At 69.1% G+C, this 55,278-nt stretch carries 53 protein-coding genes (2 of these 53 cut by a window edge); 35 read left to right on the top strand and 18 right to left on the bottom strand.

Features of this window, described 5'->3' with window-relative positions:
• From T8T98_RS13910 to T8T98_RS13900, 3 genes are all read left to right on the top strand, one after another.
• Positions 1-754 carry the 3' end of a carboxyl transferase domain-containing protein gene (locus tag T8T98_RS13910; RefSeq protein WP_251104734.1) on the top strand. Its footprint begins 857 nt before the window's first position, so the window shows 754 of its 1,611 coding nt (coding positions 858-1,611); the start codon falls outside the window, past its left edge; the stop codon is at positions 752-754.
• Positions 755-838: 84 nt separating this feature from the next.
• The gene (locus T8T98_RS13905; protein WP_251104735.1) at positions 839-1,339 is read left to right on the top strand and encodes a copper resistance protein NlpE; all 501 of its coding nucleotides are present in this window, start codon (positions 839-841) and stop codon (positions 1,337-1,339) included.
• A gap of 125 nt (positions 1,340-1,464) precedes the next feature.
• The gene (locus T8T98_RS13900) at positions 1,465-2,097 is read left to right on the top strand and encodes a TetR/AcrR family transcriptional regulator (protein ID WP_160734190.1); all 633 of its coding nucleotides are present in this window, start codon (positions 1,465-1,467) and stop codon (positions 2,095-2,097) included.
• A 7-nt stretch (positions 2,098-2,104) separates the two neighbouring features.
• Here T8T98_RS13900 and T8T98_RS13895 read toward each other — a convergent pair whose 3' ends face one another.
• A complete protein-coding gene (locus tag T8T98_RS13895) occupies positions 2,105-3,853 on the bottom strand; it encodes a bifunctional metallophosphatase/5'-nucleotidase (protein WP_251104736.1) in 1,749 nt (582 codons plus the stop codon).
• A gap of 173 nt (positions 3,854-4,026) precedes the next feature.
• On the opposite strand from T8T98_RS13895, the gene T8T98_RS13890 reads away from it, so the two are divergent.
• The gene (locus T8T98_RS13890; RefSeq protein ID WP_251104737.1) at positions 4,027-4,539 is read left to right on the top strand and encodes a hypothetical protein; all 513 of its coding nucleotides are present in this window, start codon (positions 4,027-4,029) and stop codon (positions 4,537-4,539) included.
• A gap of 35 nt (positions 4,540-4,574) precedes the next feature.
• Here the strand turns inward: T8T98_RS13890 and gyrB are convergent, their stop codons facing one another.
• Positions 4,575-7,103: a DNA topoisomerase (ATP-hydrolyzing) subunit B gene (gene gyrB, locus T8T98_RS13885; RefSeq protein ID WP_251104738.1), complete on the bottom strand. Its 2,529-nt coding sequence runs from the start codon at positions 7,101-7,103 to the stop codon at positions 4,575-4,577.
• 155 nt (positions 7,104-7,258) lie between these two features.
• Here gyrB and T8T98_RS13880 point away from each other — a divergent pair, with 155 nt between their 5' ends.
• The 3 genes from T8T98_RS13880 to T8T98_RS13870 are packed head-to-tail and all read left to right on the top strand — an operon-like array spanning position 7,259 to position 10,216.
• Complete coding sequence (locus T8T98_RS13880) at positions 7,259-7,684, top strand: type 2 periplasmic-binding domain-containing protein (protein ID WP_251104739.1); 426 nt, start codon at positions 7,259-7,261, stop codon at positions 7,682-7,684.
• The gene (locus tag T8T98_RS13875; protein WP_160734185.1) at positions 7,681-8,604 is read left to right on the top strand and encodes a cation diffusion facilitator family transporter; all 924 of its coding nucleotides are present in this window, start codon (positions 7,681-7,683) and stop codon (positions 8,602-8,604) included. Before T8T98_RS13880 ends, T8T98_RS13875 begins: the two co-directional genes overlap by 4 nt.
• Before the next feature lie 55 nt (positions 8,605-8,659).
• The gene (locus T8T98_RS13870) at positions 8,660-10,216 is read left to right on the top strand and encodes a class I adenylate-forming enzyme family protein (RefSeq protein WP_251104740.1); all 1,557 of its coding nucleotides are present in this window, start codon (positions 8,660-8,662) and stop codon (positions 10,214-10,216) included.
• A 612-nt stretch (positions 10,217-10,828) separates the two neighbouring features.
• Here the strand turns inward: T8T98_RS13870 and T8T98_RS13865 are convergent.
• On the bottom strand, positions 10,829-11,134 hold the full coding sequence (locus T8T98_RS13865) for a UrcA family protein (RefSeq protein WP_322295699.1): 306 nt from the start codon (positions 11,132-11,134) through the stop codon (positions 10,829-10,831).
• 238 nt (positions 11,135-11,372) lie between these two features.
• On the opposite strand from T8T98_RS13865, the gene guaA reads away from it, so the two are divergent.
• From guaA to T8T98_RS13845, 4 genes are all read left to right on the top strand, one after another.
• A complete protein-coding gene (gene guaA / locus T8T98_RS13860; RefSeq protein ID WP_251104742.1) occupies positions 11,373-12,947 on the top strand; it encodes a glutamine-hydrolyzing GMP synthase in 1,575 nt (524 codons plus the stop codon).
• Between the two features lie 141 nt (positions 12,948-13,088).
• Positions 13,089-13,631: an NADPH-dependent FMN reductase gene (locus T8T98_RS13855; protein ID WP_160734181.1), complete on the top strand. Its 543-nt coding sequence runs from the start codon at positions 13,089-13,091 to the stop codon at positions 13,629-13,631.
• Positions 13,628-14,455: an arylamine N-acetyltransferase family protein gene (locus T8T98_RS13850; RefSeq protein WP_251104743.1), complete on the top strand. Its 828-nt coding sequence runs from the start codon at positions 13,628-13,630 to the stop codon at positions 14,453-14,455. The genes T8T98_RS13855 and T8T98_RS13850 overlap by 4 nt, the downstream gene beginning before the upstream one ends.
• A 113-nt stretch (positions 14,456-14,568) precedes the next feature.
• The gene (locus T8T98_RS13845; RefSeq protein ID WP_251104744.1) at positions 14,569-15,543 is read left to right on the top strand and encodes an NAD(P)H-dependent flavin oxidoreductase; all 975 of its coding nucleotides are present in this window, start codon (positions 14,569-14,571) and stop codon (positions 15,541-15,543) included.
• Positions 15,544-15,579: 36 nt separating this feature from the next.
• On the opposite strand, the gene T8T98_RS13840 is transcribed toward T8T98_RS13845, so the two are convergent.
• From T8T98_RS13840 to T8T98_RS13815, 6 genes are all read right to left on the bottom strand, one after another.
• Positions 15,580-16,128, bottom strand: a complete 549-nt coding sequence (locus T8T98_RS13840) for a DUF924 family protein (RefSeq protein WP_251104745.1) — start codon at positions 16,126-16,128, stop codon at positions 15,580-15,582.
• 7 nt (positions 16,129-16,135) lie between these two features.
• A complete protein-coding gene (locus T8T98_RS13835) occupies positions 16,136-16,489 on the bottom strand; it encodes a hypothetical protein (protein ID WP_251104746.1) in 354 nt (117 codons plus the stop codon).
• 51 nt (positions 16,490-16,540) lie between these two features.
• Positions 16,541-16,915, bottom strand: coding sequence for a hypothetical protein (locus T8T98_RS13830; RefSeq protein WP_251104747.1), 375 nt, complete (start codon positions 16,913-16,915; stop codon positions 16,541-16,543).
• A gap of 14 nt (positions 16,916-16,929) precedes the next feature.
• The gene (locus tag T8T98_RS13825; protein WP_251104748.1) at positions 16,930-17,343 is read right to left on the bottom strand and encodes a hypothetical protein; all 414 of its coding nucleotides are present in this window, start codon (positions 17,341-17,343) and stop codon (positions 16,930-16,932) included.
• 57 nt (positions 17,344-17,400) lie between these two features.
• Positions 17,401-18,831: a metalloprotease TldD gene (gene tldD / locus T8T98_RS13820; RefSeq protein WP_251104749.1), complete on the bottom strand. Its 1,431-nt coding sequence runs from the start codon at positions 18,829-18,831 to the stop codon at positions 17,401-17,403.
• Between the two features lie 80 nt (positions 18,832-18,911).
• The gene (locus T8T98_RS13815; RefSeq protein WP_160734173.1) at positions 18,912-19,172 is read right to left on the bottom strand and encodes a zinc-finger domain-containing protein; all 261 of its coding nucleotides are present in this window, start codon (positions 19,170-19,172) and stop codon (positions 18,912-18,914) included.
• Between the two features lie 78 nt (positions 19,173-19,250).
• Between T8T98_RS13815 and T8T98_RS13810 the strand changes: the two genes are divergently transcribed.
• The gene (locus tag T8T98_RS13810) at positions 19,251-20,228 is read left to right on the top strand and encodes an ABC transporter ATP-binding protein (RefSeq protein ID WP_251104750.1); all 978 of its coding nucleotides are present in this window, start codon (positions 19,251-19,253) and stop codon (positions 20,226-20,228) included.
• A 37-nt stretch (positions 20,229-20,265) separates the two neighbouring features.
• Here the strand turns inward: T8T98_RS13810 and T8T98_RS13805 are convergent, their stop codons facing one another.
• Positions 20,266-20,466, bottom strand: a complete 201-nt coding sequence (locus tag T8T98_RS13805; protein WP_160734171.1) for a hypothetical protein — start codon at positions 20,464-20,466, stop codon at positions 20,266-20,268.
• Between the two features lie 111 nt (positions 20,467-20,577).
• Between T8T98_RS13805 and nadB the strand changes: the two genes are divergently transcribed.
• The 3 genes from nadB (at position 20,578) to T8T98_RS13790 (ending at position 25,773) form a co-directional block, all read left to right on the top strand.
• Positions 20,578-22,158: an L-aspartate oxidase gene (gene nadB, locus T8T98_RS13800; protein WP_251104751.1), complete on the top strand. Its 1,581-nt coding sequence runs from the start codon at positions 20,578-20,580 to the stop codon at positions 22,156-22,158.
• A 105-nt stretch (positions 22,159-22,263) separates the two neighbouring features.
• Positions 22,264-23,169: an alpha/beta fold hydrolase gene (locus T8T98_RS13795; protein ID WP_251104752.1), complete on the top strand. Its 906-nt coding sequence runs from the start codon at positions 22,264-22,266 to the stop codon at positions 23,167-23,169.
• Between the two features lie 648 nt (positions 23,170-23,817).
• Positions 23,818-25,773: a ribonucleoside-diphosphate reductase subunit alpha gene (locus T8T98_RS13790; protein ID WP_407675123.1), complete on the top strand. Its 1,956-nt coding sequence runs from the start codon at positions 23,818-23,820 to the stop codon at positions 25,771-25,773.
• 123 nt (positions 25,774-25,896) lie between these two features.
• Here the strand turns inward: T8T98_RS13790 and T8T98_RS13785 are convergent, their stop codons facing one another.
• Positions 25,897-26,154 (bottom strand): DUF2171 domain-containing protein, encoded by a 258-nt coding sequence (locus T8T98_RS13785; RefSeq protein WP_160734168.1) that lies wholly within the window; start codon positions 26,152-26,154, stop codon positions 25,897-25,899.
• A 111-nt stretch (positions 26,155-26,265) separates the two neighbouring features.
• On the bottom strand, positions 26,266-26,535 hold the full coding sequence (locus tag T8T98_RS13780) for a hypothetical protein (RefSeq protein ID WP_251104754.1): 270 nt from the start codon (positions 26,533-26,535) through the stop codon (positions 26,266-26,268).
• 165 nt (positions 26,536-26,700) lie between these two features.
• On the opposite strand from T8T98_RS13780, the gene T8T98_RS13775 reads away from it, so the two are divergent.
• The 3 genes from T8T98_RS13775 to T8T98_RS13765 are packed head-to-tail and all read left to right on the top strand — an operon-like array spanning position 26,701 to position 28,822.
• Complete coding sequence (locus T8T98_RS13775) at positions 26,701-27,768, top strand: ribonucleotide-diphosphate reductase subunit beta (RefSeq protein WP_160734166.1); 1,068 nt, start codon at positions 26,701-26,703, stop codon at positions 27,766-27,768.
• A 46-nt stretch (positions 27,769-27,814) separates the two neighbouring features.
• Complete coding sequence (locus tag T8T98_RS13770; RefSeq protein ID WP_251104755.1) at positions 27,815-28,444, top strand: hypothetical protein; 630 nt, start codon at positions 27,815-27,817, stop codon at positions 28,442-28,444.
• Between the two features lie 51 nt (positions 28,445-28,495).
• Positions 28,496-28,822 carry an excalibur calcium-binding domain-containing protein gene (locus T8T98_RS13765; RefSeq protein ID WP_251104756.1) on the top strand — a complete coding sequence of 109 codons (327 nt, stop codon included), beginning with the start codon at positions 28,496-28,498 and terminating at the stop codon, positions 28,820-28,822.
• A 4-nt stretch (positions 28,823-28,826) separates the two neighbouring features.
• On the opposite strand, the gene T8T98_RS13760 is transcribed toward T8T98_RS13765, so the two are convergent.
• Positions 28,827-29,486 carry a thermonuclease family protein gene (locus T8T98_RS13760; protein WP_251104757.1) on the bottom strand — a complete coding sequence of 220 codons (660 nt, stop codon included), beginning with the start codon at positions 29,484-29,486 and terminating at the stop codon, positions 28,827-28,829.
• 91 nt (positions 29,487-29,577) lie between these two features.
• On the opposite strand from T8T98_RS13760, the gene T8T98_RS13755 reads away from it, so the two are divergent.
• The 3 genes from T8T98_RS13755 to T8T98_RS13745 are packed head-to-tail and all read left to right on the top strand — an operon-like array spanning position 29,578 to position 32,563.
• Complete coding sequence (locus tag T8T98_RS13755; protein ID WP_251104758.1) at positions 29,578-30,699, top strand: 8-amino-7-oxononanoate synthase; 1,122 nt, start codon at positions 29,578-29,580, stop codon at positions 30,697-30,699.
• 8 nt (positions 30,700-30,707) lie between these two features.
• Entirely contained in the window at positions 30,708-31,319 is a 612-nt protein-coding gene (gene bioD, locus T8T98_RS13750) for a dethiobiotin synthase (RefSeq protein ID WP_251104759.1), read from the top strand.
• Positions 31,316-32,563, top strand: coding sequence for an adenosylmethionine--8-amino-7-oxononanoate transaminase (locus T8T98_RS13745; RefSeq protein WP_251104760.1), 1,248 nt, complete (start codon positions 31,316-31,318; stop codon positions 32,561-32,563). Before bioD ends, T8T98_RS13745 begins: the two co-directional genes overlap by 4 nt.
• Before the next feature lie 51 nt (positions 32,564-32,614).
• Here the strand turns inward: T8T98_RS13745 and T8T98_RS13740 are convergent, their stop codons facing one another.
• The gene (locus T8T98_RS13740; RefSeq protein ID WP_251104761.1) at positions 32,615-33,346 is read right to left on the bottom strand and encodes a 2-keto-4-pentenoate hydratase; all 732 of its coding nucleotides are present in this window, start codon (positions 33,344-33,346) and stop codon (positions 32,615-32,617) included.
• A 211-nt stretch (positions 33,347-33,557) separates the two neighbouring features.
• Here T8T98_RS13740 and T8T98_RS13735 point away from each other — a divergent pair, with 211 nt between their 5' ends.
• The 5 genes from T8T98_RS13735 to T8T98_RS13715 all read left to right on the top strand — a co-directional run bounded on the left by T8T98_RS13735 (position 33,558) and on the right by T8T98_RS13715 (position 38,838).
• On the top strand, positions 33,558-34,583 hold the full coding sequence (locus T8T98_RS13735) for a LacI family DNA-binding transcriptional regulator (RefSeq protein ID WP_160734159.1): 1,026 nt from the start codon (positions 33,558-33,560) through the stop codon (positions 34,581-34,583).
• 154 nt (positions 34,584-34,737) lie between these two features.
• Positions 34,738-35,370 (top strand): RpiB/LacA/LacB family sugar-phosphate isomerase, encoded by a 633-nt coding sequence (locus tag T8T98_RS13730; RefSeq protein WP_160734158.1) that lies wholly within the window; start codon positions 34,738-34,740, stop codon positions 35,368-35,370.
• A 126-nt stretch (positions 35,371-35,496) separates the two neighbouring features.
• Positions 35,497-36,270, top strand: a complete 774-nt coding sequence (kduD, locus tag T8T98_RS13725) for a 2-dehydro-3-deoxy-D-gluconate 5-dehydrogenase KduD (protein ID WP_160734157.1) — start codon at positions 35,497-35,499, stop codon at positions 36,268-36,270.
• A gap of 8 nt (positions 36,271-36,278) precedes the next feature.
• On the top strand, positions 36,279-37,289 hold the full coding sequence (locus T8T98_RS13720) for a sugar kinase (RefSeq protein WP_251104762.1): 1,011 nt from the start codon (positions 36,279-36,281) through the stop codon (positions 37,287-37,289).
• Positions 37,276-38,838, top strand: a complete 1,563-nt coding sequence (locus tag T8T98_RS13715) for a carboxylesterase/lipase family protein (protein ID WP_251104763.1) — start codon at positions 37,276-37,278, stop codon at positions 38,836-38,838. Before T8T98_RS13720 ends, T8T98_RS13715 begins: the two co-directional genes overlap by 14 nt.
• 31 nt (positions 38,839-38,869) lie before the next feature.
• Here T8T98_RS13715 and T8T98_RS13710 read toward each other — a convergent pair whose 3' ends face one another.
• A complete protein-coding gene (locus tag T8T98_RS13710; RefSeq protein ID WP_160734223.1) occupies positions 38,870-39,220 on the bottom strand; it encodes a cupin domain-containing protein in 351 nt (116 codons plus the stop codon).
• 83 nt (positions 39,221-39,303) lie between these two features.
• Positions 39,304-40,650 carry a pectate lyase family protein gene (locus tag T8T98_RS13705; protein ID WP_251104764.1) on the bottom strand — a complete coding sequence of 449 codons (1,347 nt, stop codon included), beginning with the start codon at positions 40,648-40,650 and terminating at the stop codon, positions 39,304-39,306.
• A gap of 172 nt (positions 40,651-40,822) precedes the next feature.
• Here T8T98_RS13705 and T8T98_RS13700 point away from each other — a divergent pair, with 172 nt between their 5' ends.
• From T8T98_RS13700 to T8T98_RS13675, 6 genes are all read left to right on the top strand, one after another.
• Complete coding sequence (locus T8T98_RS13700) at positions 40,823-43,579, top strand: TonB-dependent receptor (protein WP_251104765.1); 2,757 nt, start codon at positions 40,823-40,825, stop codon at positions 43,577-43,579.
• Between the two features lie 37 nt (positions 43,580-43,616).
• On the top strand, positions 43,617-44,618 hold the full coding sequence (locus T8T98_RS13695) for an alpha/beta hydrolase (RefSeq protein WP_251104766.1): 1,002 nt from the start codon (positions 43,617-43,619) through the stop codon (positions 44,616-44,618).
• A gap of 5 nt (positions 44,619-44,623) precedes the next feature.
• Complete coding sequence (locus tag T8T98_RS13690; protein WP_251104767.1) at positions 44,624-46,231, top strand: family 43 glycosylhydrolase; 1,608 nt, start codon at positions 44,624-44,626, stop codon at positions 46,229-46,231.
• A 119-nt stretch (positions 46,232-46,350) separates the two neighbouring features.
• Positions 46,351-47,265, top strand: coding sequence for a TRAP transporter substrate-binding protein (locus T8T98_RS13685; protein ID WP_251104768.1), 915 nt, complete (start codon positions 46,351-46,353; stop codon positions 47,263-47,265).
• Positions 47,266-47,267: 2 nt separating this feature from the next.
• Positions 47,268-47,735: a TRAP transporter small permease gene (locus T8T98_RS13680; RefSeq protein WP_251104769.1), complete on the top strand. Its 468-nt coding sequence runs from the start codon at positions 47,268-47,270 to the stop codon at positions 47,733-47,735.
• Positions 47,735-49,018 carry a TRAP transporter large permease gene (locus T8T98_RS13675; RefSeq protein WP_160734148.1) on the top strand — a complete coding sequence of 428 codons (1,284 nt, stop codon included), beginning with the start codon at positions 47,735-47,737 and terminating at the stop codon, positions 49,016-49,018. The genes T8T98_RS13680 and T8T98_RS13675 overlap by 1 nt, the downstream gene beginning before the upstream one ends.
• A 4-nt stretch (positions 49,019-49,022) precedes the next feature.
• Here T8T98_RS13675 and T8T98_RS13670 read toward each other — a convergent pair whose 3' ends face one another.
• Positions 49,023-50,519, bottom strand: coding sequence for a UxaA family hydrolase (locus tag T8T98_RS13670; RefSeq protein ID WP_251104770.1), 1,497 nt, complete (start codon positions 50,517-50,519; stop codon positions 49,023-49,025).
• Positions 50,520-50,673: 154 nt separating this feature from the next.
• Here T8T98_RS13670 and uxaC point away from each other — a divergent pair, with 154 nt between their 5' ends.
• Positions 50,674-52,074 (top strand): glucuronate isomerase, encoded by a 1,401-nt coding sequence (gene uxaC / locus T8T98_RS13665; RefSeq protein ID WP_251104771.1) that lies wholly within the window; start codon positions 50,674-50,676, stop codon positions 52,072-52,074.
• Positions 52,071-53,423 (top strand): mannitol dehydrogenase family protein, encoded by a 1,353-nt coding sequence (locus T8T98_RS13660; RefSeq protein WP_251104772.1) that lies wholly within the window; start codon positions 52,071-52,073, stop codon positions 53,421-53,423. The genes uxaC and T8T98_RS13660 overlap by 4 nt, the downstream gene beginning before the upstream one ends.
• A gap of 21 nt (positions 53,424-53,444) precedes the next feature.
• Here T8T98_RS13660 and T8T98_RS13655 read toward each other — a convergent pair whose 3' ends face one another.
• Positions 53,445-55,007, bottom strand: coding sequence for an acetyl-CoA acetyltransferase (locus T8T98_RS13655; RefSeq protein WP_251104773.1), 1,563 nt, complete (start codon positions 55,005-55,007; stop codon positions 53,445-53,447).
• Between the two features lie 108 nt (positions 55,008-55,115).
• Between T8T98_RS13655 and T8T98_RS13650 the strand changes: the two genes are divergently transcribed.
• Positions 55,116-55,278 carry the beginning of a flavin reductase family protein gene (locus T8T98_RS13650; protein WP_251104774.1) on the top strand. Its footprint extends 452 nt past the window's final position, so the window shows 163 of its 615 coding nt (coding positions 1-163); it begins with the start codon at positions 55,116-55,118; the stop codon falls past the right edge of the window.

The following is a 55,278-nucleotide window of genomic DNA, read 5'->3' as shown; positions in this document are numbered from 1 at the left end:
GCCGCTGTTCGATGCCGAGGATCTCTACGCCCTCGTGCCCGAGGACGTGCGCGCGCCCTACGACGTGCACGAGGTCATCGCCCGGCTGGTCGACGGCAGCGAGTTCCACGAGTTCAAGGCGCATTACGGCAGTACGCTGGTCTGCGGCTTCGCGCATGTCTGGGGCATGCCGGTGGCGATCCTGGCCAACAACGGCGTGCTCTTTTCCGAAAGCGCGCAGAAGGGCGCGCATTTCATCGAGCTGGCCTGCCAGCGGCGCATCCCGCTGCTGTTCCTGCAGAACATTTCCGGCTTCATGGTCGGCGGCAAGTACGAGGCCGAAGGTATCGCCAAGCACGGCGCGAAGCTGGTGACCGCGGTCGCCACCGCCACGGTGCCCAAGGTCACCGTGGTCATCGGCGGCAGTTTCGGCGCGGGCAATTACGGCATGTGCGGGCGCGCCTACAGCCCCCGCTTCCTGTTCACCTGGCCCAATGCGCGCATCAGCGTGATGGGCGGCGAACAGGCCGCGTCGGTGCTCGCGACCGTCCACCGCGATGCCGAGAGCTGGAGCGAGGAGGAGGCCGAGGCCTTCAAGGCCCCGATCCGCCAGAAGTACGAGGACGAGGGCAATCCCTATTACGCCACCGCCCGCCTGTGGGACGACGGCGTGATCGACCCGGTGCAGACGCGCGACGTGCTCGGCCTCGCCTTCGCCGCGACGCTGGAGGCGCCGATCCCCGAGCGGCCGCAGTTCGGCGTGTTCCGCATGTAGCGTCGGCCGGCGCGGCGTTTTTTTTCGAAACCGCCCGGCGGGCTTGCGCATTGGGGGAGGGGAAACCGGACAAGGAGACGCCCGATGACCTTTCACGCCCGCCTCGCGCTTGCCGCGCCGTTCGCCCTGGCGCTCGCCGCCTGCGGCGAGACAACCGACGTCGACGAACGCGTGGTCGAGACGCCCGAGCTGGAAACGCCGACCGACGTGACCCTGCCCGAGGTCGAGGTCGAATATCCCGAAGTGCCGGTGAATGCCCGCACGACGGTCGATTATGCCGGGACGTACGAGTTGCGGACCCGCGACGACCAGGTCAGCACGATCACCTTGCGCGAAGACGATACCTACGTCTGGCGCGCGCCCGACGGCACCGAGACGAGCGGTTCCTTCACCTGGGGCGACGACGAAAGCCGCATCCTGATCGAGCGCGAGGGCGAGACGCAGGCCTATGCCGTGGCCGAGAACGTGCTCTATCGCCTGCCCGCCGCCGACGCCCCGACCGCGGGCGAGCGGAGCGAGGAGACGACCTGGCGGCGCAGCGACCCGGCCCCGGCCGCCGACGACCAGACCGCACCGGCGCAATAGACGCGGCAGGGCAATAGACGCGGCAGGGCAATAGAGGCGGCAGGGGCGCATTTCGCGCCGCGGGGCTTTAACCGGGCGCGGGCCGTCGCTAGATTACGCGCGATCTAGCGGACGGACCGAGGACAATGACTGCGCCCAACCTTGCGGATAGCGACCGCGCCCAGCTCGTCCACCTGGCGATGAAGACGATCGCCCGCACGGGCGAGGCGACGACGCGCGCCGCGCTGGCCAAGGAAGCGCGCATGCCGCGGGCGCGGATCGACACGATCTTCGCGACCGACGACGCGCTGTTCGACGCGATCCTGGAGGAGTGGTACGCGCCCGATATCGCGATCATGGAGGAGGTGATCGCCTCCGACCTGCCGATCCGGCGCAAGTTCTATGAATTCTTCGCGCGCCGTTTCCTGCGGGAACAGGAACGCTATCGCAAGGACCCGGCGACTTTCGCCGTCTATTGCGAGATCGGGACCGACAAGTTCGAGAACGTGCGCGGCTATATCGACCTGGCCGACCACTACTTGTCCGAACTGATCGCCCAGGCGCAGGAAGAAGGCTATTTCGCCGGTCTCGGCATCAACCAGGCGCTGTCGCTGATCAACCAGATGGTCGCCTGCTACATCCTGCCGCAGATGCTGCTGATGCTGGACGAGGACAAGCTGAGCGCCGGGAAGCTGGCGACGATCATCGATACCCTGTTCGACGGGCTTTCGGGCAAGCAGCGCGGCGCCGCGCCGGTCGCCGGCCTGCGGATCGCCTGAGCGGCCTTCAGCGCCCGGTCAGGTCGGTGACCCGCCCGGTGGGCGGCAGCGCCGTGGTTTCCGCCTGCGCGAGGTAGGCTTCCATCGCGTCGAGATCGACCGGGCCGGTCACCCCGTCGGTGCCCCGTTCGAACACGGTGAAGCCGTCGCCCCCGGCGGCGAGGAAGCTGTTCATCGTCACGCGGTAGCTCGCCCGCGGATCGATCGGCTGCCCGTCGAGGCTGGCCGAGACGATCCGGCTCCCTTCCGGCCGGCCCATGTCGTAAGCAAAGGCGAACCCTTCGGAGACCGAGAAGGTCTGGACGAAACCGTCCGAATCGAGCTGCTGCTCCAGCAGCGCGAGCAGCTGGCTGCCCGAATAGCTGCGCGTCACCAGGGTATTGCCGAAAGGCTGGGCGGCGAAGATGTCGCCGAAAGTCACCGTCCCGCCCGGGCCCGGCACGATCGGCGCGCGAATGCCCGAATTGTTCATCAGCGCGATCTGCGCGCCGGCCGATCGCGTGGCGAAGAGCTGCGCGTCGGCGATCAGGTTGCCGAGCGCGGTTTCCTCGGTCGCCGGGCCGGGATCGCGCGCCGGGCCCGAAATGCGGCCCACCGGCCGGGTCGATGCCGCGCGCGCGGCCTGCGAATAGCGGGCGACATAGGCGGCCATCTCGCCGTCTGCGGGGAAGACGGCGAAGGCCGGGTCGGCGGCTTCGCCTTCGTTCTGGACCACGATGTTGCGCGCGGCCAGCGAGGCGACCGTATCGCGCGCCGGATCGATCGCGAGGGTGATCTCGGTCAGCAGGGTCCCGCCGTAACCGGCGCTGGTGACGGTGAAGCCGCGCGCCGGGTCGACGGTGGCGAAATCGCAGACGTAGGAGCGGTGGGTATGGCCCGAGATGACGAGGTCGACCCGCGGATCGACCCGTTCGAGGATCGCCCGCAGCGGGCCGGCGATCGCGCCGCAGCCGGTGTGCGGCGTGCCCGGTTCGGGTTCCAGCCCTTGGTGGATCGCGACCACGATCGCATCGGCCCCGGCCGCGCTCAGTTGCGGCACGCGCGCGTTGATCGCCTCCGCCTCGTCGCCGAAGGTCAGGCCGGCCACGCCGCTCGGCGTCACCAGGCTCGGCGTGTCCTTCAGCGTCAGCCCGATCACCCCGACCGCGACCGCGCGCTCGCCGCTGCCGAAGCGGCGGATGGCGGTGCCCGGGAACAGCGTCTCGCCCCCCTCGGTCACCACGTTGGCGGCGAGGAAGGCGAAATCCGCCCCGGCGAAGTCCCGCTCCACCGCGCAGGGTTCGCGCAGCCCGTGCCGTTCGCAGCCGCCGTCCTGCAGGCGCTTCAGCTCGCGCCAGCCGCGGTCGAACTCGTGGTTGCCGACCGCGTTGAAATCGAGCCCCATGCGGTTCATCGCGCCGACCGCCGGCTCGTCGAGGAACAGCGAGGAGACGAGCGGGCTGGCGCCGACCAGGTCGCCCGCGGCGATGACCAGCGAATGGTCGCCCCCCGCGCGGTGGCGCGCGACCGCGCTGGCGAGATAGGCCGCCCCGCCGGCGCGCACTTCGCGGCTTTCCCCGCCTTCCAGCGGCACGCGGATCGGCCGGCGCAGCGGCTCCAGGTTGCCGTGGAAATCGTTGAGCCCGACGATCTTCACCGTCACCGGGCCGGCAGTGTCGGTCGTGGCGCTATCGGCCGGCGCGGGCGCGCGCGTCGTCGTGCAGGCGGCGAGGGCTGCGATCAGCGGCAGGAAGGCGAGGGCGCGGCGGCTTGGCATGGTCGGCGATCCTTGGCGGCAAACGATGTCGGGGGCATGACGGTTCGTGCCGCGGACGGGCGCAGGGCACAAGCCCGCCTGTCGGAATAGTGTCACATTGGCGGCCTAGACGTGCCCCGGTGCGGTTCGCACCGTGGTTTCTTCGCGTGACCTTGTATCGGGGAGCTTGTTCGATGCGTCGTCCACCGGGCACGATGGCACTTGTCGTTTCGATGTCGCTCGCGCTGGCCGCCTGCGGCGAGCGGCCGGAAGGCGAAAGCGCGCAGGATTTCGCCGCGCGCGTCAACGGGGGCGGAGCAGGGGGCGGCAATGCGCCCGCCGGCGACCCGGCCGCCGCGAACCAGCCCGACGGGCCGCGCGATCCCTCGCTGCCGCGGGTCGCGGCCGACGGGCGCAAGGCGCTGGCGGCGGGCACGGCCTATCGCCGCACCAACCCGGACGGGACGCACGACAGCCTGGCGATCGCCGAGGACGGCACGTTCACGCTCGAGCAGGGCGGGCGGCGGCAGACCGGCGAATGGGAATGGCTGCCCGACGGCAAGCGCCTGCGCCTGCTGGGCGTGACGCACCAGCCGATCGTGCTGATCGCCGACGGCGCGCTCTACCGGATGCAGAACGAGAACGTGCCGTTCGACGACGTCACCCCCGACCGGGTCTATCGCCGCGGCGCCGACCCCGCGCCGTAACCGCGGCCGCGCCGCCGGCGCGGGGGCCGGGCGGCTCAGACGTCGAGGTTGGCGACGTTCAGGGCATTGTCCTGGATGAATTCGCGCCGCGGCTCGACCACGTCGCCCATCAGGCGGGTGAAGATCTCGTCGGTGACGTCGGCGTCCTCGACCTTGACCTGCAAGAGCGCGCGGTTTTCCGGGTCGAGCGTGGTTTCCCACAATTGCTCGGCGTTCATTTCGCCCAGCCCCTTGTACCGCTGGACCGAAAGCCCCTTGCGCCCGGCGGCGAGAACCGCGTCGAGCAGCTCGGTCGGCCGGGTGATGGCCTCGCCTGCCGTGGGCGCGACGCTCGCATCATCCCCTTCGGCCCCGGCGTTCGCGGCTTCCGCCTCGGTGCCGAGGCGGGCCAGGTGCGCGGGCGCGGCATAGACGTCGGCGTTCTCGCTCGCCAGGCCATGGAGCTTGCGCGCCTCGGCACTGGTGACGAAGGCCGCCTCGATATCGTGGACGTCGGTGACCCCGCGCCACAGCCGCTCGAAACGGATGCCGCCCTCGGCATCGAGCGATGCGCTCCACCGCGCCTCGGGATCGGCGCGGCCCAGCCGCTGCGCTGCCTCGTCGAGCGCGCGGGCGCGCGCGGGCGCGTCGAGCGCGGGATCGAGCGCACCCGACAGCGCGAGCTGTTCGACGATCGCCGCGTCGTACTTGCGCGGGACGAAGGCGATCAGGTTGCGGATCCGCAGGCCGTGTTCGACCAGCGCGCGCAAGTCCCCTTCCGCCCGCGCGCCGCCGGCGGTTTCGAGAACCCGGTTCTGCAGCCCGGCATCGACGAGGTAGCGGTCGAGCGCGGCCTGGTCCTTCAGGTAGACCTCGCTGCGGCCCTTGCTCACCTTGTAGAGCGGCGGCTGCGCGATGTAGAGGTGCCCGGCCCGGATGATCTCGGGCATCTGCCGGTGGAAGAACGTCAGCAGAAGCGTGCGGATATGCGCGCCGTCCACGTCGGCGTCGGTCATGATCACGATCTTGTGATAGCGCAGCTTCTCGATGTTGAAATCGTCGCGGATCCCGGTGCCCATGGCCTGGATCAGCGTGCCGACTTCCTTCGAGCCGATGATCCGGTCGAACCGGGCGCGCTCGACGTTCAGGATCTTGCCCTTGAGCGGCAGGATCGCCTGCGTCTTGCGGTCGCGGCCCTGCTTGGCCGAACCGCCGGCCGAATCGCCCTCGACCAGGAACAGCTCGCTCTTGGCCGGATCGCGTTCCTGGCAGTCAGCCAGCTTGCCCGGCAGGCTGGCGACGCTCATCGCGCCCTTGCGGCTCATCTCGCGCGCGCGGCGCGCCGCCTCGCGCGCGGCGGCGGCATCGACGATCTTCTGGATGATCGCCTTCGCATCGGCCGGGTTTTCCTCCAGCCACTCGGTCATCTTCTCGCCCATCAGCGATTCGAGCGGCTGGCGGACTTCCGAACTGACCAGCTTGTCCTTCGTCTGGCTGCCGAACTTGGGATCGGGCAGCTTGACCGAGACGATCGCGGTCAGGCCTTCGCGCATGTCCTCGCCGGTCAGCGAGACCTTTTCCTTCTTCAGCAGGCCGGATGCGCTGGCGTAATTGTTGAGCGTGCGCGTCAGCGCGGCGCGGAAGGCGGCGAGGTGCGTCCCGCCGTCGCGCTGGGGGATGTTGTTGGTGAAGCAGAGCACGTTCTCGTAATACGAATCGTTCCACTCCAGCGCGACGTCGATCCCGATCCCGTCCTTCTCGGCCGAGACCGAGATCGGCTCGGCGACGAGCGCCTGCTTGTTGCGGTCGAGGTACTTGACGAAGGCCGCGATCCCGCCCTCGTAGAACAGGTCGTGTTCCCTGATCTCTTCGTGCCGGCGGTCGCGCAGCAGGATGCGGACGCCCGAATTGAGGAAGGCCAGTTCGCGGTAACGGTGCTCGAGCTTGTCGAAATCGAACTCGGTCACGTTCTTGAACGTCTCGGTCGAAGGCAGGAAGGTCACCCGCGTGCCCTTCTTCAACCCGTTCTCGTCGCCGTTCGATTCGACCGGCGGCGCATCGCCGACCACTTTCAGCGGAGCCACGGCATCGCCGTTCTCGAACCGCATCCAGTGTTCCTTGCCGTCGCGCCAGATGGTCAGCTCCAGCCATTCGCTGAGCGCGTTGACCACCGAGACGCCGACCCCGTGCAGGCCGCCCGAGACCTTGTAGGCGTTGTCGTCGCTGGTGTTCTCGAACTTCCCGCCGGCGTGGAGCTGGGTCATGATGACCTCGGCCGCGGAAACGCCCTCTTCCTTGTGCATGTCCACCGGGATGCCGCGGCCGTTGTCCTCGACCGAGACCGAGCCGTCGGGGTTGAGCTCGATCAGGACGAGGTCGCAATGGCCGGCCAGCGCCTCGTCGATCGCGTTGTCCGACACTTCGAACACCATGTGGTGCAGGCCCGATCCGTCGTCGGTATCGCCGATATACATGCCCGGCCGCTTGCGGACCGCGTCCAGCCCCTTGAGGACCTTGATCGAATCGGCGCCGTAGCCGTTGCGCTTCGCCGTTTCCGGCGGGGTGTTTTCGGGGGTGTCTTCCATGGCGATTATATAGGCCGCGGGGGCGCCGATCCCAAGCGAATCGCGCGGTCGCGCGGGATTTTTCCACCGCTTGCCACCCGGTTTCGCGGATACTTCGCCCCTCCCGCGCGTTGACGGGCACGGTTTCGTGCGCGCTGCGAAGGGGAAGGCAAGGGATGCGACGGCTCGTCTGGCTGCCATTCGCCCTGTCGCTCGCGGCATGCGGCCCCTTTCCGCGCGATCCCGACCGGACCGAGGAACTGGTCCGCGAAAGCGGCACGATCCGCCTCGGCTGGGTGCGCGGCACCGCTCCCGAGCGCGAGGCGGCGCAGGCCCTGGCCGCCGTGGCGCGGGCGACCTCGGCCCGCGTCGAGCGCGTGCCGGGCGACAGCGAGACCCTGCTGCGCGACCTGGCCGACGGGCGGATCGACCTGGTCTACGGCACCTTCGCGATGGCCAGCCCGTGGGCGAAGGAGGTCCATTTCGGCCCGGCGATCGGGTGGCGCGCTGCCCCGCCGCGCCACCAGCCGGCCGCGCGCTTCGCCATGCGTAACGGGGAAAACCGCTGGATCATGACGGTCGAGCAGGCAGTGCGGCCATGAACCAGCTGCCGAAGGAAATCCGCCCGGAAATGGCCCGCGCCCGGCGGCTGGAATGGTGGACGCTGGCCGGCATGGGCAGCGTGGTCGCGGCGATGTATTTCGCGATGGGATCGAGCCAGGCGATGAAGACCGCCTTCATCGAGGATCTCCTGGGGCTGGTGCCGGCGGTGACCTTCCTCGTCGCGGCGCGGCTCGAACCCCGCCCGCCGACGCGCAAGTATCCTTACGGCTTCGTGCGGGTGGACAGCCTCGCCTTCATGGCCAGCGCGGTCGTCCTCGCCGCCGTCGGCGCCTGGCTGCTGTTCGACGGGGTCAGCGCGCTGGCCGCGGGCGAGCACCCGACGATCGGCCCGGTGACGATCTTCGGCCACACGGTCTGGCTCGGCTGGATCATGCTCGCCGCGCTCGCCTGGTCGGTCGTCGTGCCCGTCGTGCTCGGCCGGCTCAAGCGCCCGGTGGCCTCGAAACTGTGCGACAAGGTGCTGCACACCGATGCCCTGATGCAGAAGGCGGACTGGCAGACCGGGCTCGCCGGGATGGCCGGGGTGCTGGGCATCGGAATGGGGCTGTGGTGGGCCGATTCGGCAGCGGCGGCGGCGATCGCGCTGTCGATTCTCTACGACGGGGCGCGGAACATCCGCACCGCGGCGGCCGAACTGCTCGACGGAATGCCGCGGCAGCTGGAAAGCGCGGAGATCTCTCCCGATGCCGAGCGGCTGAAACGGCGGCTGGAGGCGCGCTGGCCCGACGGCCACGTGCGCCTGCGCGAATCGGGGCGCTATATCCTCGCCAATGTCGGCGACACCTGCCCGCCCGGCGACCTGCCGCCGCTGGAGGAATGGATGGGCGACGACGCCGGCTGGCGTCTCGCGCAGCTCAGCTTCACCCCGCCCGGCTGCGCTCGCAGCGACGAAGATTGACGCGCGCGTAAAGTGCGCGCTTGCCGCCGCTGGCCGCGGCGCTAGGATCGCGGCGATGACGAAAGACGATATCGGGGCCCTGGTCGGGGCCGAATGGGGCTCCTTTCCCGCCATGCTGGCGGCCTGGGCCGAGGCGCAGCCCGACGCACTCGCCCTGCGCGACGATCGCGGGGCGCTGACCTGGGGCGAGCTGGCGGACCGGGTGGAACGGATCGCCGCCCGCCTCCAGGCCGACGGGCTGGAGCGGGGGCAGGCCGTGGCCATCCTCGGCACATCGGGGATCGCCTATGCGCTCGTGTTCCTTGCCGCGGTGCGCGCGGGCGGCGTGGCCGCTCCGCTGACGACCAGCGCGAGCCGCGAACAGCTGGAGGGCATGGCCGGCGACAGCGGCGCGCGGCACCTGTTCGTCGATCGCGCGCGGCGCAGCGAGCTGGGCGACGATTTCCTGCCGGACATGGACCATGTCCTGCTGGACGAGGAGCTGGACGGCTGGATGGCGCCTGCCGGCACCCGCGCCGAGCCTTTCGCGCCGGCGCCGGGCGACCCGTTCAACATCATCTATTCCAGCGGCACGACCGGCGTGCCCAAGGGCATCGTCCATTCGCACCAGATGCGCTGGCGCCAGTTCGCCTCGATCGCGGCGTCCTATCTCGGCACCGGGCTGGAGCCGCGCGCGCTCGCCTCGACCCCGCTCTATTCGAACACGACGATGGTCGCCTTCCTCGCGCCGCTGCTTGCCGGGGGCATGGTGCGCGTGATGGGCAAGTTCGCGGCCGAGGCCTGGCTCGCCCATGCCGAGGCGGACCGCACGACGGTGACGATGCTGGTGCCGGTGCAATACCAGCGGCTGATGGACGAGCCGCGCTTCGACCGGTTCGACTTGTCCTCGCTGGCGCTGAAATACTGCACCTCGGCACCCTTCCCGGCCCCGCTGAAGCGCGAGGTCCTGCGCCGGATGCCCGGGGCTCTGGTGGAAATCTACTCGATGACGGAAGGCGGCGTCGTGTGCCTGCTGCCCTGTCACGAGTTTCCCGACAAGCTCCATACCGTCGGCCGCCCGGCACCGGGCAGCGAGTTGAAAGTGCTCGACGACGAGGACCGCGAGGTGCCGCCGGGGGTGGCCGGCAACCTCGTCGGCCGCAGCCAGACGATGATGAGCGGGTACAAGAACCGGCCGGACAAGACGCGCGAGGGATACTGGACCGACCCGGAAACGGGCGCGGTGTGGCAACGGATGGGCGATATCGGCCGGGTCGATGCCGACGGCTTCGTCGAACTGGTCGGCCGCGCCAAGGACATGATCATCTCGGGCGGGTTCAACATCTACCCCGCCGACCTCGAGGCGGAGCTGGAGCGCGAGGACGACGTGGCCGAGGCGGCCGTCGTCGGCGTGGCCAGCCGCCGTTGGGGCGAAAGCCCGGTCGGTTTTGCCCGCCTCGCGCCGGGCGCCCGGCCGATGGCCGAGATCCTCGCGGCGGTGAACGCGCGGCTGGGCAAGACCCAGCGCCTGGCGGCGCTGCACCCGGTGGACGAGATGCCGCGCAGCCATATCGGCAAACTGCTCAAGACCGAGCTTCGTGAAAGGGCGGAGGCGATAGGCGGCGTCGAATAGACGCGCCGGGGGAGATCTGCCGGTTGGGAAAAGGCGCGATGGAGACGCGGCCGCCACTATGGGGGGGGAGGACTTGGCGGCCGCGCCTCTCTCGCTGTTCTTCCTCCAGGCTCAGGCGATTGCTGCACCGAGCATGAGGCTGCTGATCGAAGCAGCCGCGAGGAAGGCCAGGAAATGCGATGCAGTCGTGCGCATGGCATGGCTCCTGTTTCTGAGAGGCCGGGGGAAGGGGGGAGAGAGGAGAGAGAGGAACCTTCCGCCCGGCTCGAGAGGTGAAATAATCTTTCGCCTTGCTTTTCACAAATGAGAAAACTGCCACTTTTGTTGAGAAATCTGCAACCAAGAGCGGTAAAATCACGCTTTAGTGGTGCAAATTTCTGTTGAATCGGCAGGTGGCGGCGCGGCGTCGAGTGCGTGGCCAAGGGGGTAAAGGCGCGGCTGGCCGCGAAAACGCGGCATCGTGCGCGGTCAGGAGAAGCGCCGCCGCGATAGGCGTGCCCAAGGCTTGCGCGAACTGCACGGGGCCAGCCGAAACTACGGGCCCCAACGAAAATCCGGCGCCGCCAGCATTCGTGGCGACGCCGGATCGTCGAGTTCGGGGAAAGTCGCGCGTCAGCTGGCGCTGGCGAGGCGTGCGGTGCGCTTGCGGGCAATCACCTCCTCGGCCGATTCGACCAGCGAGGCCTTGCACGCCCGGTCGTAGGGCACCGGGTTGAACGACAGCGCGTCGGGATAGGCGCAGGCTTCCTTTGCCGCCGCTTCGACCCGCTTGTGCAGCGCGCGGACCTGGGCCGGGTCGCGCAAGTCGAGATCGTCGAAATGCACAGCGATCGTGACCTTGCGCGGTTCGGCCTGCGCGGGCGTGCCCAGGAGGGCGAGCGAGGCCAGGCCGGCGGCGAGAATGTGGTGGAACTTCATGAGCGTCTCCTTCGACAAGGTGTGGTCGCTCTCAAACATCCGTTTGTTGTTCTCGCCGGCGATTGTGCGTCGCACCATTACCCTTCGCAAGTGCAAAATACGCGATCGAGGGTGAACGCCATGCACGTTTCGCCTTCATCGGCGCACCCGCCCGCGACGCCGCCCCCGCACCGGCCCCCGCCGCCCGGCGCGGCGAATGCTGGACAGGCACCACGCGCTGGCCTTAACGGATCCCCCCATGCAGCCAGAACACCTCCCCGATTCCATCCTGATCGTCGATTTCGGCAGCCAGGTCACCCAGCTCATCGCACGCCGCGTGCGCGAGGCCGGCGTCTATTCCGAGATCGCGCCCTTCACCCAGGCGGAGGAGGCGTTCCATCGCCTGAAGCCCCGGGGGATCATTCTCTCGGGCTCGCCCGCCAGCGTTTGCGACGAGGATAGCCCGCGTGCGCCGCAGGTCCTGTTCGACAGCGGCCTGCCGATCCTGGGCATTTGTTATGGCCAGCAGGTCATGACCCAGCAGCTCGGCGGCGAAGTGCGCCCCGGGCACGAGACCGGCGAAGGGGGCGAGTTCGGCCGCGCCTACCTGACGGTGACCGAACCCTGCGCGCTGTTCGACGGCCTCTGGCAGACCGATGAACGCCACCAGGTCTGGATGAGCCACGGCGACAAGGTCACGCGCTTCGCCCCCGGCTTCCGGATCGTCGCGACCAGCGACGGCGCCCCTTTCGCGGTGATCGCCGACGAGGAACGCAAGTATTACGGCACCCAGTTCCATCCCGAGGTGGTCCACACGCCCGACGGCGGCAGGCTGCTGGCCAATTTCGTGCGCCATGTCTGCGGCTTGGCGGGCGACTGGACGATGGCCGAGTTCCGCAAGACCAAGATCGCGGAAATCCGCGAGCAGGTCGGCGACGGGAAAGTGATCTGCGGCCTTTCCGGCGGGGTCGATTCGGCGGTGGCCGCGGTCCTGATCCACGAGGCGATCGGCGACCAGCTGACGTGCGTCTTCGTCGACCACGGGCTGATGCGGATGAACGAGGCGGAGCAGGTCGTGACCCTGTTCCGCGATCACTACAACATCCCGCTGGTCCACGTCGATGCGGAGGACATGTTCCTGTCCGGCCTCGCCGGCGAAACCGATCCGGAGAAGAAGCGCAAGTTCATCGGCAAGGCCTTCATCGACCTGTTCGAAGCCGAGGCGAAGAAGATCGGCGGTGCCGATTTCCTCGCCCAGGGCACGCTCTACCCCGACGTCATCGAATCGGTGTCCTTCACCGGCGGGCCAAGCGTCACGATCAAGAGCCACCACAATGTCGGCGGCCTGCCCGAGCGGATGAACATGAAGCTGGTCGAGCCCCTGCGCGAACTGTTCAAGGACGAGGTCCGCGTGCTCGGCCGCGAACTCGGCCTGCCCGAGGTCTTCGTCGGCCGTCATCCCTTCCCCGGGCCGGGCCTGGCCATCCGCATTCCGGGCGAAGTGACGAAGGAACGGTGCGACATCCTGCGCAAGGCCGACGCCATCTACCTCGAGGAAATCCGCGCCGCCGGCCTCTACGACGCGATCTGGCAGGCCTTTGCCGTGCTGCTGCCGGTCAAGACCGTGGGCGTGATGGGCGACGGGCGCACCTACGACAGCGTCTGCGGCTTGCGCGCGGTGACCAGCACCGACGGGATGACGGCCGATGTCTATCCGTTCGATGCCAGCTTCCTCACCCGCGTCGCGACCCGCATCGTCAACGAGGTGAAGGGCATCAACCGCGTGGTCTACGATTACACGTCCAAGCCGCCCGGCACGATCGAGTGGGAATAGCGCGGCCGCGCCACGGCCCGCGCTGTTCGGCCGGATCCATCACGGTGGGCGGAATTTGCGATCGAGAAAACGCTTGATCTCAAGTTTGGTTGAAGTTGTATCGACGTGTTCCTCATCGAAGCAATCGAAGGAACGAGGAACATGGCGGATACTTTCCGGATCGGGCTGATCTACGGCAGCACGCGGCGCGGCAGGCTGTGCGACCGGGTCGCGCAATGGGTGGCCGAACGGGTCGCGGCGCATGGCGGAATGGCGATCGAGACGATCGACCCGGCCGCCGGGCACGACGATCGCGAGCTTGCGCGGCGGATCGGCCGGGCCGACGGCTTCATCGTCGTCACCCCCGAATACAACCACAGCTTCCCCGCCCCGCTGAAGGCGCTGATCGACGCGGCCAACGCCGAATGGCATGCCAAGCCGGTGGGCTTCGTCTCCTACGGCGGGATCTCCGGCGGGCTGCGCGCGGTCGAGCACTTGCGCGGCGTCTTTGCCGAGCTGCATGCGGTCGGCCTGCGCGACACGGTCAGCTTCGCCGCGGCGTGGGAACAGTTCGGCGAAAACGCCCGGCTGCACGATCCGGAGCGGTCCGCGCGCGCCATGGCCGCGATGTTGCGCCGGCTCGAATGGTGGACCGGTGCGCTGCGCGACGCGCGCGGTGCCCGCGCCTACGGCGAAGCGGCATGAGCGCGCCGGGCGTGGACCTTGCCGCCTATTGCGCGCGCATCGGCCATTCGGGGCCGCTGCGGCCCGACCTCGCCACCCTGCGCGCGCTGCAGGAACGCCACCCGGCGGCAATCGCGTTCGAGGCGATCGATGTCCTGCTCGGGCGCGGGGTGGACCTTTCGCCCGCGGCGGTCGATGCCAAGCTGATCGGCGCGGGCCGCGGCGGCTACTGCTACGAACACAACAGCCTGTTCAAGCGGGTGCTGGAAGCGATCGGGTTCGAGGTCGAAGGGCTGATCGCGCGGGTGAACTGGCAGGCGGCGCCCGATGCGCCCCTGTCGCCGCCTTCGCACATGGCGCTGCGGGTCACGGTGGGCGGCGTGCGCTACCTGGTGGACGTGGGCTTCGGAAGCTGCGTGCCGACCGCGCCGCTGCGCCTTGCCGCGCGCGAACCGCAGAGCACCGGGCACGAGATCTTCCGCCTGCGCCCGGCGGGCGGCGAGATGCAACTGGAAGCCTCGATCGCCGGGCGGTGGCAACCGGTCTATCGCCTGTTGCCCGGGCCATTGCTCGACGGCGATTACCGCCTGCACAACTGGTACACCTCGACCCACCCGGATTCGCATTTCCGCCACCGCCTGATCGTGACCCGCACCACGCCGGAGGCTCGCTACGTCCTGGCCGATTCGCGGCTGGCCGTTCGCGGTCGCGACGGCACCGTGCAGCAGGAAACGCTCGACGCCGACGCGCTCGAGACGGCGCTGGCCGAACGGTTCGGCCTGCCGGTCGAGGCCGCCTGGCGGCCGGCGATCGAGCGCGCGGCCGGGGCGCCGCCGTCCGGCTGACCTGTCGCCGGGGACGCCTACCCCGCCGCGCCTCCCGCCGCCCCTCCCGCCTTGCCAGCCCGCCCGATTTGCGACAGGTCGGCGCCAGACAGCGCTGCAAAGGGGAGAGACGAATGAAGACCGCGATCACCGAGATGTTCGGTATCGAGCACCCGATCATCCAGGGCGGGATGCACTACGTCGGGCTCGCCGAAATGGCGGCCGCCGTGTCGAACGCCGGCGGGCTGGGGATCATCACCGGGCTGACCCAGAAGACCCCGGCCGACCTCGCCAACGAGATCGCCCGCTGCCGCGACATGACCGACAAGCCTTTCGGCGTGAACCTGACCTTCCTGCCCACGGTCAATGCGCCCGATTACCCCGGCTATGTCCGCGCGATCGTCGAAGGCGGGGTAAAAGTGGTCGAGACCGCGGGCAACAACCCGCAGGCCGTCCTCCCCCAACTGAAGGACGCGGGCATCCGGGTGATCCACAAGTGCACGAGCGTGCGCCACGCGCTGAAGGCGCAGTCGATCGGGTGCGACGCGGTCTCGGTCGACGGGTTCGAATGCGGCGGACACCCGGGGGAGGACGACGTGCCGAACTTCATCCTCCTCCCCCGCGCGGCCGACGAGCTGGAGATTCCCTTCGTTTCCAGCGGCGGCATGGCCGACGGGCGCAGCCTCGTCGCCAGCCTGGCATTCGGCGCCGCGGGCATGAACATGGGCACCCGCTTCATCGCCACGCAGGAGGCCCCGGTTCACGACAACGTCAAGCAGGCGATCCTGGCCGCGAGCGAGCTCGACACCCGGCTGGTCATGCGCCCGCTGCGCAATACCGAGCGGGTCCTGACCAACGACGCGGTCGAGCGCCTGCTGGAGAAGGAACGGGCGCTGGGCGCGGACCTGAAGTTCGAGGACATCATCGAGGAAGTGGCCGGCGTCTATCCGTCGATCATGCGCGAAGGGGAAATGGACCGCGGGGCGTGGAGCTGCGGAATGGTCGCCGGGCTCGTCTACGACATCCCGACCTGCGGCGAACTGATCGATCGCATTATGCAGCAGGCGAGCGACATCATCGACCGTATGGACGGATTGCGCCGGGCGTGATGCCGGGGCGGCCTGCCGGCTACCAGGCGTAACCGGCTACCAGGCGTAACCGGAGGCCACGGCGCGCCGCTCCGCCGCGCTCGATCGGCGGCCCAGCACGGCATTGCGGTGCGGGAAGCGGCCGAAGCGGGCGATCATGCGATAATGGCTGCGCGCGAAGCCGCGCTGCCCGCTCGACCGGGCGAAATAGGCCAGCGAGGCGCGCTGGTCGGCGATGCGCTCGCTATGCATCAGCGGCATGGCCACGAAGGCGCGTTGCCGTTCGGGCAGGGCGCGGTCGGCCCCGCTGGCGATCATGCCCCGGGCGATCCGGCGCGCGAGGCGGTCCGAGGCGAAAGCCCGCGCCTGGCCGCGGAACAGGTTGCGCGGGACCTGGTCGAACAACAGGATCGCCGCCAGCGCGACGCGTGTGTCGCCGAGGAAGTCGCGCGCCGGGCGATGGCGAAGCGCGTGCCATTCGCGCGCGAACCGCTCCTGCAGCAGCGCATCGACCCGCTCGCCGCCGCCGAACCAGTCGCCGGGGCCGAGCCGGTGGAACCAGACATGCAGCAATTCCGCCGCCCAGCGGCGCGGGGCGGCGGTCATGCCGGAATCAGCCTTCGACTTTCTCGTAAGGGACGAAATCGCCCAGGAAGATATTGCCGGTGTAGAAGCCGCCCATCCGGTCGAACGTCGTGATGATGTCCGTCCGGCACAGCTGGCTTCCCGTGCGGCGAATGGCCATGGCATCGCCGTCGTCGAGCGAATCGGCGTCGCGCGGGACGTTGACGTAGAGCGTGCGCCCGCGTTCGATCACGATCGCGGTCCCGTCTATGATCCGCATGCGGGTGCTGGGCCCCATGTGGACGCACGATTGCGGTTCGCCCGCGACGCGCCCTTCGATCATTTCCGCCAGCCGCGCCGCGCCTTCGCCGTCATGATCGTCGGCCACGGCCGGGGCAGCCATGCAGGCCGCCGCGAGGGCCGCTGCGGAAAATGCTATCCTGCCAGCCATGGTTCAGCCCTTCCGGTAAGGGACGAAGGCGACCAGATCGAGCGGCCCCTGCCGGCCCGATACCTTGTCGCTGCTGCACAGGCGCTGGCCGAAGGCGGTGAAATCGAACCGGTCCGCCTCGCGAAGGGCGTCGGGGCTGGTGGTCGTGTTGACCCACAAGGTATCGCCGCTGCGGAAGACCAGCGCGGAGTTCTCGACCACGATCAGCCGGCTGACCGGGCGCAGCATGATGCAATCCTCGGCCGGGCCGGCGACTCGCCCCGCCAGCATCTTCGATAGCTCGCCCTGTGCCTCGGCAGGGGCGCTCTGCGCCGCGAGCGGCATGGCCATCGATGCCAGGGCGGCCCCGGCAGCTGCCGCGAACTTGCCAAACTTCATAATCAGACTCCTTCTCATTCCTCTTCGTTGTCGTCCCCCCCAGCCCTCGCATACGGGACGAATTCGTCGAGAATCACCACCGGGCCCGGCACGCCGCCCAGGCGGTCGCGCAGTTCGACGCGGTCGAGGCGGCAGATCCGGGTGCCATACTGGTGGAACACCGGCAGGTCGCCGCTGGAAAGCATGCGTGCGCCGCCGGGGCGGTTGACCCAGAGCGTGTCGCCGTCGCGGAAGACGATCGCGGTCCGATCGACGATCTGCACCGCGTGGCGCTGGCTTTCATGCAGGCAGCGAACCGGCTCGCCGGCCACGCGCCCTTCGAGGATCTCGGCCAGTTGCCGTTCGCCGCGCGAAGGTTCGTCTGCCAGCGCGGGGGCGCCGAGCGCGCCGGTCGAAGCGGCCAGCGAGATGAAGAGCCTGCGCATCATGGCCGGCCTTCTATCACTTCCTGGGTGAACGCGCGATGAGCGGATGGGGGGCGCCCGTCAGGCCGTGCCGCCGACCGTGAGCCGGTCGACCAGGACGGTGGGTTGGCCGACGCCGGCCGGCACGCCCTGCCCGCTCTTGCCGCACATGCCGACGCCTTCGTCGAGCGCGAGATCGTTGCCGATGCCCGAAACGCGCGTCAGCACGCTCGGCCCGTCGCCGACCAGGGTCGCCCCCTTGATCGGCGCGCCGATGCGCCCGTCCTCGACCAGGTAGGCCTCGGTGCAGGAGAAGACGAACTTGCCCGAGACGATGTCGACCTGCCCGCCGCCGAAGCTGGTCGCGTAGATGCCGCGCTTCATCCGCGCGAGCAATTCGCCCGGATCGTCCTGCCCTGCGCGCATGAAGGTGTTCGTCATGCGCGGCATCGGGGCGTGTTCGAAACTCTCGCGCCGGCCGTTGCCCGTCGGCTCGGCGCCCATCAGGCGGGCGTTGAGGCGATCGTGCATGTATCCTTTCAGGATTCCGTCCTCGATCAGCACGGTCTCGCGCGTGGGGGTGCCCTCGTCGTCGATCGACAGCGACCCGCGGCGGTCGCGGATCGCGCCGTCGTCCACCACGGTCACCCCCGGGGCCGCGACGCGTTCGCCGATGCGCCCGGTGAAGGCGCTGGTCCCCTTGCGGTTGAAATCGCCTTCCAGCCCGTGGCCGACCGCCTCGTGGAGGAGGACCCCGGGCCAGCCGGGGCCCAGCAGCACGGGCATTTCGCCGGCCGGCGCATCGATGCTCTCGAGGTTGACGAGCGCCTGCCGGACCGCCTCGTCCACCGCGCGGTTCCAGCCGGCGGGATCGAACAGGCGATCGTAGAGGTAGCGCCCGCCGAAGCCGAAGCTGCCGCGTTCGCGCCGCCCGTTCGCCTCGGCCACGATCCCGACGTTGAGACGCACCAGCGGGCGAACGTCGGTGGCGACGAAGCCGTCGGGGCGCACGATCTCCACCACGCTCCAGCTCGCCAGCAGGCTCGCGGTGACTTGTGACACGCGCGGGTCGCGCGCGCGGGCGGCGGCGTCGATCTGTTCGAGCAGCGCGACCTTGTCGCCGAAAGGCACGGCGTCGAGCGGGTTGTCGGCGGTGTAGAGATGCCGGTTGCTGCGCCGCGGCGGGGCGGCCGGCGCACGCGCGGCCGGGTCGAGCAACTGCAGTGTCTCGCCGGCGCCCACGATCGCGCCCTCGGCAATCTCGTTGGCATGGGCGAAGCCGGTCGTCTCGCCCGAGACGCCGCGCAGGCCGAAGCCCGAATCGCGCGCGTAGTCGGCGGTCTTCAACCGGCCGTCGTCGAAGGCGAGCGCCTCGCGCGCGGTATATTGCAGGTAGAGCTCGCCGTCGTCGCACCGGTCGAGCAGGCGCGCGGCCAGGCGCGCGGCACCTTCGGGGTCGAGTTTGCCTTCACCGTAGAGGAAGGCGCGCGGATCGGTCGGCTGGGCGGTCATGCCGCGGCATATAGGCATGGCGCGCCGGCAATGTCAGGGGGCGCCGGTCGCGTCAGGGGGCGGGCGGCTCAGCCTGCGCGTCAGCGGTGGCCGGGATCGCTTCCGGCCGAAATGTCTTCCAGCGCGGCCTGGTTGGCACCGTCGGCCGGGCCGCCGCGCAGCACGAAGCGCCGGTCGCAATAACCGCAATCGACGTAGCCGTGTTCGTCGATTTCCAGCCAGACGCGCGGATGGCCCAGCGCGGCGGCGCGATAGCGGTCGCCGGGGCGAATGGCGTCGGCACCGTCGCACTTGACGCGAACGTGGTCGACCAGGGTCGTTTCGGGCGGCGGAATGTCCATGCCGGCCAGATAATGCCATGCGCCCGGCTGCGCAACTGGCCCTTTACGGATCGGCTGCAGGGGGCCAATTGGACCGCCATGACCGATCCCGCCCAGTCCAGCCCGCTGCCCCCGGCCGAAACGCCGCCCGCAATCGCGATCCGCGACCTGACCAAGCGCTATGCCGGCGAGAAGGGCGAACCGGGCAAGCTCGCGCTCGACGGGGTGAGCTTCGACGTGCCGCAAGGCCAGATCTTCGGCCTGCTCGGCCCCAACGGTGCGGGCAAGTCGACGCTGATCAACATTCTCGCGGGGCTGGTCACCAAGACCGCCGGCCGGGCCGAGATCTGGGGGTTCGACATCGACCGCAGCCCCCGCAACGCCAAGCGCATGATCGGGATCGTGCCGCAGGAAATCGTCTTCGACCCGTTCTTCACCCCGTTCGAGGTGCTGGAGAACCAGGGCGGGTTCTACGGCATCGGCAAGACCGACCGGCGCAGCGAGCAGCTGCTTGCCGCGGTCCACCTGGCCGACAAGCGCGATGCCTATGCCCGGACCCTGTCCGGGGGGATGAAGCGGCGCCTGCTGATCGCCAAGGCCATGGTCCATTCGCCGCCGATCCTCGTGCTGGACGAGCCGACCGCCGGCGTGGACGTGGAACTGCGCCGCCAGCTGTGGGACCTCGTGGGCGAACTCAACGCCGAAGGGGTCACCGTCGTGCTCACCACCCATTACCTGGAGGAGGCAGAGCAGCTGTGCGACCGGATCGCGATCATCAACCACGGCAAGCTGATCGCGGACAAGCCGACGCGCGAACTGGTCGGCATGGCGCGCGAGAAGATCGTGCGCGTCACCGTCGATCGCGATCTTGCCGGGCCGCCGATGGAAGAAGGGTTCCTGAAAGCCGAGGCGATCGATCCGCGCACGCTGGAGGTGACTTACGACCGCGACGCGACCAGCGCCGGGCAGGTCCTCGCGCGGGTCCAGGCGCACGGCTACGCGATCGAGGACGTGACCACGCGCGAGGCGGACCTGGAAGACGTGTTCGTTTCGCTGACCAGCGCGCGCGGGCAATAACCGGGGGGCAACACCGCGCGGGCGGCGCCGAAGCGCGCTAGCGGCCGGCCGCGTGGCGGAACCGGCGCGCGGCCTCCAGCGCCTGGTCCTTGGCCGATTCCTCGCAGTCGGCGTCGGCGAGAGTCTCTATCTCCGCCGCGGCGCGGCCCAGAAGGCGCTTGGCAATCGCTTCCTCGTGCTCGGCCTCGTCGCGTTCGCGCCGCAGCCGGTCTTCCTCGTTCTCTTTTCCGTTTGCCATCCCACCAGTTCCCCGCCAGTCGCGGCCGGCCCCGTCCTAGCACATCGCGGCTATCTTGACCATTATATCTCCTCTCTGTTGCCCGCGCCTGCCATGTGCAAGACAGAAGCGATGAACAAATGTGACATCCTCGTGATCGGCTCGGGCGCAGCGGGCCTGACGGCAGCCCTGGCGCTGGCTGAAACGCACCGTGTCACGGTGCTGGCCAAGGGGTCGCTGACCGGCGGCAGCACGGCCTGGGCGCAGGGCGGCATCGCGGCCGTGCTCGACGCCGGCGACACGTTCGAGAACCACGTGCGCGACACGATGATCGCCGGCGCCGGCCTCAACCGCCGCGAGACGGTGGAATTCGTGATCGAGCGCGCGCCGCGTTCGATCGACCGGCTGGTGGAACTGGGCGTGCCGTTCAATACCGAGGGCGCGGACCTGCACCTGACCCGCGAGGGCGGGCATTCGCACCGGCGGATCGTCCACGTCGACGACGCGACCGGCTGGGCGGTGCAGGACGCGCTGCTGAGGGCCGCGCGCGCCCACCCCAACGTGACCCTGCTGCCCGGGCGTGCCTGCATCGACCTGATCACCGGTCGCCATGGCGAGAAGTTCTCCGGCGACGGACGGGTCTGGGGTGCCTATGCGCTCGACGAGGCGAGCGGCCGGGTGGAAGCGCACGTGGCCCGCGCGACCGTGCTCGCCGCTGGCGGGGCGGGGCGCGTCTACCAGTTCTCGACCGCGCCGCGCGGCGCGACGGGCGACGGGATCGCCATGGCCTGGCGCGCCGGGGCGCGGGTTTCGAACATGGAAATGATGCAGTTCCACCCGACCTGCCTCTACAACCTGGAGGTCAAGAACTTCCTCATCACCGAGGCCGTGCGCGGCGAGGGCGGGCACCTGCTGCACCCGGAAACGGGCCATCGCTACATGGCCGATTACGATCCCGAACGGATGGAACTGGCCCCGCGCGATATCGTCGCGCGGGCGAACGACGACCAGATCAAGCGCTATGGCCTCGATTACGTCCACCTCGACATCAGCCACCAGCCGCCCGATTTCGTGCGCCAGCATTTCCCGACGATCCACGAGAAGCTGCAGGGATTGGGGATCGACATGACGCGCGAACCGATCCCGGTCGTGCCGGCGCAGCACTATACCTGCGGCGGCGTCGTGATCGGGCTCGACGCGCGCACCGACCTGCCCGGCCTGTGGGCGGCCGGCGAATGCACCGAAAGCGGGCTGCACGGCGCCAATCGCCTGGCCTCGAACTCGCTGCTCGAATGTTTCGTGTTCGGCGAAGCGGCCGCGCGCGACATCCTGGCCGGGTGGGACGACCTGCCGCCGCCGCCCGCGATCCGCGAGTGGGACGAGAGCCGGGTGACCGATTCGGACGAGGAAGTCGTCATCAAGCAGAACTGGACCGAGATCCGGCGCATGATGTGGAACTACGTCGGGATCGTGCGCACGACCAAGCGGCTGGAACGCGCGCGCAACCGGATCGACCTGCTGGCGCAGGAGATCGAGGACTATTACGGCTCGTTCCGGGTCACGACCGACTTGGTCGAGCTGCGCAACCTGCACCAGTGCGCCGACCTGATCGTGCGCAGCGCGCTGGCGCGGCGCGAGAGCCGCGGCCTGCATTTCACCCTCGATTATCCGGAAACGGACCCGCTCGCCCGCGATACCGTGCTGGTGCCCTGACGCGGCGGCGCGCTTCGCCGGTTGATCCTTCGGCGCGAATGCGCTTCGTTGCAGATCGAAACCGGCAGGCTCCACCCGGGGCCTCGCGCACGAGGGGGGCAGCGCGTGGCGCAGATTACCGCGAACGGCATTGCGATCGAATATGAAGACCACGGCGATCCGGCCGACCCGCCGATCCTGCTGATCATGGGGCTGGGCGCGCAGCTGACGCTCTGGCCGATCGAACTGGTGGAGGCCCTGGCCGGGCGTGGTTTCCGCGTGATCCGCTACGACAACCGCGACATCGGCCTCAGCCACAAGTTCGATGGGGTGAAGGCACCCGGCATCCTGCCGCTGATGCTGCTCGGCCGGATCGGGCTGGCGCCCCGCGTGCCGTATACGCTGAACGACATGGCCGCCGACGCGGTGGGCCTGCTCGACGCGATCGGAATCGAGCGTGCGCACATCGTCGGCGCCAGCATGGGCGGCATGATCGCGCAACATGTCGCCTTCACCTGGCCGGAGCGGGCGATCTCGCTGACGTCGATCATGTCCACCACCGGCAACCGGCGCCTGCCGCCCGCGCGCAAGGAAGCGCTCGACGTGCTGACCAGGCGGCCCGATTCGACCGACGAGGCGGTTCTCGTCGCCCACGGGATGAAGATCGCGCGCACGATCGGCAGCCCGGCCTACCCGGCGGAGGAAGAGCGGCTGCGGGCCAACGTCACCGCCGGTATTCGCCGCAGCTATTACCCCGCCGGCCTCCAGCGGCAGATCGCGGCGATCATTGCCGACGGCGACCGGCGCAAGCGGCTGCGCGGCGTGGAGGCGCCCACGCTGGTCCTGCACGGGGAGGCGGACCCCCTCGTCCCGCTGGCCGGCGGCGAGGATACGGCGGCCGCGATTCGCGGCGCGCGCCTGCGGACTTTCCCGGGCATGGGCCACGATCTCCCGCTCGAACTGGTGGAGCCGATGGCCGAAGAGATCGCGCAGCACGCCCGCGCTGCCGGCAGGACCGGGGGCGAGGCCTGACCGGCCGCGGTCCGGGCGCCGGGGCGATGTCGCCGGCAGGCCCGCGGCGGACAGGAAATTGCGCCGCCCGATTCGATTGATTCAAAGGCCTGGCGACCCCACTTTCCGCACATATATTTTTTCACGGAATCATTTTGGGGGTTGCACTTGGGCAGAGCCAAGGAAAACCCGCGCGTCGCAGTGTGCGGCCCGGGTAAGACACCCGCTAAATGGCTGGCCTGCCGTCATTTCGCCCCTTGCGCGCGGAGTCGCTGTGATTCAGTATCTAGTGGTCAGGTCGGGTCGATGACCCACTAGATCGTGTTTTCGCGCCGTTTTCCTCCCATGGGCTGGCAGGCGGCTTGCGGGGATGCCGACGGGGGCGGGCGACAGGGCCGGACGGGGCAGATCGGGGGGACAGTTTGCCCGTTTTGCCGTGATCGATGCCGTGGCGGGGGCCATCCGCCATGACGAAACAGGATGGAACGACGGGCGCCGCGGCCCCGTTGTTCGCAACGGCGCGAAAGTGGGTGGGCAACGATGGATTTCAGGACCGGAGACGAAGCGGCAATGGGTCTCGACCGGCAGGATGCGGGCGATCTTTCCGAAGCAACGCCGGCCGGCAGCCGGCACGAGGACCAGGCCGGGCATGAGAAGGCAGCAGTGACGATGGAACAGGCAGACAAGGGCAGCGAGCAGCTGGTGGACGCATCCGCCGGCGAGGCAGCGGTCGCCGACAAGGCGAACGCCGCGCTGGCGCAGGCTGTCGCCGCGGCTGCCGAAGCCAATGCGGAAAAGCCCGACAGCAAGAAGATCCTCGACCGGCGGTTCGACATCGTGACCGACGAATCGCGCGATGCGAACCTGACCGAGTTCGGCAAGGAAACGCTGATCGACCGCTACCTGCTGCCGGGCGAGAAGTTCCAGGATCTCTTCGCCCGCGTCGCCGATGCCTACGCCGACGATCAGGACCATGCCCAGCGCCTGTACGACTATATTTCGAAGCTGTGGTTCATGCCCGCAACGCCGGTTCTGTCAAACGGCGGCACCAACCGCGGCCTGCCGATCTCCTGCTACCTCAACAGCGTGGAGGACAGCCTGGAGGGGATCGTCGGCACCTGGAACGAGAACGTCTGGCTTGCCAGCCGGGGCGGCGGCATCGGCACGTACTGGGGCCAGGTGCGCGGCATCGGCGAACCGGTCGGCCTCAACGGCAAGACCAGCGGCATCATCCCCTTCGTGCGGGTCATGGACAGCCTGACGCTCGCGATTTCGCAGGGTTCGCTGCGGCGCGGATCGGCCGCCTGCTACATCGACATCTCGCACCCGGAAATCGAGGAGTTCCTCGAAATCCGCAAGCCGTCGGGCGATTTCAACCGCAAGGCGCTGAACCTGCACCACGGCGTGCTGCTGTCGGATGCCTTCATGGAGGCAGTGCGCGAAGGGGCCGAGTTCGATCTCGTCTCCCCGCGCGACGGGAGCGTGCGCAAGACCGTCGATGCGCGCAGCCTGTTCCAGAAGCTGGTCGAAACGCGGCTGGCGACGGGCGAGCCCTATATCGTCTTCTCCGACACGGTGAACCGCATGATGCCCAAGCATCACCGCGACCTGGGGCTGAAGGTTTCGACCTCCAACCTCTGTTCGGAAATCACCCTGCCCACCGGGCGCGACCACCTGGGCGAAGATCGCACCGCGGTCTGCTGCCTCTCCTCGCTCAACCTCGAGAAGTGGGAGGAGTGGGAAGGCGACAAGCAGTTCATCGAGGACGTGATGCGTTTCCTCGACAACGTGCTGCAGGACTATATCGATCGCGCGCCGCCCGAAATGGCGCGGGCGAAATACTCGGCCATGCGCGAACGCAGCGTCGGGATGGGCGTGATGGGCTTCCACTCCTTCCTGCAGAGCAAGAACATCGGCTTCGAAAGCCCGATGGCCAAGGTGTGGAACCTCAAGATGTTCAAGCACATCAATGCCAAGGCGAACGAGGCATCGATGATGCTGGCCAAGGAACGTGGCCCGTGCCCGGATGCGGAGGAAATGGGCGCGATGGAGCGGTTCAGCTGCAAGATGGCGATTGCGCCCACGGCCTCGATCAGCATCATCTGCGGCGGCACCAGCGCCTGCATCGAACCGATCCCGGCCAATATCTACACGCACAAGACCCTGTCCGGCTCGTTCGTGGTCAAGAACCCCTACCTGGAAAAGCTTCTGCGCGAAAAGTCGAAGGATTCCACCAACGTGTGGAACTCGATCCTCGAACGCGGCGGCTCGGTCCAGCACCTCGATTTCCTGACCCCGGAAGAGAAGGCGACCTTCAAGACCAGCTTCGAGATCGACCAGCGCTGGCTGCTCGAATTCGCGGCGGACCGCACGCCCTATATCGACCAGGCGCAGTCGCTGAACCTGTTCATCCCGGCCGACGTCGACAAGTGGGACCTGATGATGCTCCACTTCCAGGCGTGGGAGAAGGGGATCAAGTCGCTCTATTACCTCCGCTCGAAATCGGTCCAGCGCGCCGGGTTCGCCGGCGGCGTGGAAGCGGACAACACGACCGACGCCGCGAAGTACGAGCTGAGCGCCGGCGGCGAGCAGACCGACTACGAGGAATGCCTCGCCTGCCAATAGCAGGGCGCGCGGTAGGAACCGCAGCACGCCCCGCATGGAAAAACCCCGGCCGCGCCGTGATGGCGGGCCGGGGCCTCGCTGTCCGCTGTCGTCGGGGAAACGCAGCGGTTGAGCGTAAGCGGGTCAGATCGCCTGAGGGGTGCCTGCCTGGGTCGCATTGGTCCCAAGGCCATCCGGGATCCGTGCGTCTTCCTTCAGGTAGATGCGGTTGTCGTCGATCTTCTCGACTTCGTCGAGCGAGAGGAAGTGATGCATGTCGTCGGCGCTGTCGGAGCGGGTCAGCTTGATCGCGTCGTCCTTGACTTCGTCGACCGTGCCGACGTGCTGGCCCTTGCAGTCGGCCACTTCCATGTGTTCCTTGATGCGCAGCTTCTCGAACATAAAATCAAATCCTTTCAATTGCTTGTCTACCCTACCAACGGGGCGGGGGCGGGGTTCGTTCCGCGTTTCGGCGCACGCCAGCCACGGCTCGCTGGCCGGCGGGCCGATCGGTCAGAGCGGGCGGTCGGCATCGGCCCGCGCGCGCCGCGCGGGATCGGTGGAGGTTTCGCCGACCACGGCATCGCCGGCCTGGCGCTCGCCGATCGCCCCGGTGTTGAGATCGTGGACGCCGCCTTCCGGCTCGCGGCCTTCGCCGGCGCCTTCGTTCTTCGTGCCTTCGCGGGTTTCGCCCTCGCGCGGGCCGGTGCGTTCGATGCCGCCCGGTTCGTGGCCCGGCTTCAGCGTGACGTTGCGGCTGTCGTTCGGTTCGTATTCGCCCATGGGGATTCTCCTTTCCCCCGATCAACCGGGCAGGGCGGGCCAACGTTCCGGGCGGTCGCCGCAAGGAGGGCCCGGCTTATCCCCGCCGAATCGCTATCGCTTGCCTTCGAAAGCGGCACGTGATTGCCTATAAGAGTCGCCAAGCGCCAAACCGGAGACCACAAGATGTCGTTGCTCGAAGCCCGCAAGACCTACAAGCCGTTCGAATACCCGTGGGCCTACGACTTCTGGAAACGCCAGCAGCAGATCCACTGGATGCCCGAGGAAGTGCCGCTGGGCGAGGACTGCCGCGACTGGGCGCAGAAGATCTCGGAGCACGAGCGCAACCTGCTGACGCAGATCTTCCGTTTCTTCACCCAGGCCGATGTCGAGGTGCAGGATTGCTACCACGACAAGTATGGGCGCGTGTTCAAGCCGACCGAGGTCAAGATGATGCTGACCGCCTTCTCCAACATGGAGACGGTGCATATCGCGGCCTATTCGCACCTGCTCGACACGATCGGCATGCCCGAGAGCGAATATTCGGCCTTCCTCGAGTACGAGGAGATGAAGGACAAGCACGATTACCTGCAGATCTTCGGGGTCGATACGGACGAGGACATCGCCCGCACCCTGGCCGCTTTCGGCGGTTTCACCGAGGGGATGCAGCTGTTCGCCAGCTTCGCCATGCTGATGAACTTCCCGCGCTTCAACAAGATGAAGGGCATGGGCCAGATCGTCAGCTGGTCGGTGCGCGACGAGAGCCTTCACTGCGAAGGCATCATCCGCCTGTTCCACGAATTCGTGCGCGAGCGCGACTGCTATACCAAGGCGGTGAAGGAAGACATCATCGACATCTGCCAGAAGTCGGTGCGGCTGGAGGACAACTTCATCGATCTCGCGTTCGAGATGGGCCCCGTCAGCGGCATGACGGCGAAGGAGATCAAGAAGTACATCCGCTATATCGCCGACTGGCGCCTGGGCCAGCTCGGCCTCCAGCCGATCTACATGGTGGAGGACCACCCCCTGCCCTGGCTCGCGCCGCTGCTGAACGGCGTGGAGCATGCCAATTTCTTCGAAACCCGCGCGACCGAGTATTCGAAGGGCGCCACGCGCGGCAACTGGCAGGACGTGTGGTCGAGCTTCGACAAGCGGCAGAAGGCGAAGAAGGGCGAAGAGGCGAACGACCAGGGCGACGAGGGCCCCGGGCTGTTCGGCGAAGACGGCGACAGCGGCACCGTCGCGGCGGAGTAAGGCCGGCTTGCCTGCTCGGGGGCGAAGGCGGATCGCAACGGGCGCCATGCGCGCGTGGCCCCTTGCCGCCCTGCTGGCCTGCGCCAGCCCGGCGCTCGCCTGTTCGGTCGTCCCCGGTTACCGCGTCCCCACAAACCTCGAACTCGTCGCCGATGCCGAGCTGATCGTGCTCGGCCGGGTGGTGGCGGGCGACGAGGCGGCGCAGGAGCATCCCGGGCGCCTGCGCGTCGATCCGATCGAGGCGCTCAAGGGCGCAATGCCCGGCGGACCGATCGCCATCGAAGGCGCGCGGGCGGTCGCGGCCGGGCAAGTGGACCTGTCCAACCCCCACGAACTGGCGGATGCTCACCCGGACAGCTTCACCGGCGCCTGCATCCGCCGGAACTTCGCCCGAGGCACGACCGTGCTGTTCTTCCTCCGCCGCGGACCCGACGGACGCTGGCACCCCGCCGGGGAGCCGTTTTCGCGCTGGGCCGAGGATGTCCCGATCGAAGGTGCGCCCTGGCCGCGGCTGGTGCGATTCTACGCCGAGGTCGCGGCCGCGCCCGTGCACCGCCGCCGGGCCATGCTGGAGGCGGAGCGCGACCGGCTGCTCGCCGGCGCCGATGACCCCGCGAACGCCCTCCTCGCGGCGGAGATCGCGCGCCAGATCGCGCGCTTGCCCGCCCCCGGCTGACCCCGCGCGCCCGTTTACCTGCCGGCAAGCGGCGGCCGATATGCTGCGGCCATGGCACGTTACGGGCACCTTGTCGGCTGGATGCTGGCCGCTGCCGGCCTGGGCGCCATCGCGGCCCTGCAAAGCGATTCGTTCGCCGGGTTCGACCTGCTCGATCGTCCAAAGCGCTACAATTCGGGCACCGGGCCGTGGGCGCTGGCCGATCCTTCGCTGGAGGCGGCAAGAGCAACCGAGAACCAGGCCTATTACCCCAATTGCCGTGCCGCGCGCGCGGCGGGGGCGGCGCCCATCGGCATTGGCGAGCCCGGCTACCGGCCGGCGCTGGATCGCGATGGCGACGGCGTGGCGTGCGAGCCCTATCCCCGCCGCCGGTGGTAATGGCCTAGCACCAGGCGATGCGCGCGCCGCCCCAGCGTTCCGCCAGCCCTTCGGCCACCAGCCTCTCCCCCAGGCTCACGCCGCCACGGCGAACCTCGCGCAGCGTTCGGCCGAAGCGATCGGTGTCGCGGCCGACCCGTTCGAGCGAAAAGGCCCCCTGGTTCAGCAGTGCCGTGAGGCGCCGGGTCGCCCGTTCGCCCAGCTGCGCCTCGCGCCGGCAGCCGGGATTGGCGATTTCGGGCGCGTCGATATCGGCCACGCGGATCTTCGTGCCGCGATACCAGAACGTGTCGCCATCGACGACGCAGGTTTCGCGCACCGGGCCGGAACAGCGCGCGAAGCGGGCCTGCAAGGTGTCTGCCGCGCCGGCCGACGGCGCGGGACCGGGCGACGCACCGCCCAATGCGCCGACGGCCGGCTGGTCCGCCTCCAGCCGGGCCGGGGTATCGGGCCAGCGCTGCCGGATCAGCGTTTCGCGATCGGGCGCGTCGGCGATCTCGACCGGCTCCGGTCCCGAACCGATCGGCGCGCGCGGCGCGTCGCCCCGCCAGAAGAAGACGGCGAGAAAGGTGACCAGGAAGCAAGCCGCCAGGACGCCGGCGAATTTCCACCCCGGCCCGCCGCCCGGGCGGCGATGATCCGAATAACGACGTCGCCCGGCCACGTGCCCCCCATCCCCTGGCTTGCCTGTCCCCGGTGTAAGGCGACCGGGGCCGACTCGGCAAGCGGCGCGATTGCGGCTAAGCGGCGCGGCGATGACGGCACTCGACACCTTGCAGCGCGACCTCGACATGCTCGAACGGAGCGGGCGCCGGCGGGATCTCGTGCCGGTGCAGGGGCGCGATTTCGCGTCCAACGACTACCTCGGCCTCGCCGGCAGCACACGCCTGCGCGAGGCCGTGGCCGAGGCCCTGGCGCGCGGCGTCCCGGTCGGTTCGGGCGGATCGCGGCTTCTGCGCGGCAATGCGCCGGAGCACGAGCGGCTGGAGGACGAAGCCGCGCGATTCTTCGGCAGCGAGGGCGCGGTCTTTCTCGGCTCCGGCTATTGCGCCAATGCCCTGCTCTTCTCCACCCTGCCGCAGCGCGGCGACCTGATCGTTCACGACGAGCTGGTCCATGCCAGCGCGCACGAGGGGATTCGCCTCGCCCGCGCGGACGCGGTGGGTTTCGCGCACAACGACCCCCAGGCCGCGGCCGAGGCGATCGCGCGCTGGCGACAGGCGGGCGGGCGCGGGACCGCGTGGATCGCGGTCGAGAGCCTCTACAGCATGGACGGCGATCGCGCGCCGCTGGCCGACTTCGCCGATCTCGCCGAGCGCACCGGGGCGATGCTGCTGGTGGACGAGGCCCATGCCACCGGCGTTTTCGGCCGCGACGGGCGCGGCCTGGCAGGCGGGCTGGACGGGGCGGAGAACGTGATCACGCTCAAGACCTGCGGCAAGGCCCTGGGCTGCGAGGGCGCGCTGCTCCTCGGCCCCGCACCGATGCGCGAGTTCATCGTCAACCGCGGGCGGCAGTTCATCTTCTCGACCGCGCCTTCGCCACTGATGGCCGCGGCCGTGCGCGAGAGCCTGCGGATCCTGCGCGACGAACCCTGGCGGCGCGAGCGGCTGCATGCCCTGGTCGGACGGGCGCAGGCCGCGCTCGCAGGGCTGGGCCTGGAGACGAGCGATAGCCCGATCCAGCGGGTCGTCCTCGGCGACGACCGGAAGACGATGGCCGCGGCCGCCGCGCTGCAGGATCGCGGCTTCGACGTGCGCGGAATCCGGCCCCCTACCGTCCCTGTCGGGACCGCGCGCCTGCGCATATCCCTGACGCTCAATGTGACCGAAAGCGATGTCGACGCGCTTGTCGGCGCACTGGAGGAGATCCTGTGAAGCGACCCGTGATCGTTACCGGAACCGATACCGATATCGGCAAGACCGTGTTTGCCGCCGGGCTCGCCGCGGCGCTCGGCGCGCACTACTGGAAACCGGTCCAGGCAGGGACCGAAGGCGGCGGCGATGCGCACCGCGTGGCGGCGCTGGGCGTGCCGGAACGCCGGATCCTGCCCGAAGCCTATCGCCTAGACACCCCCTGTTCCCCGCACCGCGCGGCCGAGCTGGAGGGGATCGAGATCGCGGTCGAGCGGCTGGAAGTGCCCCGGGTGGAAGGGCCGCTGGTGATCGAGGGTGCCGGCGGCGCGCTGGTGCCGGTCACGCGGCAGGTGCTCTACGCCGATCTCTTCGCGCGCTGGGCATATCCGGTGGTGGTCGTCGCGAGCACTCGGCTGGGGACGATCAATCACAGCCTGATGACGCTGGAGGCGCTACGCGCCCGCCAGGTCGGCGTGCTGGGGATCGCCTTCGTCGGCGAGGCCAACGACGACAGCGAGCGGACGATCTGCGAGATCGGCGGGGTTCGCCGGCTCGGCCGCCTGCCGTGGCTGGAGCCGCTCTCCGCCGAGAGCCTGGCGCAGGCCTTCCGCGACAATTTCGAGCTGAGGGACTTCGCATGAACGGATCGCCGATCTGGCATCCCTTCACCCAGCACGGGCTGGGCGAACCGATCCCGCAGGTGGAGCGCGCGGAAGGCGCGATCCTCGTCACGGCCGACGGGCGGCGCGTGATCGACGCGATATCGTCGTGGTGGGTGACGACCCACGGCCATGCCCATCCGCGCATCGCCGCGGCCATTGCGCGCCAGGCGGAGCGGCTGGACCAGATCATCTTCGCCGGCTGGACCCACGAACCGGCAGAGGAGGTCGCGGCCGGGCTGCGCGCGATCATGCCCGGCAACCTCACCCGCGTGTTCTTCTCCGATTCGGGATCGACCAGCGTCGAGGTCGCGCTCAAGATGGCGCTGGGCTACTGGCTGCACCGCGGGGACCCGCGCCACCGCATCCTGGTGCTTGAGCACGGCTATCACGGCGACACGATCGGGGCGATGTCGGTCGGCGCGCGCGGGGCCTTCAACCGGGCTTACGAACCCCTGCTGTTTGACGTCGAGACGATCCCGTTCCCGCAGGATGCCGCGGCCCGGGCGACGCTCAATGCGCTGGAGCGCGCCTGCCGCCAAGGCGCGGCGGCCTTCATCGTCGAACCGCTGGTGCTGGGGGCCGGGGGAATGCTGACCTACCCGCCCGCCGTCCTGCGCGAAATGCACGCGATCTGCGCCCGCCATGGCGTCCTGTTCATCGCCGACGAGGTGATGACCGGCTGGGGGCGGACGGGGACCTTGCTCGCCTGCGAGCAGGCCGATATCGCGCCCGACATCCTGTGCCTTTCGAAGGGGTTGACCGGCGGCGCGATCCCGCTGGCAGTGACGATGGCGAGCGAGCCGATCTTCGCCGCGCACTACGCCCCGGACCGGGCGCGGATGTTCTTCCATTCCTCCAGCTATACCGCCAACCCGATCGCTTGCGCGGCGGCGGCGGCGAACCTCGCGATCTGGCGCGAGGAGCCGGTGCGCGAGCGGATCGCCGACCTGTGCCGCCGGCAGGGCGAGGCACTGGCCGCGCTGGCCGATCATCCGCGGGCCACCGCGCTGCGCCAGGTGGGCACGATCGCCGCGCTCGATGTCGGCGCGGCGGAAGGCTACCTGTCGGATCTCGCGCCGCGGCTCCTGCGGTTCTTCGCGGAGAACGACGTTCTCCTGCGGCCGCTGGGCAACACGGTCTATGTCATGCCGCCTTATTGTATCGGCGACGACGAGCTGCAGCGCGTCTATCGCGTCATCGCGCGCGCGCTCGACGAGGTCTGACGGGGCGATCCACGGCCGGGTGATCGCCGCCGGCGATCCGGTTGGCAGGGATTACTGGCCGGCGACGATCCGGGCGTCGAGTTCGCCGAGCCCGACGAAGCGCGCGGTCACGCGGTCGCCGGGCGCGACTTCGTGCACCCCGGTCACCGCGCCGCTGGAGATCCACCATCCGGCCTGCGGCGCGATCGAGCGGCGCGCGAGATTGGCGAGGAGGAAACGCGCGGCGCCGAATGGCCCGTCGAGCATCGTCGCCGTGGTCGCCCGGCCGACGGTTTCGCCGTTCACGTCCAGCGCGACCTCGATCGAGGCAAGGTCTTCCCACGCCTCGCGCGCGACAGGGGCGCCGAGCACCAGCCCGGCATTGTTGCCGTGGTCCGACACGGTGACGCAGGGGCCGTCGCTGTTGATCGCGGGATAGGGCGAGGATGCGATTTCCATGCCGATCCGCACTTCGTCGATCCAGGCCATGGCCTCCTCGTTCGTCTGCGGCGGCGGTGCATCGGCGGCGGGGGGCGCGAGGCGGAGCATGAACTCCGCCTCCGCCGCGGCAAACCCGCCGGCGAACACCGGCATCGCGGCCGGCGCGTCGCCGCCCTCGACGATCGTATCGGCCAGGATCGGGCCGGCGAGGCGGTTGGCGCCGAGCACGCCATCGTCGGGTGGGTTGATCTTGCCGACTTTCCAGCCGCCGACGGGGCGGTCCCACAGGGCCAGGGCGGCATCCTGCACGGCATAGGCCTCTTCGAGCGAGGCAGGCGCGGTCCCGCCTGGATAGGCGTCCAATGCGCGGCCCGAACGCCGGGCGTTTACAAATACTTCGGCAACTTCACGCGCGGCGACACCCAAGACGGAACCCTCCCCGAAACTGCATCACGGCCCCGTTACTGGTCTATTAGGAAACCGGTGTCAAAACTTTTGTGGTACGGGGCCCTTTGGCGGCATCGAAACTTAATCTAAGAGGCCGGGGTGCCCCGGTGGGTGGGAGTTGGAGTGGATGGACAAGTCGGACAAGCAACCGACGATCAACGATGTCGCGCGCGTCGCGGGGGTCTCGAAGAAGACGGTGAGCCGGGTGATCAATCGCTCGCCCCTGCTCAAGATGGATACCCGCGAGAAGGTCGAAGCGGTGATCGCCCAGCTGGGCTACGTGCCCAATCCGCAGGCCCGGGCGCTGGCCCTGCGGCGCAATTTCCTGCTCGGCCTGCTGCACGACAACCCGAATGCCCAGACGGTGCTCAATTTCCAGGAAGGGGTGCTCGACGCGATCCGCGAGACCGAGTTCGCGCTGGTCGTGCGGCCGGTCGATCGCCATTCGCCCGAGATGCTGGACGACATTCGCAACTTCCTCGAGCTCCAGCGCCTCTACGGCGTGCTGATCCTGCCGCCGATTTCGGAAGACGACGAGCTGGCCGCGCTGTGCCGCGAAATGGGCTGCGGCTATGTCCGCATGGGTTCGGCCGCGCTCGACGAGGCGGAGCACCTGGTCCAGTCGAACGACCGCGAGATGGTCGCCGGCGTGGTCGATTACCTGGTAGGGCAGGGCCATCGCCGGATCGGGCTGATCGAGGGGCCGGCCGGCTTCCGCTCCGCCTTCGAACGGCGCGAGGGCTTTCTCTCGGCCATGCGCCGGCACGGCCTGGCGGTGCCGGACGAGGCGATCGTGCCGGGCAACTACCGGTTCGGTTCGGGTGTCGAGGGTGCCGACCGCCTGTTGCGGGCGGAGCCGCGGATCACCGCGCTTTTCGCGAGCAACGACGAGATGGCGGCGGGGGCCTATCACGCCGCCCGGGAGCGGGGGGTGGACGTGCCGCGCGACCTCTCGATCGTCGGCTTCGACGATTCGCCGATCGCGGCCCATATCTGGCCCCCGATGACGACGGTCGGCTGGCCGATCCGCGAAATGGGCAAGGCCGCCGCGCTCAAGCTGGTCTCCCCCGACCTCGCCGAGGCCCGCCCCTCGTGCTTCCCCGCGCGGCTCGTCACCCGCGCATCGGTCGCCCCGCCCGCTTCGGAAATCTGATCGGCCCGGTTGAAATCACCCCCGCTTTGCGAGTAGAAGCCTTTTTTGACACCGGTTTCCTAAGTCGACTCGAGCGTTCGGCTCGACTTCGACGCAAGAGGCCGGACACCGGAAGATTTCGCACCAGAAGCCCGACCGCGGGCAGGGAGAACCCATGAAGATCGCTCTCATCACCGAGAATAGCCAGGCCGCCAAGAACGGCATCATCCACGAGGCGCTGACGACCGTTGCCGAACCGTTCGGGCACGAGGTCTTCAACTACGGAATGTACACGGCGGAGGATTCGGCTTCGCTGACTTACGTGATGAACGGCCTGCTGGCCGGCATCCTGCTCAATTCGAAGGCGGCCGATTTCGTGGTCACCGGCTGCGGCACGGGCATGGGCTCGATGCTGGCGTGCAATTCGATGCCGGGTGTCTTCTGCGGGCTGGTGATCGACCCGACCGACGCCTTCCTGTTCAACCAGATCAACGCCGGCAACGCGATCTCGATGCCCTATGCCAAGGGCTTCGGCTGGGCGGCCGAACTGAACCTGCAGGACTGCTATCGCAAGCTGTTCGAGAACGAGGCCGGCGCCGGCTACCCGCGCGAACGGGCCGAGGTCATGCGCAAGAACCGCGGCATCCTGTCCGATCTGAAGGACGCGTCGTGCCACGACATGCTGACCGTGCTGAAGAACGTCGATCAGGACCTGCTGCGCGCGGCGATCGCGGGCGAGCGGTTCGCGGAGTATTTCTACGCCAATTCGCAGGACGAGGCGATCAGCGACTACCTGCGCAACCTTTGACGTTTTCGGGCCGCGGGCCCTTCGGGAATCGCACGATCCGGGCCAACAGGTCGAACCGCCGGAGCCCGGGGCCGGCCGCCGCGCGGGATGGCGTGGCCGCCGGACGCTGCTAGGAAAGGGAGAGTTATGGGAGCCAACCCCTTCGATCTCACGGGGCGCACCGCCGTCGTGACGGGCGCCAATACCGGCATCGGCCAGGGCATTGCCCTGGCCCTGGCGGAGGCGGGCGCCGATATCGCTGCCGTCGGCCGCAGCCGGGCCGACGAGACCGCGGAAAAGGTCCGCGCGCTCGGCCGCCGGTGCGAGCTGGTTTCGGCCGACCTGTCGTCGATCGAACCGGTGGCCGATGTCGTCGATACCGTGGTCGACAAGCTCGGCCGGCTCGACATCCTGGTCAACAACGCAGGGATCATCCGCCGGGAAGACGCGCTGCAGTTCTCCGAAGAGGACTGGGACGCGGTCATGGACACGAACCTGAAGTCGCTGTTCTTCCTCTGCCAGGCGGCCGCGCGGCACATGACGCAGTGGGCTGCGCAGGAGGGCGCGCGCGGCAAGATCGTCAACATCGCCTCGATGCTGACGTTCCAGGGCGGCATCCGGGTCCCCAGCTATACCGCCAGCAAATCGGGCGTCGGCGGGTTGACCAAGCTGCTGGCCAACGAATGGGCGCCGCTGGGCATCAACGTCAACGCGATCGCGCCCGGCTATATCGCGACCAATAACACCGCCGCATTGCAGGCGGACGAGACGCGCAATCGCCAGATCCTGGAACGCATTCCCGAGCAGCGCTGGGGCGATCCGGCGGATATCGGCGGCGCCGCGGTCTTCCTCGCCAGCCGCGCCGCGGACTACGTCCAGGGCCATATCCTCGCGGTGGACGGCGGCTGGCTGGCACGGTGAGCGGGCCTGTGACGGCACCGGTCGTCTGTTTCGGCGAAATGCTCGTCCGCCTGTCGCCGCCGGCCGGATTGCCGCTGGCGCGCGCGAACGCGCTCGACGTGGCGGTCGGCGGGGCCGAAGCCAATGTCGCCGCGGCGCTGGCCAGCCTCGGCCAGGCAGCGCGAATGCTCACGGTCGTGCCCGACAATCCGCTCGGCCGGATGGCACGGTCCACCCTGGCGGCGGCCGGGGTGGACATCGCGGCGATGGCGACCGGCCCCGGCCGCATGGGCCTCTATTTCCTCGAACCGCCCGCCGGGCCGGTGGCCGGCCGGGTGACGTACGATCGCAATGGCAGCGCCTTTGCCGAAGCGCGGCCGGAGGACCTCGATTTCGCCGGTGCCCTTGGCGGCGCCGGCCTGCTGCACATGTCCGGCATCACCCCTGCTCTCGGCCCCCGCGGGGTCGAGCTTGCCCGGGCGGCCCAGGCCGCGGCCCGCGCGGCGGGTGTGCCGATCTGTTTCGACGGCAATTATCGCGCGAACCTGTGGGAGGCGTGGGATTCGAACCCGCGCGAGATCCTGCGCGAAATGGTGGGCGGGGCGCGGGTACTGATCGGGAACCACCGCGACATTTCGCTGCTGCTCGGAGAAACCTTTTCCGGCGAAGGGCCCGACCGGCGGCGCGAGGCGGCCGAAGCGGCCTTTGCCGCGTTCCCTTCGCTGGAGCTGATCGCCTCGACCGCGCGCCATGTCGAAACGGGGCAGGTCCACCGGCTCGCGGCCCGGGTCGACCGGCGCCACGATCACTGGCAGACCGAAGAGGTGCGGATCGAGGGCGTGATCGATCGCATCGGAACGGGCGACGCCTTCGCCGCCGGCCTCATCCTGCGTTATCTGGAGGGGGCCACGGCGCAGGACATGGCCAGGTCTGCGCTCGCGATGGCGGTGATGAAGCATGGCTTCACCGGCGACATGATCCTCGCCACCCGGGCAGAACTCGATGCCTTCGATGCCGGCGGCGGCGATGTCCGGCGCTAGGATCGACCGGCGCGCGTTCGTCGTCGCGGGCATGGCGGCGGGAGCCGGTGCCGCGGCCGCGCCGGCCTGGGCCGCGCGTTCGCCCGTGCGCCCGCAGGCCGGGCCCTACCGCGGACTGCGCACGGGTGCCGTCGCGGCTTTCCTCGGCATCCGGTATGCGCGTGCGAGCCGCTTCGCGGCACCCCGGCCGGTGCCCGCGCCGACCGGCCCGGTCGACGCCATCGGGTTCGGCCCGATCGCCCCGCAACTGGGGCTGCAGGATCATCGCCAGAGCGAGGATTGCCTGTTCCTCAACGTCTGGACGCCCGACGCGAACCCGCGCGCGCGGCGGCCGGTCATGGTCTATTTCCACGGTGGGGCCTATACCTCGGGAACAGTCACCGACCCGCTGACCCACGGGCACCGCCTGGCCGAACAAGGCGATGTCGTTGTCGTGACGGTCAACCAGCGGCTGAACGTGTTCGGTTACGGCTGGTTCTCGCCCTGGGGCGACCGGTTCGCCGACAGCGGCAACCTGGGCCAGCTCGACCTGGTCCAGGCGCTCGAATGGGTGCGCGCGAATATCGATGCGTTCGGGGGCGATCCCGCGCGGGTCATGGCATTCGGGCAGTCGGGTGGCGGCGCCAAGATCGCGACCCTCATGGCCATGCCCGCCGCCGACGGCCTTTTCCATGCAGCCGCGACGATGAGCGGCCAGCAGGTAACGGCCAGCGGCCCTGCCAATGCGCGGGAGCGCACGCGCGCGTTTTTGGGCGAGATCGGCGTGCGCGAAGGGGACATGGAGACGCTGCTTTCCCTGCCGGCGGAACGGCTGGTGGAAGGCCTCGCGGCGCGCGATCCGATCCTGGGCGGCCGGGTCTATTTCGGGCCGGTGCTCGACATGACCAACCTGCCGCGCCACCCCTTCTGGCCCGACGCAGCCCCCCGGTCGCTGCACGTGCCGATGATCCTCGGCAACACGCGCGACGAGACACGGGCGTTCATCGACCCGCGCGGCCCGGTGCTCACCGGCCTCGACTGGTCGAACATCGCCGAACGGCTGGCACCCCAGATCCGTATCGACCTCGACCCGCGCTGGGTCGTCGCCCGGTATCGCGCGCGCTACCCCGACTGGTCGCCCGCGCGCCTGTTCTATGCCGCCACGACCGCGGGCCGGAGCTGGCCGGGCCAGGTGATAGAGGCAGACGCCCGCGCCCGCGCCGGCGCGCAGGCGACCTGGGTTTACCAGCTCGATCGGCCGTCACCGGTCGATCCGCTGCGCGGGGCGGCTCATACCGACGACATTCCCTATGTCTTCGGGACGCTGGACGCGCCCGGCAGCTATTCGGGCACGGGAGGCGGCGCGGCCGAGACGAGCGCGGCGATGATCGCGGCGTTCACCGGCCTTGCGCGGACGGGGCGGCCGGGCCTGGCGCACTGGGATGCCTACCGACTGCCCGAGCGCGCGACGCTGGTGATCGGCGACGGGTCCACGGCGATGGTCGCCGATCCGCGCCGCTGGGAGCGCGAGCTCTGGGCGACGGCTCCCTATATCCAGCCCGGGAGCTGAGCCGGCGGGCGCTGTGTCGGTGGCGCCGCGGCTAGTCGCGCGGCGCCACGGGATAGGCGATGATGATCGACAGCGGTTCGTCGCCGACCTGCCGGATGCCGACGACGGCCCCTTCGTAGAGGTACGCCGCCATGCCGGGGCGCAATTCCGCCTCCTCCCCATCCGAGATCACGACGCCGCGGCCGGCGGTGACGTAGTAGACTTCGTCGTGCGCGATCGGATGCTCGCCGACCGCCGCACCCGGGTCGAGGACGCGGCGGCGGAACTCCATCGTGCGCGGCTGCGGGGCCGCGTCGCTGATGCGATAGGCGGTGGACATTCCGATCGCGCCATGCGGCGGCGCCTCGCGCACCATCACGTCACTTTCGGAAACGACCACCATCGGCGGGGCCGCGGCGGGGCCCGCCCCGGATGCCGCCACGCAGGCCGGGAGGGTCGTCGCCGCGGCCAGGGCCCAGCCGCGCCTCACCGCGCGTCCCCGCGCATTTCGCGGTCGCGAGGCGACAGGTGCTCCTGCGCCCCGGCCTTCTGGCCGGGATAGCGGCCGCTGAGCGGCGTCATCGTGTCGAGGTTCCACTCGGCCTCGCGGAAGGGGGCGCGAGTCTCGGCAATCTCGGGATAGCCGCCGACCTCGTCTTCCGAATCGATGATCTCCCCGCGTCCTTCGGCGATGTAGAAGAGCACGCGGATTTCCTCCTCGCCCCGGTCCCAGGGGCGCGCACCGGCGGTGGCGAGCAACGTGGTCTCCACGTCCTGCGAGGGAAGGACATCGAACCCGGAAAGATCGGCCAGCGGGGCGTCTGCGCGAATCAGGCGCGCCCGGGTGTGGCCGTAGCGTCCGAACTCGGGCAGCGCGTTGCCGTGGCGATCGACCGCCACGTTGTCGCGGCCGTAATAGGCGAGGTCGCCCACGCCGCCGAGCATGAGGAAGGGCAGGCCTTCATCCGTGTCGTTGCCCCCGCGCATGACATTGCCGACCGCGGTGATCTCCCCCGTGACGTGGGGCTGGCCGGCCCATTCGAGGTCCATCAGGTTGTAGTGCACGGCGCGCAGCTGCGGATTGTAGATCAGGTTGTTGACCAGCGCGACCTGCGCGCCGCCCTTAACCAGGGGCGAGCGTTCGACATTGTGCGCCCAGATATTGCGGTCGAAGACGATGCCGGTGGCGTTGTCGTGGATCAGCGAGCCTTTCGAATGCTCGCCCTTCGGATGGCTCGAATCGGCAAGCCCCTCGGCCGCGAGGTTGAGGCGGAAGGTCACGTTGTGGCTCGTGCCCTTGCGCCATTCCTCGATCGTATCGCCGGTGAAGCGCGGCCCGCTGGCCGACATGTTCTCGTCGATCGCCCACATGAACGTGTTGTTCTCCACCAGGACGTTCGCCGCCCCGGCCGTGGAGAAGGCATCGGTTTCCCATCCGCTCCGCTTGGCCTGGCCGGCCGCGCCGGTCAGAACCCGCAAGTGGCTGATCTTCACATCGTGCGTCTTCACGTCGATCCCGCCGCGCAGCAGCGTGACGCCGGGGGAGGGGGCCGTCTGCCCGGCAATGGTGACATAAGGTTCGCTGATCCGCAGCGTGGAGCGATCGAGGTCGATCGCGCCGCCCACTTCGAACACGATGATTCGCGGCCCCTTGGCGGCGAGCGCTTCGGCCAGGCTGCCGGGCCCGTCCTTGGCGAGGGTGGTCACCCGGATGATGCGGCCGCCCTTGCCGCCCTCGGTCGGGTCGGGCGGAGCGGCCTGGGCAGGGGCGGCAAGAAGCAGGCCGAAGGCCCCGGCAAGAGCGACCAGGCGGGTTGTAATTCTCGATTTCATGACATCTCCTCTCCGACTTAACTTGACAAGGCTGGCCCGCTTAGGCAATGAAGAATGACACCGGTTACCAAAAAAGGCCGGAGTTGGGAATGATCGGATGTCGGATGGGTGTGGCGCTGAGGCGCCCGCAAGCTCACCCCAAAAAGACACCGGTGCCATTTTGGGAGGAGTTATGAAGTACTCACTCGTTTCGCGTCGTACGAAGGCGGCCCTGCTGGCCGGCGGCGCGCTCGTTCTGCCGCAGGCGCTCCACGCACAGGACGCCGGCACGCTCGATGCCGAGGAAGTCGGTGACGAGGCAGTGGCCGACGTTGCCGATGAAGGCAATGTCATCGTTGTTTCCGGTTTTCGCGAATCGCTGAACGCGGCTGTCGCCGCCAAGCGCGAGGCGGTCGGCCAGGTCGACGTCATCGTCGCGGAAGACATCGCGAAGTTTCCCGACACCAACCTCGCCGAATCGCTTCAGCGCATTCCCGGCGTCGCGATCGAACGCGACGCGGGCGAGGGGCGCCAGATCACGGTTCGCGGCCTTGGCGCGCAGTTCACCCGCGTGCGGGTGAACGGGATGGAGACGATCGCGACATCGGTCGACGGCGCATCGTCGAACCGCGACCGCGCGTTCGATTTCAACGTGTTCGCCTCCGAGCTGTTCAACTCGATCGTCGTCAACAAGACGGCCTCGGCCAAGCTGGACGAGGGTTCGCTGGGCGCGGTGATCGATCTGAGCACCGGCAACCCGCTGGCCTATGGCGCGGGCACGAAGCTCGTCGTCACCGCCCAGGGGCGGTATAACGATCTCAACGACGACATCTCGCCCCGCCTCGCCGGCCTTGCCGCCTGGAACAACGCGGACGAGACCTTCGGCGTGTCGGCCTCGGTCGCATGGTCGAAGTACGAGACGGCCGAGCTGGGCAACAACTCGGTCCGCTGGGCCAACAACGCCACGTTCCGTTCGGTCGGCGGAGTCGATTGCGAGGCCAATCCGGCCGACCCGGGCTGCGTCGAAGTGCGCGAAGCCTTCCACCCGCGCATCCCGCGCTACGGCCTCGTCAATCACGAGCGCGAGCGGCTCGGTGCCACGGCGGCGGTCCAGTTCCGCCCGACCGACAGCACCGACATCGAGATCAACGCGCTCTACTCGAACTTCAAGGAAGACCGCGACGAGTACTGGGGCGAAGTGCTCCTGCGTTCGAACGAGGACGAGATCGACGTCGTCGACTACACGATCGACGGCCCCAATCTCGTCAGCGCCGACCTGTCGAACGCCTGGATCCGCAACGAACGCTACCACCGCGAGAGCGAGACCGATTTCTACCAGGTCTCCGGCCGGTTCGAACAGCGTTTCGGCGACTTCACGGCCACGCTTTCGGGCGGCTTCTCGAAGTCGGACGCGACGATCCCCGTCGAAACCACGATCATCTTCGACGATCGCGACGGTGACTACAGCTACGACTATTCCGACATGAAGTTTCCCCGGCTGACGTTCGGCACCGACGTGACCGATCCGGGCAACTTCCAGCTGGCGGAGTTCCGCGACCGGCCGAGCCGGGTCGAGAACAAGTTCAAGACCATCGCGCTCGATCTCGAGTACGAGCCGGTTCACGGCCTGACGCTGTCGGCCGGGCCGTTCTATCGCAAGTTCGAGTTCTTCACCACGAGCGCGCGGCGCGACAGCCAGTATTGCTCGGCTTTCGATTGCGCGCCCGGGGCCTACGGTGCGCCTGTCACGCCCGACCTGGCCGAGCTGTTCGAACTCGGCGACGCCGGGCAGCCTGCGGGCAACACCAATGCCTGGATCGTGCCCGATCTCGACGCGGCGGTCGCGTTCCTCGATCTCTACAACATTCCGGCCGCGACGCGCGAAGGCGATGAGCGGGGCGTGAGCGAGGAAGTGACCGGCGGTTACTTCCAGACCGACTTCGAGATCGACCCGGGCGTGCGGATGACCGGCAACTTCGGCGTGCGCTATGCCCATACCGACCAGTCCTCGCAGGGCTTCGTCTCGGGCCAGTACGTCAACGTCGATCGCAGCTACGACGATTTCCTGCCGGCGGCGAACCTGAACATCTTCCCGGCGGACAACTTCATCGTCCGCGGTGCGATCGCGCAGGTCATCACGCGGCCCACGCTCGGCTCGCTGACGCCGGGCGGCTCGGTGGACGAGTTCAACTTCCGCATCAGCTCGGGCAATCCGTTCATCGAGCCGTACCGGGCGTGGAACTACGACCTCTCGCTCGAATGGTACTTCGCCCCGGGCGCGATCCTGTCGCTGGCGGGCTTCGTGAAGGACATCGAGAGCTTCCCGGTCAGCGCCTCGCGCGAGATCACCTATGCGCAGAGCGGCCTGCCGACTTCGCTCCTCACCTCGGGGACGCCGGCCTACGATGCCGTGGTCAATGGCACCGATCCCGGTCGCCTGTTCGAATCGCGCACCACGATCAACGGCGAAGGCGCCGTCATCAAGGGGCTGGAACTGGGGCTGAACCTGCCCTTCTCCGCCTTTACCGGCGCAGACTTCGTCAGCGATTTCGGTATCCTCGGCAACGTCACCTACGTCGACAGCAACCGCGACGAGGAGTTCGGGGGCGAGATCTACGAGATCACCTTCCCGGGCGTGTCGAAGTACTCGGCCAATGGCACGATCTACTACGACAACGGGCGTTTCTCGGTCCGCGTCTCGGGTGCCTATCGCAGCGACTACAACACCGGTGGCAGCGGCAACGGCAACTTCCTCGAAGGCTTCGGTTCGACCTTCAACCTCGATGCCTCGATCCGCTACAAGCTGACCGACAATATCGAGCTGCTGGTGGACGGGAACAACCTGACCGACCAGTACCGCTACCGCTGGACCGACGATCCGACGCGTCGAAACTACGAGAACAATCACTTCGGACGGATCATCATGGTCGGCGCGCGCGTCGAATTCTAGGATCCCGTCCGAGGGAAGCGATCGAGGGGGCTCGCGCATGAACAGTGATCGGAGATCGGTGCTCGGCGCGGGCCTCACGCTTTCCTTCCTGGGGGCGACGGGGCTTTCGGCCCAGACGCCTCCCCCCTCGGCCGGCGGTGCCTTGCCGCCGGGCCTTCCGCAGCCGGTCGAGATGATCGATCTCTGGCCGCAAGGCGCCCCGGGCATGCCCGCGCGCGCGCCGGTCGAACAGGTCGCGGAGCGTTCGACCGATCCGCTGGTCACCGACCGCGCGGTGCGCGGCATCGCCGTGCCTCGCCTGTCGGTGTTCCGGCCCGACCGGCCCAACGGCGCCGCCGTACTCCTGATTCCCGGCGGGGGCTATCGCCACGTCGTCGTGGACAAGGAAGGCTACGAGATGGCGCGCTGGCTCGCGGCGCGCGGTTTCACCGCCTTCGTCCTGTTCTATCGTCTGCCCTACGACGGATGGGCCGCGGGTCCGGACGTGTGCCTGGCCGATGCACAACGCGCCATGCGCGTCATCCGCAGTCGCCACGCCGATTTCGCGATCGACCCGGAACGGGTCGCGGCGATGGGCTTTTCGGCCGGCGGCCACTTGTGCGCCGACCTCGCCACCCGCTTTGCAAGGCGCGTCTACGAGCCGGTGGACGCGGCCGATCGCCTGGGGGCGAAGCCGATCTGTGCGGCGCCGGTCTATCCGGTGGTGGCGATGCAGGCCCCGCATGCCCACCCCGGCTCGCGCGAGCGCCTTCTCGGCGCTTCGCCGTCCGCGGCGCTCGAAGCGGCGCACTCACCCGATCGGAACGTGCCGGCCGACGCCCCGCCGTTCTTCCTTCTTCATGCCGAGGACGACGATGTCGTCCCGGTCGAGAACAGCCTGATCCTTCGCGCCGCATTGAAGGAGAAGGGCATTCCCGTCGAAACCCATCTCTTCCGGCACGGGGGGCACGGTTTCGGCCTGCGCAAGGCGATCGGCAAGCCGGTCGCGGCCTGGCCCGAGCTGTGGCGCGAATGGGCGCGCGGAACAGGATTGAGCTGACGATTATGGACCGTAGAACTCTTCTCGCCGGTGCCGGCGCGGCCGGGCTCGCCGCCCCGCTGGGCCTTTCGCTTCCCGCCGCGGCGCAGGGCGGCCGGGCCGCCGGGCCGCGCACTTACCGGCGCGGGTTCGACAACCAGCGCGTGCCCGACCAGGGCGATGGCACGTTCCTGAACCCGGTCATTTCCGGCGATCGCCCCGACCCGGCGATCCTGAAGGACGGCGACGACTACTACGTCACGTTCTCCACCTTCGATGCCTATCCCGGTCTGACGATCTGGCATTCGCGCGACCTGGTGAACTGGCGCCCGCTCAAGCCCGCGCTGCACCGCAATATCGGGTCCGTCTGGGCGCCCAGCCTGCACAAGGATCGCGGCCGCTACCTGCTCTACATCCCGGTCAAGGCGAGCCCGCGCAACGACATCTTCGTCACCTGGGCCGACGCGATCGAGGGGCCGTGGAGCGACCCGGTCCCGCTGGGCCTGCACGATCATATCGATCCGTGCCATGCCGTCGCCGAAGACGGCAGCCGCTGGCTGTTCCTTTCGGGCGGCGACCGCGTGCGCCTGTCGGACGACAACCTCTCGCTGGCGGGCGAGGTCGAGCATGTCTACGACCCGTGGCGCTATCCTTCCGACTGGATCGTCGAGGGCTTCGCGCCCGAAGGGCCGAAGATCTACCGGATCGGGGGCTGGTTCTACATGCTCACCGCGGTCGGGGGCACTGCGGGGCCGCCGACCGGGCACATGGTCATCGCCGCGCGTTCGCGCTCGCTCCATGGGCCGTGGGAACACCATCCGGGCAACCCGCTCGTGCGCACGACCTCGATCGACGAGGCCTGGTGGTCGCGCGGCCACGCCTCGTTGGTCGAAGCGCCGGATGGCAGCTGGTGGTCGCTCTACCACGGGTACGAGAACGGGTTCTGGACGCTCGGCCGCCAGTGCCTGATGGACCCGGTGCGCTTCACCCCCGATGGCTGGTTCGAAATGACCGGCGGCGACCTGTCGCAGCCGATCGCCAAGCCCGCGGGGGGCGAGGCGCAGCCGCACGGCATGGCGCTGTCCGACGATTTTTCCGGGCCGCTCGCCTTGGGCAGCAAGTGGGCGTTCTTCCGCCCCGCCGCGGATGAGGCGGATCGCGTCCGCGCGGGCGGCGGCGTCCTTCGGCTTGCCGGCAAGGGCGATGCCCCGTCGAGCGGCTCGCCCCTGCTGGTGACGGCCGGCGACCGCAGTTACCGTTTCGAATGCGATATCGAGATCGCGCCCGGCGGCCGGGCGGGGATGGTCCTGTTCTATGACGACAAGCTCTATTGCGGGCTCGGCTTCGACGCCGAACGGTTCGTGACGCACCAGTACGGGATCGAACGGGCGCGCCCGGCCAACCCCCACGGCGGCCGGATGCGGATGCGGGTGACGAACCGCGAACACATCGTCACCTTCGACACCAGCGGCGATGGCGGGCGGACCTGGCACCGCTTCGACCGCGGGATGGAGGTTTCGGGGTACCACCACAATGTCCGCGGGGGCTTCCACATGTTGCGCCCCGGCCTCTATGCCGCGGGACCGGGCGAGGCGAAGTTCCGCGATTTCCGCTTCACGGCGCTGGACGACTGAGGATGGGGGGCGGCCGTTTCTCGTCCTCCGTCGTTCGCGGCGCGATCTCCCGGCGTCGGCTGCTGGCCGGGGGGCTGGCGCTTTCGGCCGCCTCGGCCCTTCCGGGGTGCAAGCCGCGCATGTCCGGCCTGCTGACCGGGGCGGACGCCCACCCGGCCGATTATCCCACCGTCAAGGCGGTGGAGTTCATGGGCCGCTACCTGTCCGAACGGACCGGCGGACGGCTGGGGATCAAGGTCTATGCCGGCGGCCAGCTGGGAAGCGAGACCGATACGCTGGAGATTACCAGCTTCGGCGGGCTCGATCTCAACCGCGTCAACTTCGCGCCGCTCAACTCGATCGAGCCGATGACGTTGCCGTTCTCGCTGCCGTTCGTGTTCGAATCGGTGCCGCACATGCGGCGCGTGGTCGATAGTGAGGTGGGTGACGAAGTTCTCGCGGCGATGAAGCCGCATGGCCTGATCGGCCTGTGCATTTACGATTCGGGGGCGCGCAGCTTCTACAACACGCGCCGCGCGATCCGCACGCCCGACGACATGGCGGGGCTGAAGCTGCGCGTGCCGGCGTCCGACCTCTACGTCGCGATGATCAACGCGCTGGGGGCGAACGCGGTGCCGATCCCGTTCGGCGAGGTGTACCAGTCGCTGGCCCAGGGCGTGATCGACGGGGCGGAGAACAACTGGCCCTCTTTCGTCAGCGCCCGCCACTACGAGGTCGCGAGCCATCTGAGCCTGACCGAACACCTGCTGACGCCCGAGGCGCTGGTGATGAGCAAGGCGAGCTGGGACCGCCTCTCGCCCGGCGATCGGGACCTGGTGCGCGAGGCGGCCCGGTTGTCGGTGACCGAGATGCGGCGCTTGTGGGACAGGCGCGTGACCGAGGCGAAGGCAACGATCGCCGCCTCGTCCGTGGCGGTCAACGAGGTCGAAAAGGAACCGTTCGCCGCGCTGATGCGCCCGGTCTGGGAAGAGTTCATCACCACGCCGCGGCAGAAATCGATCGTCGAACGCATCCTCGCGATGAGGGAGGGTTGATAATGGCTGCGACAATCGCGCGCTGGCTGATCGGCTTCGGCGCCGCGGGGCTGATCGCCATGACGGCGATCATCGCCTGGCAGGTCTTCGGCCGCTTCGTGCTCGATTCGAGCCCGTCCTGGACCGAGCAGGCATCCCTGATCCTGATGATCTGGTACGTCATGTTCGCCTCTGCCGCCGGCGTTTACGAGGGGTTCCACATCCGCATCGCCCTGCTGGAAGAGCGGCTGGGCGAGCGCAGCCGCGGTCTTGCGCAGGCGGTCGCGCTCGTCGTCGCGATCGTCGGAATCGTGCTGCTGATCTACGGCGCGCAGCTGTGCTGGGCCGTGCGCGGCAATGCCGTCCCCTCGCTGGGGATCAGCCGGGCGGCGGCCTATGTACCGCTGCCGATCGCCGGACTGCTGATGACCGTTTTCGCAATTCCCCGGATCGTGCGCGGCCGCGTTCCGGCAGAGGAGAGCAAGGCCTGATGGAACTCCTGGTCCTCTTCGGCGTGCTGTTCATACTGCTGGCGATCGGCGTGCCGGTGGCCTTTTCGCTGCTGGCGGCGGCGCTGTGCTGCTTCGCGGCGATGGGCATTCCCCCGATCGTCGCGGTCCAGCGGGTCGCGGCGGGCATCAGCGTTTTCACGCTGATGGCGATCCCGTTCTTCATCTTCGCCGGCGACCTGATGTACCGGGCGGGTATTGCCGACCGGCTGGTGCGCGTGGCGGACGCCGCCGTCGGCCGGGTCCGCGGCGGCCTCGGCATCGTCGATGTCGGTGCCTCTATGATGTTCGGCGCGGTGTCGGGTTCGGCCATTGCCAGCGCCTCCGCGATCGGCTCCACGATGGTGCCGCTGATGCGGGACAAGGGCTATCCCGGCGATTACGCGGTCAACGTCACCGTCACCGCGGCGATCGTCGGCCTGCTGATCCCGCCGTCGCACAACATGATCATCTATTCGGCGGCATCGGGGATCGGCGTTTCGATCGGCGATCTGTTCCTGGCCGGCATCGTCCCGGGCCTGCTGACGGGCGCGATGCTGATGCTCGCCGCCTGGCTGGTCGCCCGGCGCCGCGGCCTGCCGGTGGGGCGCTTCCCCGGCTGGCGCGAGTTCATCCGCGCCGCGGCCTACGCCATCCCGGGGCTGATGACGGCGGTGATCATCATGGGCGGCATTCTCAGCGGCTTCTTCACCCCGACCGAGAGCTCGGCCGTGGCGGTCGTCTATACCGTCGCGATCGGCGCGCTCGTCTATCGCAGCCTCGGCTGGCGGGGCACGTGGGAGGCGGCGGCCAAATCGGTCCGGACCGCCTCGATGGTCCTGTTCATCATCGCCGCGGCGACCGCCTTCGGCTTCGCGCTCGCCCTGCTCGAAGTGCCGGCGGCGCTGGCCTCGCTGATCGCGCTGATGACGGAGAATCCGCTGCTGACCCTGCTGATCATCAACCTGATGCTCCTGGCGCTGGGCACGTTCATGGACATGGCGCCGCTGATCGTGATCACCACGCCGATCTTCCTGCCGGTGGCCATGGGCGTCGGGGTGGACCCGGTGCATTTCGGGATCATCATGATGCTGAACCTGGGCATCGGCCTCGTCACGCCGCCCGTGGGATCGGTGCTGTTCGTCGGCTCGGCCGTGGGCAAGGTGCCGGTGACCGCGCTGGTGCGCACGATCTGGCCTTTCTACCTGACGCTGGTCGCCGCCCTGCTGCTGATCACATACGTCCCGGCGCTGTCGCTCTGGCTGCCGCAGGCGATCGGGCAATAGCGCGCTAGAGCGTAACGCCGCGCTTCCAGATCGAGATCACGCGCTGGCCGCTGCGTTCGGCGGCCGTCGGCTCGCCGCTGGCGATGGCGAGCAGCCGCCGGGCGAAATCGCCTGCCACGGTTTCGCGCCCTTCGTCCAGCATTCGCCCGGCGTCGAAATCGATCCACCCCGCCTTGTCGCGCGCGAGGCGCGAGTTGGAGGCGACCTTGACCGTCGGCACCGGGAAGCCGAGCGGCGTCCCCCGGCCTGTGGTGAAGAGGATCATCGTCGCGCCCGCCGCGGCCAGCGCGGTCGAGGATACGGCGTCGTTCCCCGGCGCCTCCAGCAGCGTCAGGCCGGGCCGCGTCGCCTGCCTGCCATAGTCGATCACGTCGACCAGCGGGGCCTGTCCGCCTTTCTGCACCGCGCCGAGCGATTTTTCCTCCAGCGTGGTGATACCGCCGGCGATATTGCCGGGGGAGGGGTTCTCGGAAACCGGCTGCCCCTGGTCGAGGAAGTAGCGCTTGAACCGGTTGAGCAGGTCGCCCGCGGCCGCGAAGACCTCGGGCGAGGTGGCGCGGGCGAACAGCGCCTGCTCGGCGCCGAAGATCTCGGGAATCTCGGTCAGGATGGCCTTCGAGCCGCTGGCCGCCAGGCGGTCGCTGAACAGGCCCAGCAGCGGGTTCGCGGTAAGGCCGGAAAGCGCGTCCGAACCGCCGCACTTGAGACCGACGGCCAGAGCCGATGCGGGCGCCGTCTCACGCTCCACGGTGGCGAGGAGATCGACCAGCTCGTCCACCGCGCGCACGGTTTCCACCCGCTCGTCCCCCGCGTCCTGGGCCCGCACGACGCGCAGCTTGCCGCGGCTGGCGGGATCGACGGCCGCGACCAGTTCGTCGAGCTGGTTGGACTCGCAGCCCAGGCCGACCAGGACCACCCCGCCGGCGTTGGGGTTGGCGCACAGGCCGGCCAGCGCGCGGCGCGTGCCGGCGAGATCGTCGCCCAGTTGCGAGCAGCCGTGGGGATGGCCGAAGCCCGCGATCGCGTCGATCCGCCCGGCATGGCGCGCAGCGCATTCGCGCGCCACGTCTTCCACCAGCGGCGCGACGCAGCCGACCGTGGGCAGGAGCCAGACCTCGTTGCGGGTCGCGAAACGCCCGTCTTCCCGGCGATAGCCCTGCCAGGCGGGCAAGGGTTCCGCCGTTACGGCCGCCTGCGCTGCCCCGGCAGGGCGATAGGCGACTTCGCCTGAAAGCGCGGTGGCGAGGTTGTGCCGGTGCACGTGCTCGCCGGGGGCTGCCGCGCGCGTCGCGTGGCCGATCGCCGCGCCGAAGCGGATCACCGGTTCCCCCCTGGCCAAGCCGGCCAGCGCGAACTTGTGACCGGCCGGCACATCGTCGCGGATACGTATTTCCGCCCCCTCGACCTCGACCGCCGCGCCGGCAGGCAGCGCCTCCAGCGCAGTGGCCACGTTATCGGCCTGGTGGGCCCGGATCGCCTGAATTCGCGCGGTTCGTGTCATGGGGCGGCTGGTTCCAGGTGGTTCGAAAGCGAGGCACTTCGGCCCCGAAAGTGTCTGATTTGCGCCATTGATACCGGTTTCCAAAACCTGCGCCAAGTGGCATATGCCCTGCACCGCGAACCGACATGCGAACCACGCAGGAGAAGATGCCCCGATGCCGCGCCCGCTGACCCTTCATCCCGACCGCCTCCTGCCGGCCGAACCCGCCGTGCGCGGCATTGCGCGCGAGCTCTATGCCTCGGTCGCCGACTTGCCGATCGTCAGCCCCCATGGCCACACCGATCCGGCGTGGTTTGCCACCAATGCGCCGTTCGGCAATGCGACCGAGCTGCTGCTCGTGCCCGACCACTACCTTTTCCGGATGCTCTATTCGCAGGGCATCAGGCTGGAAGACCTCGGCATCGCCGGGCACGAGGCCGATCCGCGCGCGGCCTGGCGCATCCTGGCGGAAAACTACCACCTGTTCCGCGGAACGCCGTCGCGCATCTGGCTCGACTGGGTCTTTGCAGAGGCTTTCGGGATCGACGTGCGGCTCGATGCCGAAACGGCCGACCACTATTACGACACGATCACCGAGAAGCTCGCGACCGATGCCTTCCGCCCGCGCGCGCTGTTCGACCGCTACAATATCGAGGTGATTGCGACGACCGAGGGGCCGCTCGACACGCTCGACCATCATCGCGCGATCGCGGCAAGCGACTGGGGCGGCCGGGTCATCACCGCCTATCGCCCCGACCCGGTGGTCGATCCGGAGTTCGAGGGGTTCGCCGACAATCTCGCACGGCTGTCGCAGGTTTCGGGCGAAGACTGTTCGCACTGGGCCGGATACCTTGCCGCCCACCGCGCGATGCGCGCCGCGTTCAAGGCTGCCGGCGCGACATCGACCGACCACGGGCATCCCACCGCGCGGACCGCCGATCTCCCGGCGGGGGAGGCGCAGGCGCTGTTCGACCGGGTCAAGGGCGGCAAGGCCTCGGCCGCAGACGCGGAACTGTTCCGCGCGCAGATGCTGACCGAAATGGCCGCGATGAGCGTGGAGGACGGGCTGGTCATGCAGATCCACCCCGGCAGCTTCCGCAATCACAACGCCGCGCTGTTCGCACGGTTCGGTCGCGACAAGGGCGCGGACATCCCCACCCGCACCGACTATGTCCACGCGCTCAAGCCGCTGCTCGACCGGTTCGGGACGGAACGCGACCTGTCGATCATCCTCTTCACGCTCGACGAAAGCGCCTATGCCCGCGAACTGGCACCGCTGGCGGGTCATTACCCGTGCCTGCGCCTCGGCCCGGCGTGGTGGTTCCACGACAGCCCGGAGGGGATGCGGCGCTTCCGCCTGATGACGACCGAGACGGCCGGCTTCTACAACACGGTCGGCTTCAACGACGATACGCGGGCCTTCCTGTCGATCCCCGCGCGCCACGATGTCGCCCGGCGGATCGACTGCGGTTTCCTGGCCCAGCTGGTGGCCGACCACCGGATCGAGGACTGGGAAGCGGCCGAACTGGCGCGCGAGCTGGCCTACGACCTCGCCAAGCGGGCCTACCGCCTGTGAGGCTCGGCCCCGCCACGCTGGACCGGCTGTCGGGCGAGATCGCGCAGTGCGGCTACGACCGGGCGGCCCAGGCCATCGGCGTGGTCCATTTCGGGATCGGCGCGTTCCACCGCGCGCACCAGGCCTGGTACATCGACCGCGCGATGGCCGCGGGCGACCGCGACTGGGCGATCGGCGCGCTCACCCTGCGCTCGCCCACGGTCGCCGGGCAACTGGCCCCGCAGGACGGCCTCTATACCCTGACCGAGCGTTCGGGGGCGGACGCGCGGACCCGCGTGATCGGCGCGGTGCGGGAAGTGCTTTTCGCCCGCCCCGATGCCGAGCGTGCGATCGCGCGGATCGCCGCGCCCGAATGCCGGATCGTCAGCTTCACCGTGACCGAGAAGGGCTATTGCCGGGCCGAGGGCGGTGGGCTCGACCACGACCGAGCGCAGGAGAGCTTCTACCCCGTCCTGGGCGAAGCGCTGGCGCGTCGCGCGGCCGGGGGGATGGCGGGGATCACCCTGCTTTCCTGCGACAACCTGGCCGGCAATGGCGCAGTTCTCCATGCGCTGGTGCGCGAATGGCTCGCCGCGCGCGCACCCGATGCGCTGGCCTGGTTCGAGGATAACTGCACGAGCCCGTCGACAATGGTGGACCGGATCGTGCCGCGCACGACCGGCGCCGACCTGGAGGCGCTCGAGGAACGGCTGGGACAGGAAGATCGCGGCGCGGTGTTCACCGAACGCTTCAGCCAATGGGTGATCGAGGACGACTTCGCCGCCGGGCGCCCCCGCTGGGAAGCGCTGGGAGTGCAGATGGTGGCCGACGTCGCCCCGTACGAGGCGGCCAAGCTGCGCATGCTCAACGGTGCCCACTCGCTGCTGGCCTATTGCGGGCTCAGGGCCGGTCACACTTACGTGCACGAGGCCGCGGCCGACCCGGCGCTTCGCGAACTGGCCGAACGGCTGATGGTGGCGGAGGCGATGCCGACGCTCGAGCCCGCGCCGGGACAGGACCTGGCCGCCTATGCGCGCGACCTGCTGGCGCGCTTCGCCGACCCGGCCCTGCGCCACCGGCTGGACCAGATCGCGATGGACGGCACGCAGAAGATTCCGCAGCGCTGGCTCGACACGGCCGCCTGGCATTGCGCGCGCGGACAGGTGCCCGGCGCGCTGTGCAAGGCGTTCGATGCCTGGTGCTGGCATCTCGGCGACGCGCGGTTCGTCGACGACCCGGCCGGCGAAAGGCTGGTCGCGGCGGCGGGCGAGGGCAGGCGGGCCGTGCTCGATGCCTGCTTCGGCGGCGACGGGGGCGATCCGCTGTGGCCCGACTACGCGCAGGTTCGCGCGCTTTTCACGGGCGACTGAACCGGCTGCGGCCCGCCCCCGTCAGGCAGGGCCGAGCTTGCCGATGGTCCGCCCGTCCTCCGCGCGCGAGAGCCGGAGCGGGGCACCGAAGGGCGCGCCGCCTTCGAACAACGCCCGCGTTTCGGAATCGTCCGGGTCGGCATTGGCGGCGATCCGCTCGCCCGCCGCGTTCCGCCCCAGGACGATGGCGCGCGGCCCGGCCTCGGTGCCCGGCGGGCTCTCGACGATCGTGTAGGTCTCGACGGTCAGCCGATCCTGGTCCCCGGCGGCCTTGGGCACGGCGGCGGGCTGTCGCGGCAGGTCGATCGTGCGATCGTGCCCCGACCAGTCGGCCGGCTCGGTCGAATAGAGCGCGGCCGAATACTTGCTCATGAACCCGCCGTTGGCGCCGACGAGCGCATAGCTGCCGGGCATGGCGCGGGCGCGGGCGACGGCTTCGGCGATCGCGTGGGTCGAATAGTTGTTCCCGGGCCCGCCGAAGAACGGCAGGCCGCCGGTCAGCGTCAGTCCGCGCGGGTCGCCCGGCGCGAGATCGAAACGATCGGTGAGGTTGAACACCGGGATCGCGAAGCAGGAATAGAGGTCGATATGGCGAACCTCGTCGAAGCTGCGCCCGCAGCGGCCGAGAGCCGCCTCGACCGCCGCGATCGAGGCGGGGCTGCGGGCGAGGTCGGCGCGTTCCATCGGCGCGGGCTCGCTCGCCGCGGCCACGGCGTGGACATGGACCCAGCGGCTTTCGGCAATGCCCAGCGCGCGCGCCTTGCCGGCCGAGGCGACGATTACCGCCGCCCCCTGGTTCACCTGGTCGCGGGCGACGGTCATCCGCGCATAGGGTTCGGCGACGATCCGGTTGCGATCCGTCACCGCGGCCAGTTCGTGCGCGGTGCGCGCGCGCGGCGCGGCAGCGTGGGGATTGGCCGCGGCGACCCGGGTGAAGGGCGCCAGGAGATCGCCGATCGCCTGGCGATAGGCCTGCGGCGAAAGGCCGCGTTCCGCGCGGCGGGCATTCTCGAACAGGGCGTAGTGCGCCAGCGCGCTGGTCGCGCCGTGTTGCAGCAATTCGGCATCGAACAGGCTTTCCAGCCCGTAGCCGCGATCCTCGATCGAGCCGCCGACGTGTTCGCTCCAGTCGCGCGCCTCGCCCGCGGCGCGCAGGGCGCGCACGGTGGAAATCGCCTCGGCCCCGGCAATCGCCGCGACCTCGCTGCGCCCGGCCGCGATCTCGCCGGCCAGCTCGCCCAGCAGGTTCTGCCCGGTCTGGCCGCCGGTCGTTTCCAGGATTGCCCGTGCCGGATCGGCGCCGATCCGGCGGGCGATCGCGCGCGGCGGGTTGTCGGCCCTGCCGAAGGGCGCCCTGGCGTCGGGTCGCGAGATCTCGAACTGGCGAATGGCGCCGATCGTGTCGATCGACCGCGCGAGCCGCGCCTGCCCGCCGGCGTCGACCCCGCTATCGGCGATCGCGGTGGCCAGGGCATCGCCCGCCAGGTCCATCGGCGATCGCGCGCGGTAGCCTGTATCGTTCGTCCGTTCCGACACCTGCCCGACGCCGATGATGACCGGTGTATTCTCCGCTGGTTCGCCCATGCTGGATATTCTCTCCCGTCTCCATGCCGGCCATGCCCGCCGCCGCCGTGCGGCAGGCGGCGCAGCGGGCCATTGCCAGCTTCGGGGATGGACCCTAGTGCAAGCCGGGTGATCGACAAGACCGCCTTTCGCAACGCCCTCGGCAGTTTCGTGACGGGGGTGACGATCGTCACCGCGCGCGATGGCGAAGGCAGGCCCGTCGGGCTGACGGCCAACAGCTTCAATTCCGTCTCGCTCGATCCGCCGATGGTGCTGTGGAGCCTCTCGCTCG

It is taken from the genome of Pelagerythrobacter marinus, from assembly GCF_034375205.1.
Taxonomy (GTDB): Bacteria; Pseudomonadota; Alphaproteobacteria; order Sphingomonadales; family Sphingomonadaceae; genus Pelagerythrobacter; species Pelagerythrobacter marinus.
Note: the sequence above shows the minus strand (reverse complement) of the source record. Positions and strands in the feature narration are given on the sequence as shown.

Excerpts from the sequence above, each read along its gene's own strand:
- T8T98_RS13905 (WP_251104735.1), top strand. The coding sequence starts at position 839 with ATGACCTTTCACGCCCGCCTCGCGCTTGCCGCGCCGTTCGCCCTGGCG.
- T8T98_RS13900 (WP_160734190.1), top strand. The coding sequence starts at position 1,465 with ATGACTGCGCCCAACCTTGCGGATAGCGACCGCGCCCAGCTCGTCCAC.
- T8T98_RS13895 (WP_251104736.1), bottom strand. The coding sequence starts at position 3,853 with ATGCCAAGCCGCCGCGCCCTCGCCTTCCTGCCGCTGATCGCAGCCCTC.
- T8T98_RS13890 (WP_251104737.1), top strand. The coding sequence starts at position 4,027 with ATGCGTCGTCCACCGGGCACGATGGCACTTGTCGTTTCGATGTCGCTC.
- gyrB (WP_251104738.1), bottom strand. The coding sequence starts at position 7,103 with ATGGAAGACACCCCCGAAAACACCCCGCCGGAAACGGCGAAGCGCAAC.
- T8T98_RS13880 (WP_251104739.1), top strand. The coding sequence starts at position 7,259 with ATGCGACGGCTCGTCTGGCTGCCATTCGCCCTGTCGCTCGCGGCATGC.
- T8T98_RS13875 (WP_160734185.1), top strand. The coding sequence starts at position 7,681 with ATGAACCAGCTGCCGAAGGAAATCCGCCCGGAAATGGCCCGCGCCCGG.
- T8T98_RS13870 (WP_251104740.1), top strand. The coding sequence starts at position 8,660 with ATGACGAAAGACGATATCGGGGCCCTGGTCGGGGCCGAATGGGGCTCC.
- T8T98_RS13865 (WP_322295699.1), bottom strand. The coding sequence starts at position 11,134 with ATGAAGTTCCACCACATTCTCGCCGCCGGCCTGGCCTCGCTCGCCCTC.
- guaA (WP_251104742.1), top strand. The coding sequence starts at position 11,373 with ATGCAGCCAGAACACCTCCCCGATTCCATCCTGATCGTCGATTTCGGC.
- T8T98_RS13855 (WP_160734181.1), top strand. The coding sequence starts at position 13,089 with ATGGCGGATACTTTCCGGATCGGGCTGATCTACGGCAGCACGCGGCGC.
- T8T98_RS13850 (WP_251104743.1), top strand. The coding sequence starts at position 13,628 with ATGAGCGCGCCGGGCGTGGACCTTGCCGCCTATTGCGCGCGCATCGGC.
- T8T98_RS13845 (WP_251104744.1), top strand. The coding sequence starts at position 14,569 with ATGAAGACCGCGATCACCGAGATGTTCGGTATCGAGCACCCGATCATC.
- T8T98_RS13840 (WP_251104745.1), bottom strand. The coding sequence starts at position 16,128 with ATGACCGCCGCCCCGCGCCGCTGGGCGGCGGAATTGCTGCATGTCTGG.
- T8T98_RS13835 (WP_251104746.1), bottom strand. The coding sequence starts at position 16,489 with ATGGCTGCCCCGGCCGTGGCCGACGATCATGACGGCGAAGGCGCGGCG.
- T8T98_RS13830 (WP_251104747.1), bottom strand. The coding sequence starts at position 16,915 with ATGAAGTTTGGCAAGTTCGCGGCAGCTGCCGGGGCCGCCCTGGCATCG.
- T8T98_RS13825 (WP_251104748.1), bottom strand. The coding sequence starts at position 17,343 with ATGATGCGCAGGCTCTTCATCTCGCTGGCCGCTTCGACCGGCGCGCTC.
- tldD (WP_251104749.1), bottom strand. The coding sequence starts at position 18,831 with ATGACCGCCCAGCCGACCGATCCGCGCGCCTTCCTCTACGGTGAAGGC.
- T8T98_RS13815 (WP_160734173.1), bottom strand. The coding sequence starts at position 19,172 with ATGGACATTCCGCCGCCCGAAACGACCCTGGTCGACCACGTTCGCGTC.
- T8T98_RS13810 (WP_251104750.1), top strand. The coding sequence starts at position 19,251 with ATGACCGATCCCGCCCAGTCCAGCCCGCTGCCCCCGGCCGAAACGCCG.
- T8T98_RS13805 (WP_160734171.1), bottom strand. The coding sequence starts at position 20,466 with ATGGCAAACGGAAAAGAGAACGAGGAAGACCGGCTGCGGCGCGAACGC.
- nadB (WP_251104751.1), top strand. The coding sequence starts at position 20,578 with ATGAACAAATGTGACATCCTCGTGATCGGCTCGGGCGCAGCGGGCCTG.
- T8T98_RS13790 (WP_407675123.1), top strand. The coding sequence starts at position 23,818 with ATGGAACAGGCAGACAAGGGCAGCGAGCAGCTGGTGGACGCATCCGCC.
- T8T98_RS13785 (WP_160734168.1), bottom strand. The coding sequence starts at position 26,154 with ATGTTCGAGAAGCTGCGCATCAAGGAACACATGGAAGTGGCCGACTGC.
- T8T98_RS13780 (WP_251104754.1), bottom strand. The coding sequence starts at position 26,535 with ATGGGCGAATACGAACCGAACGACAGCCGCAACGTCACGCTGAAGCCG.
- T8T98_RS13775 (WP_160734166.1), top strand. The coding sequence starts at position 26,701 with ATGTCGTTGCTCGAAGCCCGCAAGACCTACAAGCCGTTCGAATACCCG.
- T8T98_RS13770 (WP_251104755.1), top strand. The coding sequence starts at position 27,815 with ATGCGCGCGTGGCCCCTTGCCGCCCTGCTGGCCTGCGCCAGCCCGGCG.
- T8T98_RS13765 (WP_251104756.1), top strand. The coding sequence starts at position 28,496 with ATGGCACGTTACGGGCACCTTGTCGGCTGGATGCTGGCCGCTGCCGGC.
- T8T98_RS13755 (WP_251104758.1), top strand. The coding sequence starts at position 29,578 with ATGACGGCACTCGACACCTTGCAGCGCGACCTCGACATGCTCGAACGG.
- T8T98_RS13745 (WP_251104760.1), top strand. The coding sequence starts at position 31,316 with ATGAACGGATCGCCGATCTGGCATCCCTTCACCCAGCACGGGCTGGGC.
- T8T98_RS13735 (WP_160734159.1), top strand. The coding sequence starts at position 33,558 with ATGGACAAGTCGGACAAGCAACCGACGATCAACGATGTCGCGCGCGTC.
- T8T98_RS13730 (WP_160734158.1), top strand. The coding sequence starts at position 34,738 with ATGAAGATCGCTCTCATCACCGAGAATAGCCAGGCCGCCAAGAACGGC.
- kduD (WP_160734157.1), top strand. The coding sequence starts at position 35,497 with ATGGGAGCCAACCCCTTCGATCTCACGGGGCGCACCGCCGTCGTGACG.
- T8T98_RS13715 (WP_251104763.1), top strand. The coding sequence starts at position 37,276 with ATGTCCGGCGCTAGGATCGACCGGCGCGCGTTCGTCGTCGCGGGCATG.
- T8T98_RS13710 (WP_160734223.1), bottom strand. The coding sequence starts at position 39,220 with ATGGTGGTCGTTTCCGAAAGTGACGTGATGGTGCGCGAGGCGCCGCCG.
- T8T98_RS13705 (WP_251104764.1), bottom strand. The coding sequence starts at position 40,650 with ATGAAATCGAGAATTACAACCCGCCTGGTCGCTCTTGCCGGGGCCTTC.
- T8T98_RS13700 (WP_251104765.1), top strand. The coding sequence starts at position 40,823 with ATGAAGTACTCACTCGTTTCGCGTCGTACGAAGGCGGCCCTGCTGGCC.
- T8T98_RS13695 (WP_251104766.1), top strand. The coding sequence starts at position 43,617 with ATGAACAGTGATCGGAGATCGGTGCTCGGCGCGGGCCTCACGCTTTCC.
- T8T98_RS13690 (WP_251104767.1), top strand. The coding sequence starts at position 44,624 with ATGGACCGTAGAACTCTTCTCGCCGGTGCCGGCGCGGCCGGGCTCGCC.
- T8T98_RS13685 (WP_251104768.1), top strand. The coding sequence starts at position 46,351 with ATGTCCGGCCTGCTGACCGGGGCGGACGCCCACCCGGCCGATTATCCC.
- T8T98_RS13680 (WP_251104769.1), top strand. The coding sequence starts at position 47,268 with ATGGCTGCGACAATCGCGCGCTGGCTGATCGGCTTCGGCGCCGCGGGG.
- T8T98_RS13675 (WP_160734148.1), top strand. The coding sequence starts at position 47,735 with ATGGAACTCCTGGTCCTCTTCGGCGTGCTGTTCATACTGCTGGCGATC.
- T8T98_RS13670 (WP_251104770.1), bottom strand. The coding sequence starts at position 50,519 with ATGACACGAACCGCGCGAATTCAGGCGATCCGGGCCCACCAGGCCGAT.
- uxaC (WP_251104771.1), top strand. The coding sequence starts at position 50,674 with ATGCCGCGCCCGCTGACCCTTCATCCCGACCGCCTCCTGCCGGCCGAA.
- T8T98_RS13655 (WP_251104773.1), bottom strand. The coding sequence starts at position 55,007 with ATGGGCGAACCAGCGGAGAATACACCGGTCATCATCGGCGTCGGGCAG.